We start from the raw sequence: 54,473 nt of genomic DNA, 5'->3' as shown, positions 1-54,473 counted from the left end.
AGCGCCAGCAACGTATCGTAGGTATAAGGCGTGCCGAGCTCGCGCTCGATCGCGGTGGTGCGGATCGGCAGCCCACGCGAGGCGCGAAGCGCCGATGCGTAGCGCACCGGCAGCGGTGCCATGCCGCTGCGGTCCTTTAGTGGATTGCCGGGCGAGACCAACCACCAGACTTCGTCGAGCCCGAGCGCCTTGACCGCGTTCATGCTGATCCGCCGATGGCCGCGGTGCGCAGGATTGAAGGAGCCGCCGAGCAGGCCTGTCTTGATCACCTGCGAGCCGATAGCATGCCGATGCGGGCGAGGTGAACCACCGTCGCAAGATCCTGGGTTCCGCTGCCGGCGTTGCCCGGCTGCAACGCAGCAATGTCGTCCGCAGACAAGGGCACGCAAAGCCTCTCGACGAAGCATGTACCTGCCGCCATCATCGTCCGCACAGGGGGAAAGACATGGACAGCGCGGTAGAGGGCGTAGGCGAGATGGTGACCGGGCTGGCGGCCGCGCGAACGGTCGAGCCCTGCGCCGGCGAGCCGCACGGACATGGCGAATTCTGTCTGAATTGCAGGACGCCGCTGGTCGGCAACTTCTGCTACGAATGCGGGCAGAGCGGACATGTCCACCGATCGATGGCGGCTTTCGGCCACGATCTGCTGCACGGCGTCTTTCACTTCGAAGGCAAGATCTTCCGGACGTTGCCGATGCTCGCCTGGCGGCCCGGCGAACTCACCCGCCGCTATATCGACGGAGAGCGGGCAAAGTTCGTCTCGCCGATTGCGCTCTTCCTGTTCTCGGTCTTCCTGATGTTCGCCGCCATAAGCTGGCTCGGCGGACCATTCTCGACCGGCGGCGTCGCGGAAACCTCCGCAGAGGCGCGTGCCGAAGCTGCGGCCGATCAGCGTCGGGACAGGGCACAGGCTCTGGCCAAGCTCAAGGATCTCGAGCGGGAACTGAACGCCGCCCGCAAAGCCGGTACCCCGACCGCCGAGATCGAGGAGCAGATATCCGGTCAGCGAATGGCAATGAAGCTAAAGCAGGACGCGTTCGAGCTTCAGACCCGTCTCGCCAATCAGGAGGAGAAGAGAGACGCTGCTGCAGCGGCGCCGGAGGAGAGTGCCCGCAGGGAGGCAGAACCGGTTGCCTCTGTGAACGATGCCCTGGATGAGGATCCCACCGGCATTCCGTGGCTCAACCATGCGATCGAAAAGTGGCAGAAGAATCCGTCGCTCCTGCTCTACAAGCTTCAGTCCAACGCGTACAAATTCTCCTGGGCGCTGATCCCGATCTCGGTGCCGTTCGTCTGGCTGCTCTTTCTGCACAAGCGGCGCTACCGACGGGCCTTCCATGCCTATGACCACGTCGTGTTCGTGACATATTCCATTGCGTTCATGAGCCTGGGCTTCATCCTGCTCACGCTGATCCGCCCTCTTGCTGTCGGGCAGTCGATCGCCGGCATCGCAATGGTGTTCGTGCCGCCGCTCCACATGTATCGGCAATTGCGGGGCGCCTATTCACTCAGCGGGTTCAGCGCGCTGTGGCGCACCATCATGCTGCTCATCTTCTCGTTCGTCGCCGGAACGATCTTCTTCTCGCTGCTGCTGGTGCTCGGCGTGCTCGGCTGAAGGCGCGCCCTCCCGCCGCGCACGATCCCATCAGCTGCAGGGATATTTGCGGGCGAACACGGTCCTGAGGCCGTCCTTCAGCTCCGTCCGGGGGCGTTGCGCCGGCGGAATTGTGCGCAGCAGAGCAACCAGTTCCTGAGGAGACATTCCCCCTTTGGCCGGGGGGCAGTAAGCGGGTTTGCGGCCGGCCTTCTGCGCGGCGAGACGCTCCGACCGCAGCTGCTTGCCGGCGACTTCGACCTCGCCCTTGAGCAGCTTCAGGTCGCTCGAGAACAGGGCCATCATTCCCTTCTTCTCGAGCGCATCCGCCTTGAGCAGGAAATCGGCGACATTCATCGCACTGGCCGCGCTAACCGGCAGTGCAGCGAGCAGGCCCGCCGCGATCAACTTGGTCTTCATGTCCCCTCCACCGACGGCGTTCGTGAACCGAACGCAAGAACGGCCGGAGAGGTCTGCTCTCCGGCCGTTCTCAATCATGCAGTGAAAAGTGTTGAAAGCGAGGCGCTTTCGGTGGCTCAGGCGCCTTGCGGTGCAGGATCCCCGAACGGTCCCCGCGGCTTGCGCGTGCTCGGGATCGACGAGCCGGCGGTCGGGAGGCTCGGCCGGCGCGAAGACGAATCCTCGCGGCCGATATCCTCACCGCGGATCGCCCGCTTCGATTCCTCGCCCGACAGGGTCTCGAACTCGAGCAGGGCGCCGGCCAGACGGTGAAGCTCGTCGATATTGTCGGTGAGAACCGTCCGCGCGGTCGCTTCCGCTTCCTCGATCAGCCGGCGAACCTCGCTGTCGATCAGGCGGGCCGTTTCTTCCGACACGCTCTGACTGCGCGCGACGCTATGCCCCAGAAACACCTCTTCCTGGTTGTCACGGTAGCGCAGCCAGCCGAGCTTTTCCGACATGCCATATTCCATCACCATCGATCGGGCCATGTCGGTGGCCTGCTGGATGTCGTTGGAGGCACCGGTGTTGAGCTCGTCGGCGCCGTAGATGAGCTGCTCGGCGATGCGGCCGCCGAAGCAGAGCGCGAGGCGTGCCTTCATCTGCTTCATCGACATCGAGTAGCGGTCGCGCTCCGGCAGGTTCCAGGTGACGCCCAGCGCGCGGCCGCGCGGGATGATGGTGACCTTGTGGAGCGGGTCGCAGCCGGGGACATGGAGCGAGACCAGGGCGTGACCGGCCTCATGATAGGCGGTCGCCTTCTTCTCGTCCTCGGTCATGACCATGGACTTCCGCTCGGCGCCCATCATCACCTTGTCCTTGGCTTCCTCGAACTCCTTCATCGCGACCAGGCGCTTGCCCTTGCGCGCCGCGGTCAGCGCCGCCTCGTTGACGAGGTTGGCGAGATCGGCGCCCGAGAAACCGGGTGTGCCGCGGGCGATCGTGCGCGGATCGACATCGGGTGCCAGCGGCACCTTCTTCATGTGAACCGCGAGGATCTTCTCGCGGCCCTCGATGTCCGGCCGCGGCACGACGACCTGGCGGTCGAAACGGCCCGGGCGGAGCAAAGCGGGATCGAGCACGTCCGGACGGTTGGTCGCGGCGATGATGATGATGCCTTCATTCGCCTCGAAGCCGTCCATCTCGACGAGCAGCTGGTTCAACGTCTGCTCGCGCTCGTCATTGCCGTTGCCGAGGCCGGCGCCGCGATGGCGGCCGACCGCGTCGATCTCGTCGATGAAGACGATGCAGGGCGCGTTCTTCTTCGCCTGCTCGAACATGTCGCGTACGCGGCTGGCGCCGACGCCGACGAACATCTCGACGAAGTCGGACCCGGAGATAGTGAAGAAAGGCACGTTGGCTTCGCCGGCGATGGCACGGGCGAGGAGGGTCTTGCCGGTGCCCGGAGGGCCGACGAGAAGGGCGCCCTTCGGGATCTTGCCGCCGAGACGGGCGAACTTGGTCGGATCCTTGAGGAAATCGACGATCTCCTGAAGCTCCTCGCGCGCTTCGTCGATGCCCGCGACGTCGTCGAAGGTCACACGTCCGTGCTTCTCGGTCAGCAATTTCGCCTTCGAGCGGCCGAAGCCCATCGCGCCGGATCCGGCATTCTTCTGCATCTGCCGCATGATGAAGAAGGCGACGCCGAGGATCAGCAGGAACGGCATCGCCTGATAGAGCAGGATCAGCCAGATGCTGGTCTGCGGCTCAGGCTCGCCCTGGAAGGCGACGCCCTTTTCGCGCAGACGGGCCGTCAGCTGGGGATCGGGCACCGCGTTGGCGCGGAAGGTCTCGCCATTGGTCAGCTTGCCCGAGATCACGTCCTTGCTGATCGCGACCTCCTTGACGGAGCCCTCGTCGACCCGGTTCAGGAATTCGGAATAGGCCATGCCGTTCGGGCCGGCGCCGCGGCTGCCGCCGTCGACGATCTGCACGAACAGGATCAGGGCGAGGAGAATACCGGCCCAGATGAAGAGGCTCTTCATCCAGGGATTGCCGCCGCCATTTTGCGGGTCCTTGTCCGGGCTGCGGTTGTCACGATTGTCGGGCATGAATACTCCCATCGAAGCGATGTCGCCGGTGTCCCTCCAACAGGTCCGCCGCCGGCCACCGCACTCGGCATTAAGCACGTTGTTCCCTAAATAGGAATTCGGCGCCCATACGCAATGTAGACGCGGCCGGTGAACGGAGGATTACGCCGAGCGGCTTTCGCCTCCTCCTCCGACGCGCGGAACCTCAGAAGCTGTAGACCAAGGTGGCCCGGCTCAACGTATCGATATTGCTCCCGCCGGTGCCGACCCGATCCTCGTAGCGGACGTCGTAGGAGAAGCGGGCCTTCAGCGGCCCGAGCAGTTTCGCGTCGAGCGAGGTCAGCGCATTGGCGCTGCTCTGACCCTGCTCCAGATAGAAGGCGCTGGTCTGCTTGAGTTCCAGGGTCGGCGCGATCGCCCAGCGAAAGTTGACCGAGGCGCGGGCGGCGAGACTGGTCTCTGAGGGCAGGTCGACGGGCGCAACATGACGCAGCGCCGGGCCGCCTTCGAATTCAAGCTTGGCTCTGGGGCCGGTCAGGATCGTGTAGCCGAGCCCTCCGCCGAGCGTGTAGCGGCTGTCATAACCCTGATTTTCATCGGATTCGAACTGCGCGAGCCCATAGGAATACAGGCGCGGCCCGAATTTGTAATTGGGCTGCCACGAAGCGATGAAGCGCTCGGTGTTGACGACGTTGCGCCCGTCCTGGACCTCGGCGCGGGCGTCGATCTTGTGGCGCCAGCGCAGGCCTTCCTTGTTGAAGCCGAGCGAGCCGTAGAAGCCGACATAGCTGGTCTGGCCGGTCGATCGGGACGCGCCGATCTCGACCTGGCCTTTCCAATTGTCGAAGAAGCCGGCTTCGGCGAGTTCCTCCTCGCGCTCCTTCTTGCGTGCCGCTTCGGCCGCGGCCACCTGCACGCGCCAGACCTTGAGCATGTCGTCGATCTGCGCGCCGGCCAAAGGGTGGGTTTCGCGGGCGAGGCGGATCACGGTCTCGATCGTCTTCGCGTCGCCGCTTGCAATCGCCGCCTCGATGATCGCGCGGACGCCGTCCGGGAGCGGCGGAGGAAGATCGGCCGGCGCCTGGGCGAGAACCAGCAGCGGAGCAAACACGGGGACGGGCATTTGGAAGCGCTAATGCGAATCAGTGGCCCGATGCAACCACCCCGTTGCCGGGATTTCGGATCCGCGTAGAAAAGCCGTCAATCCCCGTATTGTCCGTAGCCGCGCGGTTCCGCGGCCGCTAACCGCCGCTCCGGGGGCAAAGGGGGCGTTGCTGCGCATCTTTCCTCCGCATGGACAAAGAAAAGGGCGTATCCACCTCATGCATTTGCGTAAGTCGTTCCGCGCGGCCGCTGCCGCGCTCTTTCTCGTGACCGCATTGACCCCGGCCGCCGCACCCGCCCAATTCGGCGCGCTTCGCGATGTCGCCGGCCGCCTCGGCGGCGAGCTTGGCGTTGGCAAGGTGCTGAAGGGCAAGGGCCCGATCACCACCGCTCTGCCCGATGCGAAATGGGGCGATCCTTCCAGGGACGGCTTCGTTCCCCGCGAGCCGAAGCGCGGCCTGGCGGAGCTTCAGCGTACGCCCAATGGCGGCTTCGTTCTTCAGCCGGGATATTGGGCGATGGCGGCGCAGAGCTATTGCCTGCACGCAGGCACCCACGGCCCGGGGGGCGGCGAGGGCTATCTTTATGCGCCGCCCGAGGGCAGCGCCAAGGACGCGGTGATGACCATTGCCCGCAATTCGGTGAACCACCCGGAGATCGACCAGCACGATATTCAGGCCTTGCTGTGGGCGATTCTCGCCCGCGCCAAGTTCGAAGATCTCGGCAACAACCTGAAGACCGTGGCCGCGCGGCTGCTGACGCCCCGCCAGCTTGCCTCGCTTAATCGCTCCGCGCTCGACATCCTGAGCGGCCCGGCGCTCCAGAACGCGATCGGCGGCGTGCCCGAGCCTTTGCGTACGATCATGGAGGCCGAGGCCGATCTGCGGCGGATGCTGACCACGCCGGGCACCACCTTCGCCCAATTGGAGCGTGCCGCGGTGCTTGCCGGCATGGCGCCGATCGGACCGGGCAGCCTTGATATTCCCGAGGGACGCTGGAGCCAGCACCCCGACGGCTATTGGATCCGTTATCTGCCGCGCGGCTATAGCGAGACGATGATCGAAATCTGGGTGCCGCAGGGTAGCCCGGGCGTCGGGAAGGAATTCGATCCGGCGACGCATATCGCCGTGCCCGGCAACACTTCGCGCCAGCGCCTTCTTCAATCCGGCCGCCCCCGCCGCGAAAGCTGAAGCCAAACCAAAACGCCCCCGGGACACGGGTCCCGGGGGCGCTTCGGCAACCGCTCGCAGGCGGTCAGGGGTTAACGATTACGGATTGTAGGCGCGTTCGCCATGCTCGTTGATGTCAAGGCCTTCGCGCTCGAAATCGGCGGGCGGGCGAAGCCCGATCGTCTTGTCGAGAGCGTAGAACAGGATCAGCGACACGCCGCCCGAGAACACCAGGGTCAGGGCTACCGCCTTGATCTGCGTAATCAGCTGCGCGCCCATGTCGTAGGTTCCGGCAACGGCAGGCATCACCGTGTAATCGAAGAAGCCTTGGCCGCCGAGCGCCGGATCGGCGACGATGGCGGTACCGATCGCACCGACGATGCCGCCGACGCAGTGCACGCCGAATACGTCGAGCGAATCGTCATATTTGAGCTTGTTCTTCACCGTCGTGACGAAGAAGAAGCAGATGATCGAGGCGACCGCGCCGAGGACGATCGAGGTTCCCGGTGCGCCGAAGCCCGAGGCCGGGGTGATCGCGACCAGGCCCGCGACCGCGCCGGTTGCGGCGCCGAGCAGGGACGGCTTCTTGTGGACGATCTGCTCGATCAGCGCCCAGGCGAGTGCCGCGGCCGCAGTGGCGACGAAAGTGTTGATGAAGGCAACCGCAGTGACCCCGTTGGCCTCCAGGTTGGAGCCGGCGTTGAAGCCGAACCAGCCCACCCACAGCAGCGAAGCGCCAATCATCGTCATCACCAATGAGTGGGGCGGCATCGCCTCGGTCTTGTAGCCGAGCCGCTTGCCGATCACGACGCAGCCGGCAAGGCCCGCAATGCCGGCGTTGATGTGGACGACGGTGCCACCGGCGAAATCGAGCGCACCCATGCCCCAAAGATAACCCGCATCCTGAGAGACGATGGCGCCGGAAGCGTCCTTGACCACGGTCGCGGCGAGGAAGTCCGGGCCGGCCCAGTACCAGACCATGTGGGCCATCGGGAAATAGACGACGGTCAGCCAGATCACCACGAACAGCATCAGGGGCCAGAACTTCACGCGTTCCGCAAAGGCGCCGACGATGAGGGCCGGCGTGATGCAGGCGAAGGTCATCTGGAAGACGACGAAGGCGAACTCCGGGATGTAGACGCCATTGGAGAAGGTGGCGGCGAGGGTGGTGCCGTCGACCCCTGCCAGGAAGGCCTTGGAGAGGCCGCCGACGAATTGGTTGCCGCTGGTGAAGGCGAGGCTGTAGCCCCAGCCGACCCAGACCAGGGACGCAATGGCGACGATCGTCAGCACCTGCATCAGCACCGAAAGCATGTTCTTGGCGCGTACCAGGCCGCCGTAGAACAAGGCGAGCGCCGGCACCGACATCAGCAGCACCAGTGCCGACGAAACCAGCATCCAGGCAGTGTCGCCCTTGTTGACCATGTCGGCCGTCGGCGTGAACGCCGCTGCGGGTTCGGCTGGTGCCGCAGGTGCGGCGGCGTCCTGCGCCCAGGCCGGCATCGTCAGGAAGGCATTCAGCGCCAGCGCGCCTAGGCCTCCTGAAATCCGTGTTGCGAGCTTCATGATTGTCCCTCTGCTTTCGGACGAGAGGTCGGCTTGCGCCCCTCCCGCTCCGTTCCCCTTGTTCCCCGGCACCGCGACGCAAGCGCCGCTTCGTGCCTCACAGCGCATCATGGTCGGTCTCGCCGGTCCGGATGCGCAGCGCCTGCTGCACGTCGAGCACGAACAGCTTGCCGTCGCCGATCGAGCCGGTGCGTGCGGTCTGCTCGATCGTCTCGACGACGCGACCGGCAAGATCGGCGGCAACGACGATCTCGATCCGCACCTTGGGCACCATGTTGGTGACGTATTCGGCGCCCCGGTAGATTTCGGTCTGCCCCTTCTGGCGGCCGAACCCGCGCACTTCGGAGACCGTCATGCCCTGGACCCCGATGCCCGAGAGTGCCTCGCGAACCTCGTCCAGCTTGAACGGCTTGATGATCGCAATGATGAGTTTCATGCCCGCCCCCTTCAGAATGCGACGCCGACCGACGCAACGACGCCGGCCTTGCTGGCATTGCGGCCGCTCGGCGTGATGAAATCGCCGTCAGTGTCGACGTAGGAGACGCCGAAGGTAAGGTTCTTGAGCGTGTAGGACGCGCCCAGGCTCCAATCGGTATATTCGTCGCCGATGGTGAGGTAGCTCGGCCCGAAGCTGTGGCCGAGATGGGCCGAGAGGCTGATCGGCGTTCCGGGCAGCGCGCCCGAGAGATCGCCGGCAAGGTAGAAATTGTCCTCGTCGCCGGCGCCGATGGTCAGCGCCGACTGGCTCGGCGCATAGGCGGCGGTCGCCTTCGCGGTCACCGCGCCGAACGTGTGCGAGACCGCGAGATAGGGCTCGACGAAATCGGTGTTGGCACTGCCGCCGCCCGGATAATAATAATAGAGGACGCCGCCGTCGATCGTCGTGCCGCCGAAGGTCTGCTTGTAGCCCACGACGAAGTCGATCTCCTGGTCCGAGCCGGAGGCGACATAATCGTCGATCGAGGAGCCCCAGACGCTGCCGTAGAGGCCCGACGCGTGCGAGACGGTGAGGCCGCCCTGGACGGCGAACCTTTTGTCGGTCTGCGAGATGCCGCGGAACCGGTAGTCCGAAACCAGAGTGGCGCTGCCGTTGACGGTGAAGCCGCCGCCGAGATCCTCGGCAGCGGCAGGCGCCGCAGCGAGTAATGTCGCGGCAGCGAGCAGAGCCCTGTGTGTTCGTGTCACGTGCATCGGAAGTCCCCCTGCTGTGGCCATTCACGACCTGTTCTGTTCGGGATCCCGTCTCTGCAGCGGAGGGATTTACCCGAACCCGCAGCTTGCGTGCGGGTGCTGCAGCGCACAACGTGAAATGTTCACCGGTCGAATGAGGGGTTTAGGGGGAGTGAATGCGCTTTTCGGCGCCGATCTCCGACATCTTCGCCGATCCGTTCAGCATCGGTACGAGGATCAAACGGGATCCTATTTGTCGGATATGAGCCGCGGGCTCAGAAGTTGCGGCGTTGCGCCGCGAGCATCATTCGGATCAGCATCGCCACCGGGCGCGGCACGCCGACCTTGCCCTGCACCCACAGGCTCACCGAGGAGCGAGAGACCCCGATCGACTCGGCAAGATCGCCGTGCGTCTTGTAGCCAAGCTTCGCCATGGCGCGGCGAAGTTCCTCGGGCGGCATCGAAGCGGCGAGCGGATCCATCAGCGGCTAGGCATTTCGAACGGCATGGATGCGGGATAGCCTTCGCAGGTGCACAAGAGCAAGCGCGTCGCTCGCCTGCGGTGGGACGATGCGCCATTCTACGCCGCTCACCGCCTGCACTGGATATTCGAAAGCGTCGGGCTTATCTTGCGCCACCTGAGCGGTGCGAAGGACATTTGATGCTGGCGGGTCTCGTTTCCTATCTCGATTCGATCAAGGCCCGCGATCCGGCGCCGCGTACCCGCTGGGAGATCCTGCTTTACCCCGGCGTATGGGCGCTCGGTCTGCACCGCCTCGCGCATTGGCTGTTCCGCGGCGAGCTTTATTTCCTGGCGCGGCTGATCAACCATGTCGCGCGCTTCTTCACCGCGATCGACATCCATCCCGGCGCCGTTATCGGCCGCAACTTTTTCATCGACCACGGCTTCGTCGTCATCGGTGAGACGGCCGTGATCGGCGACGACGTCACCATCTACCAGCAGGTCACGCTCGGCGGGACCAATCCGACCAATGGCGAGCCCGGCAAGCGACACCCGACCATTTCAGACGGTGCCATCATCGGCTCCGGCGCCCAGGTGCTCGGACCGATCGTGGTCGGACCTCGCGCCCGGATCGGCGCCAATGCCGTTGTCACGCGGGACGTGCCGGAGGGGGCGACGATGGTCGGCATCCCGGCACGTTCGACCCTGGTTGCGGTCGAGCGGACGTCGGGCAATTTCCTGCCCTATGGCACGCCATGCTCAGAAACGCTCGATCCCGCCACGCAGAAGCTGGAGATTCTCCAGTGCGAGGTGGAGCAATTGCGCAAGCGCCTCGCCGAGCTGCTCGAGGAGCGAGCGGCGGGCGAGGTCAGCGAGAGGGAGCGTGATCGCGCCTGATGGGTGACGTCTACCCTTTTCCGGGCGGCTCATCGCCTCAGATCGGCTTCACCCGAGCCGAGCTGAGCCGGATCATCGATCTCTACGGCCGCATGGTCGCCGCCGGCTTCTGGAAGGATTATGCGCTGGAATTCGGCAAGGACCATGCCGCATTCTGGGCCTTCCGCCGCACCGCCGAGCGGCCCGAGTTCAAGATCGAGAAACGCCCCTCGCTGCGCAACAAGCAGGGCATGTGGGCGCTCATCAACGAGGGCGGCATGGTCATGCGACGCGGCCATGAACTCGGCCCCGTGCTGGCGCCGGTCGAGCGCCGGCTGATGAAGGTTGTCGGCTAGTTCGGGTGCGCGGTGGCGTGGTTGGCCTGCCAACAGGGTCGAGCGAACCCCAGGTCGGCCGCGCCTTCTGAGCGTGGTTCGGCAGAACGCCGAGCGCGGCGCGAAGATCGCTTGCTGCGCCGCGGCTTTGGTCGTCGACGAGGGAAGCGGCGGCGCGGGCGTATTCAGCGACGGGGTACGACGACTGGGCTGCGAACGCTGACGATCGACCCTGGTCGCCGCATCTAGAGCCCGAGTTCCTTCAAGATGTCCTCGCGGAGCCTTTGCGCTCTCGGATCCGAGAGCTTGCGGGGGTGCGGCATGTCGACGTGGAAGGTGGTCTGGATGGTGGTGGGGCGAGGCGACAGCACCAGGATGCGATCGGCCAGATAGATCGCTTCCTCGACATCGTGGGTGATCAGAAGCACCGTATGCCGCTCCTCGTCGAGGATGCGCCGCAGCTCGGTCTGCATTCTGAGGCTCATCAGGGCATCGAGCGCCGAGAAGGGCTCGTCCATGTACAGGATTTCGGGTTTGACGACGAGCGCCCGCGCGATCTCGACGCGCTTCAACATGCCGCCGGACAGCTCGTGCGGGTAGGCGGCTTCGAACCCGGCGAGGCCGACCATGTCGAGATAGCGCCTGGTGCGTCCTTCCTGGTCGCCATGGCTGGTGCCCGACAGACCGAACATCAGATTCTGCTGCACGGTCAGCCAAGGGAAGACGGAGCCGTGCTGGGAGATCATGATCCCGTTCTTGTTCGGACCGGTGCGGACGACTCCGTCGATCCGGACCGATCCCCGATCCGCACGTTCGAAGCCTGCGATGATGTTCAGCAAGGTCGATTTGCCGCAGCCCGACGGGCCGACGATCGCGACGAATTCGCCGTCGGCGACGTCGAAGCTGACACCGTCGACTACCGCCAGCGCGCCGAACCCCTTGGTGATGCTGTCGACGACGATCTTGTTACCGGACATAGCGCCACTTCACGATGTTGAGCTGTTCGAGGAGACGAGTGATGCCGTCGAGCAGCAGCCCGATCACGCCGATGATGACCATGCTGGCAATCACGAGATCGTAGCGGTTGCCGGCGTTGCGCGAGTCCATGATCAAATAACCGAGGCCGGTGTTGAGGGCGATCATCTCGGCGGCGACGACGACCAGCCATGCGACGCCGAGGCCGATGCGCATGCCGATGATGATCTCCGGCAGCACCGCCGGGATCACCACCCGGAGGAAGAGCGTCCGGCGCGAGACGCCGAAATTTGCGGCGGCCCGCAAATAGCGCCGGTCGATCGTGCGCACCCCCATCGTCGTCTGCACCATCATCGGAAACACCGAGGAGATGAAGATCAGGAAGATCGGCGACAGGTCGCCGACCCCGAACCAGAGGATGGCGACCGGGATCCAGGCGATCGGCGAGATCGGCCGGAGCATCTGGAACAGCGGGTTGAGCGTGTAGAAGGCACTCGACACCCAGCCCATCCAGAGGCCGAGCGGCACCGCAACCAGGAAAGCGAGGCCGAAGCCGAGCTCGACCCGCACCAGGGACGCCTCGATATGCTGCCACAGCGTGCCGTCCTGGACGAGCGCCCAGGCCCCGGTCGCCACCTGCACCGGTGTCGGGAAGATGGCATTGTCGCTGCGCAGCACGACGATCCACCAGATCGCGATCAGCAGCGCGATCAGCAGCATCGGCGGCACGATCCTCGCCAGCTTGCTTTCGACCTTCCGCATTGCTCCCCCTCTTGCTCGCCTCGCCCCTGTTACATCCGGTCCAGCAGCCGATGCCAGCGCCAGCGGATCCGCGGCCATCCCGGCGTCGGAGCCGGGTCGACGATCACGTTCAGCTGACCGTCCGCATGGGCCGTGCACAGGAAGCTGTAGGTCGACGCGGTCGTGAACGGCAGACGGAATGTCTGGCCGGGCATGATCAGGGTGGGGCCGAAGATGTGCGGCGCCTTGTCCCTGTTCCTCAGCGCCAGCACGTCGTTGACGCCAAGCGTCAATCGGATGGTCTGGGGCAGGATTGCGAGATCTTCGCCGGCGATGCGGCGCTCGGAGGTGCCGGGCGGGATCTCGAACAACTGCTCGTGCGAAACGGCGCCCACCGGCATCAGAGCGGCCCATGCGAGCCCGGCCAGCAGGAGCAATGCCGCCGCCAACGCGACGGAGCGGAGGTGTGTTCGGGCTTGGCGGGTGCGCAATCCCATGGCTAGCGGCCCGCCAGGAAGGGGATGTCGTGGACGAAGTCGGCGGCATCGTGCCCGAACGGCATCAGCGCCCGCAGCTTGCCGGCGCCGTCGATCATGAAGATCGACGAGGTGTGGCGCATCGCGTAATCGGCGCCGGCGCCTTCGCGCGTTGCCGTTACGCCGTAGGCGCGGCGTACGTTCGCCAGAGCCTCCGGAGATCCCGTCGCACCGATGAAGCTCGGGTCGAACGCGCCGAGATATTCGCGCATCCGCGCCGTATCGTCCCGCTCCGGATCGACGGTCACGAAGATCACCTGCACCGACTTCGCGTCGACGCCGAGCGCGGCACGGGCTTGCGCCAGCGTCGCCAGCGTGGTCGGGCAGACGGCGGCGCAATTGGTGAAGCCGAAGGTCAGCAACACGACCTTCCCCCGGTAGCGTGTCAGCGTCACCTTCGATCCGTCCGATCCGCGCAGATCGAGTTCGGGTGCGGCACGCGGAGGATCGAATGCGCCGGCGCGCATGCCGTAGGGACGGACCGGTGCGCGCGCGAACAGGGCGATGGCTGTGCCGGCGATGACCAGCACCAGCAACAGGGTTGCTGCCAGGCCCGCGCGCCCAGATCGCGGCCGGACGGTCAAAGCGCGATCGATGCCGGCCGGGCCGCGCGCGCGAAGCTTTCGTCGACATATTTCGAATAGGCAACGGGCCGCGACAATGCTCCGGCGGCAACCGCCAATTCCATCAACTCGTCGAACTCGCGCGGGATCATCCGCAGATCGCCATAGGTGACGCGATCGGTGGGATTGTTCATCACGAAGCGAAGGATGTTCGGATCCTGGTTGAAATATTCGCGCCGGGCGGCGATCCGCACCGCCTTCTCGCGATTCTGCCGTTGCCCGTCGAGCCAGGCGCCGGCGGCGAGGACATAATTGACGAGGTTCTGGACCAGCGGGCGGTTCGCCTTGATCAGCTCGTCCCGGACGGTCAGCACGCAGCACATGTAGCGCGGCCACTCGTCGCGCGTCATCCGCAGCACCCGCGCATAGCCGGCGCTCTGGGCCGCTGCCCCGAACGGCTCGCCGGTGCAATAAGCGTCGACGCCCTTGACGTAGAGCGCCGCGGGCATGTCCGCCGGCGCCATCTCGACGATCTCGACATCCTTGGGGCTCATGCCCTCGTTGCTCAGCATCTTGCGCAGGAACAGGAAGTCGACCGCGAAGCGGCTCGGGATCGCGATGCGCTTGCCGGCGAGATCGCGAAACCGCTGATAGGGTGAGTCCTTGTGGACCATGATCACCGCGCCCGAGCGATGGCCGATCGAGACGATCTTCACCGGAACCTGCTTGTCGGCGAGATCCATGACCAAAGGCGCCAGCATATAGGCGGCCTGAAGGTCGCCGGACATCAGCGACTCCTTGAGCTCGGGCCAGCCGGTATAGCGGCTGTAACCGAAGGCGAGCTGCGCTGCGTCCCGCATACCGAATGGGTTGGCGGCGTCGTTGGCGGCGCAGGCGATCGGCAAGGTCAGATTGCAGGTGACCGCAAGGCCGCCGACGGTGAGCGGCTGCGCAGCTTCGGCGGGCGAGAGGAAGCGGCGCGCGGGAAGCGCCACCGCAGCGGCCGCGCCGGCGCCGAGCGCCCCGCGCAGCAGCCAGCGTCGCTCGATCTTGCGGCCCTCGACCGGGGATTGTGATGGCGGCTCCGGCTCCATATCGTTGATGGCTAGCGAGGGAATCCTTGCCGCACAAGCTGAGCTGACGGGCCGCGGCGCGCCCCCGCATACCCAGCCTTGAAGGAGAGAATGACGTGAGACGACCGGCTGCAATCCTGTCTCTGCTGCTCGCGCTCGCCTCGTGCACCCGGCCGGCCGCTCTCGAGATCGAGGATGCCTGGGTCCGCGACAGCGTCGGCCGCACCGCCAATGCCGCGGTGTTCATGACGATCCGGTCGCAGGAGAGGGACCGGTTGCTGAGCGCGTCGACGCCGGTGGCGAAGAAGACCGCCCTGATGACGATGACGAGCAAGAACGGCGCGATGGCGATGGACTATGTCAAGGCGATCGACGTTCCGGCAGGGCAGCCCGTCGAACTGAACGCGACCGGATTGCATGTCTGGCTGGCCGACCTGCACCAGCCGCTTCGGGCCGGTCAGACCTTCCCGCTGTCGCTCCGCTTCGAACATGCAGGGGAGCGGCTGGTGACGGTCTCGATCATCGCACCGACGGCCGCGGCGCCCGCATCCTGAAGCTCGCCTCGGCGCACGTCGTGCCTACCCCTGACGCCAGCGCAGCGCCTCGATCAGCGCCCGAAGCGCGGGGGGTACCTGCCGGCTGGGGTAATAAAGGTGGCAGCCCGGATAGAAGGGACACCATTCCGCCAGAACCTGCACGAGGCGGCCGTCGGCAATCTCCTCCGCAACGTCATGTTCCATCATGTAGCCGAGTCCGGCCCCGGCGCGGACGGCGGCGCCGGCGAGCACTTCGTCGTTGACGATGAGCGGACCGCCGAGCCGCATCTTGAGCTCGCTGCCATCGCGCTCGAACTCCCAGGGCAGCAGCCCGCCGCCGCCGATCAGGCGGTAATTGATACACGGATGATCGGCGAGGTCGGCGGGGTGTTCGGGCTGGGGATGGCGCCGGAAGTAATCGGGCGTGCCGACGACCACCGTCTTGAGCTTCGGCCCCACCGGTACCGCCACCATGTCCTGGTCGATGCTTTCTCCCAAACGTATCCCGGCGTCGAAGCCGCCGGCGACCAGATCGACGAGACGATCGTCGACGATCACCTCCACCGAGACATCGGGATGATCGATCAAAAAGGCGGGCAGCCGCGGCGCGAGGATGGTTCGCGCGGCATAGCCGAAGGTGGTCAGCCGCACGGCCCCGGCGGGCGCGCCCCGCCAGTCGTCCAGCGCCGCCATGCCCCGCGCGACCTCCGCCAACGCCGGTCCAAGCGAGCGGAGCAGGCGCTCGCCCGCTGCGGTCGGCCGCACCGAGCGGGTCGTCCGGGCGAGCAGGCGCAATCCGAGCCGCGCCTCCAGCCCGCGCATAGCGTGGCTGAGCGCCGATGGGGAGAGGCCGAGCGTCGCCGCGGCGCGGGTGAAGCTGCGGGCATCCGCCACGGCGGCGAAGGCCGCGAGATCGTCCAGGTCACCGCGCTTCATTGTTGCAGTCTCCTCACAAGCCCTTGCCGCAAATCACGCCTAATCGGGGATTGTGACCGCGTCTAAACTCCACAGCATTGTCACGGGAGATGCAAGAATGACGATGGCCAATTACCGCATGCTCGGCCGCTCCGGTCTGGCCGTCAGTCCCCTGGCGCTGGGGACGATGACGTTCGGCGCAGGACGCTGGGGCAGCGACGCCGAGGCCTCGCGCGCGATCTTCGATGCCTATGTCGAGGCGGGCGGCAATTTCGTCGACACCGCCGATGTCTATTCGGGGGGCGAAAGCGAGGCCATGCTGGGCCAATTCATGGCCGAGCGCGGCAATCGAGATCGGCTGGTCGTCGCGACCAAGGCGGGCTTTCCGCGCCGCCAGGGAACCCCGCTCGCCGGCGGCAATTCCGCGCGCAACATCCGCGACGGGATCGAGGGCTCGCTGAAGCGGCTGCGCACCGACCACGTCGATCTGTTCTGGACCCACGTCTGGGATCGGACCACGCCGGCGGAAGAGGTGTTGCGGGCGCTGACCGATGCAGTCGCGCGCGGCGACATCCTCTATTACGGCTTCTCCAATGCGCCGGCCTGGTATGCGGCCCAGATCGCGACATTGGCCCGCGCTCACGGCCTGCCGCAGCCGATCGGCCTGCAATATTCCTATTCGCTGCTCGATCGCGGCGTCGAACTCGATCTGCTTCCGGCCGGACGCGCGCTGGGCATGGGCCTGGTCGCCTGGAGCCCGCTTGCGGCGGGCCTGCTGACCGGAAAATATGGCCGCGACAAGATTGCCGAGGCCGGACCGGCCGGCAGTCTGCCGGACCGTGCCGGCGCTGCGCGCAAAGGCGGCAGCGACGGCCGCCTCAACGGGGACAATCCGTTCGGTGGCATGCTGTTCACCGAGAAGAATTTCGACGTCGTCGACGTGCTGCGATCGGTGGCAGAGGAGCTCGACCGGCCGCTCGCGCAGGTCGCGCTCGCCTGGGTCGCCGGGCGCCCCGGCGTTTCCTCGGTTCTGATCGGCGCCAGCCGCGTCGAGCAACTTCACGACAATCTGGCGTCGCTCGACATCGTCTTCACAGAGCCGCAGCAGGCACGGCTCGACGCGGCCGGCGCGCTGCCGATGCTGAGCCCCTATTTCATCTTCGATCTGCCCCGCGAGCAGATATTCGGCGGTCAGTCGGTCGAACCCTGGTCCTGGCCGGGCAGGTGATGCCGAAGGCCTCTCGGCGATGGCTGGTGGTCGCGATTGCCTCAGCCAGCACCGGAGCCCTGCATCGCAAAAAAAAGAACCGGCCGAACCTCGGGAGTTCGGCCGGCAGTCGTTGGGACCGAGAAAGCGCGCGGTTCAGGCGGCGAGGGCGACCCGATCGAGGACTGGCAGCCGCGCTTGGAGGCCCGGCGGCAGCGGCCGCACGATGGCGGCGCGGGCGCTGTGCCAGAAGGCCGAGAGCAGGAGCAGGGCCGAGCCGATCACGAAGGCGGCGAGGGCGAAGTTGAGTTCGACGACGTCGAACCGGTCGAACAGGTCGATCAGCGCCCACAGGACATAGGCCAGCGCCGAGACGAGCAGGGCGCGGCGGTCGATCGCGAGCGCGACGACGCCCAGCACCGCATAGACGATCAGCACCAGCACGCCCTCGCCGACGCTGGCATTGCCGTCGTTGAGGCCGAGCAGGCTGAAGATCGGGTGGACGAGCAACGGCGCGGCGAGCAGGTGGAGCCAGAAGGCGACGTCGGCGCGCTTGGTCTCGCGGCGCGGATCGGAGCCGTCCCACCACATGGCGAACAGGAACACGCCGATCCCGAGCAGCAGGGCGGCCGAGAGGATGATGTTCTCGAGCGTGTTCTGGTTGCCGACCGCCGAAGCGACCAGGGCAAGGAGCAGGCCGACCAGGGTGGCCGCACCGACCGCGACGGTGATCGGCACGCGGAAGCGGCGCCAGTGGAACCAGGTCGCGCCGGCGGCGACCGCGGCCGAGGCCGCGGCGGCGAGCATGATCGCGGACTGGTTGTTCTCGAACCGGGGTTCACCAACCGCGAGCACGATCGTGCTGAGCGCGGTCACCAGCACGCCGCCGGTGTAAGCGAGCAGCAGCAGGATGCTCGGCAGCGCCATGCGGCGCTTGCGGGTGAAGAATTCGGCGAGCCCCCATGCGGTCGCGGCGGCGAACAGGCCGGCGAAGGGCGAGGGGCCGTCGCCGTCGATCCTGGGGCCGAAGGACTGGCCGATCCAGGCGACCGCGATCAGCAGGATGGCGGCGGCGATGCCGACGAAGATGTCGTTGAAGCCGGTGATCAGCCGGAAATGTTCCTCGTCGACGGCGGGTGCTGCGCGCTGGCCGGCGACATAATGTCGGAGCGAGCGCGCCGCGTCGGCGCTGATCACGCCGGCGGCGACGGCCGCTTCGATGTCGGTATCACTGTACATGGTCCGATCCTCCCTGAAGACCGGATCCTATCATCATGTGTGTTGGTGATGCAATACACTATGTCGCACCGCCGTGGCGGCGGCGCCTGCGTCAGTCCGGACGGCCCTGCAGCGCACGGAGGATCGCCATCGCCTGCTCGGCACCCGATTGCGGAACGATCTCGCCGTTGCGGTCGACGATCCTGTCCCAATTGGCGGCGACTTCCTCCACCGTCCGGCGTCCTTCCGGCAGCGCATAGCCCTCGGTCAGGGTGATGTAGCTGGCCTGGATGACCCCGGCGCCCGCGCCGACGACCATGTTGGAGGGCGCATCCTCGGAGACGAGGTAGAGCGCGGCGGGCACGACCGTGTCCGGATTGAACAGGGCCAGCATCTCGGGCGGAAAGATGTCTTCCGTCATCCGGGTGGCAGCGGTCGGCGCCAGCGTGTTGACCCGGATGCCGTATTTCGCGCCCTCCAGGTGGAGCGTGCGGGCGAGGCCGAGCAGGCCGAGCTTGGCGGCGCCGTAATTGGCCTGGCCGAAATTGCCGAACAGCCCGCTCGAGCTGCTCGTCATCAGGATACGGCCATAAGCCTGCTGCCGCATGATCTCCCAGACGGCGCGCGTGCAGTTTGCCGAGCCGAGCAGGTGGACGTCGATCACCGCCGCGAAATCCTCAGCGCTCATCTTGGCGAAGCTGCGGTCGCGCAGGATGCCGGCATTGTTGATCAGGATGTGGACTCCGCCGAAACGCTCCTGGGCCGTCCGGACCATCGCCTCGACCTGCTCGGCGTCGGTGACGCTGGCGCCGTCTGCGATCGCGGTGCCGCCCGCGGCCGCAATCTCCTCGACCACCTGTGCGGCGGTATCCGACGCCCCCGAGCCGTCGCGGGCGCCGCCGAGATCGTTGACCACCACATTGGCGCCGCGCCGGGCGAGCTCGAGCGCATAGGCCCGGCCGAGCCCGCCGCCGGCGCCGGTGACGATCGCGACTCGTCCGTCGAAACTGATGCTCATCTGCGCACTGCCTCCCCGATCTGGCGACGGGTCATGGCAGATATGAGGGGAGGCGGCCAGATGTGGAAAGGGCGCGCCGGGAGGCACGCCCTTTCGCGATCCGGCGCGTGTCCGCCTTATTTGCGGCGGCCGCGCTCGTAGCTCTGCACGCAATTGTCGGTGACGGTGCGGCTGCAGGTCGGGTAATTTTCGGTGCTCGGCTGGGTCGCGAAGGCGGAGGCGCCCGCCGCGGTGCCGGCACCCGGGGCCGCGTTGACGCCGGCGGGAACGGTCGCCGGATCAGAGACCACGGGAATGCCGCGGGCGTCGCGCTCGGGCGCGGTGTTGCCTGGCGCAACCGTGCTGCCGCCGGCCGCGGCGCTGCCGGTGGTGACGCTGCTCGCGGCAGCAGTATCGGTTGTCGCCGACGTCGTCGTGTCGGTCATCGCGCCGCTGGTCGCCGGCTGGGTGTCGGCGGCGCTCGTCGCCGGTGCGGTGTCGGTCGCCGTCTGGGCGTCCGTTGCGCTCTGGGCGTCCGTCGCGCTCTGAGTGTCAGCAGTGCCGGTGCCCGGCTCGGCGCCGGTGGTGCTGGTGGTCTGGGCGATGGCGGTGCCGCCGAAGGCAATGGCGGCCGCGAAGAAAATGGCTCTCATCTCTTCCTCCTGTTCAGCAGGCCGCCGATCCGCGGCCCCAAGAAATACAAACGCCACCGCAACGATTTCTTTCCCTGTCGTGCCCTGTCTCTCGGTGGGACGCCCCGAATCTGCGGGAGGGTGCTTCTTTTGGCAATTTACGGTTATGAAAGAGGCTTGGCATAGAATGGGGTTCGATGAGCGAGCGGGAGAGCGAGATCGGCGAGGAAGACGGCCAGCGGCCGAGCCGCCGGGTCGTGCTCGCCCTCGGTGCCGCCGCCGCGTCGACGGTGGTCACGATCCGCCCGGCGCTCGCCCAGACCGCCGGATCGGTGCTCAACTGCGAGATACCGGTGCCCGGGCCGCAGGCCGGCGGCAGCTATATCGCGGCCGACGGCTCGCTCGTCCCCGCGGGCACCGCCGGCGCCTTTGCCCCGGCGCCGCGCCCGATCACCGGCGAGGAGGCGAAGGTGCTGCTCGCCGGCGGCCCGACTCCGCCCGGCCTCAACGCCGAAGCGTCGCAAGCCTATGCCAATTACATTCGCCGTCTGCAGGCGGGGATGAGCGGATTTACCTGCTACGCCTCGCTGCAGATGCCGCGCTGATCGCGCCAAGGGCCGGCATGGCCGGTCCCCGCTTCATCGCCGACCCCGACGACGCCGTGCGCGCGGTCGTCCTTGAAGGGCTGACCATCCTCTACCATCGCCCGTCCGGAATGACCCACTTGCTGGCGCCGCCGGGGCCGCAGATCCTCGCCGCGCTGTCGGGACGCGAAGGCGATGCCGACGCGGTGCTGGCCCGCATTGCCGAGAGCTTCGACCTCGAGGCCGAGGATCCCGCTGCGGCGATCGCGGCGCGGCTCGCCGAGCTGGAGGCGGCCGGGCTGGTGCGGCGGGCGTGAGGCACCGGCTGGCGCTCCGCATCGGCCCGGTGGCGTTCCGGATCGGCTCCGCCTGGGCGGCGCCGCTGGCGGAGCTCGCCCGGCTCTACGCGCCGTACCCGGCGGCGGACGGAGCGGCCGACTTCACCGTCCGGCTCGAACCGGCGGCACCCTGGCGGCGGATCATCCGGCCTTCGGTCGCGATCGCCGGCGACTACACCCTGCCGGACGCGGCGCCACTGCCGCTCGCGCAGGGGCTGCTCGCCGCCGAGATGGGGATGAACCTGCAGATGGCGCTGGGCCAGAAACGCTTCCTGCTGCTCCATGCCGGCGTGGTCGAGCGGGACGGCAAGGCGCTGATCCTGACCGGCCCGTCGGGCGCGGGCAAGTCGACCTTGGCGGCCTTGCTCGGGACGCGGGGCTGGCGGTTCATGGGCGACGAGTTCGGGCTGCTCGATCCCGAAAGCGGCCTGCTCCATCCGTTCCCGCGCGCGATCAGCCTCAAAAATGCGTCGCTGGCGCTGTTCGACGACGTCGACCCGGAGCGGCTCGGCCCGGTGCTGCGCGGCACGCCCAAGGGGACCATCCGCCACCTGCGCCCGCCTGCCGACGCGATCGCGCGGATGGCCCATTCGGCCCGCCCGGCGCTGATCCTGTTCCCGCGCTTCGGCCGCGACCTTCCCGCCACGCAGCGCCCGGTCGGCGCCGCCGAAGTGTTCGTTCGCCTGACCCAGGCGTCGACCAATTATGTGAGCCTCGGCGAGCGCGGCTTCGGCGCGCTGACGGCACTGGTCGGCGGCACCCCAGCCCGAGCGATCGATTATTCCTCGACCGAGGAGGCGATCGGGCTGGTCGAGCAAACATGGGCGGCGCAGGGATGAGGGACGCCCGGCTGCTCACCCGCATCCTCGCCGATCCGTCCCAAGCCAGCACGGTCCGCGACTGGACCGCCTTGCTCTGCGTGGCGCGGGCGGAGGCGGTCGCCGGCACGCTCGCTTTCCGGCTCGACGGGGTGCCGGTGCCGGCGAACGTCGGCGCGATGCTCGCCGACATCCGGCGCGACGCCGCGCAGGCGCGGACCCAGGCCGTGTGGGAAGCGGAGATGGCCAGACGGGCGCTTGCCGCGACCGGCGTACCGATCGTCCTGCTCAAGGGCACCGCTTATGCCACCGCCGATCTTACCCCCGCGCCCGGCCGATCGATCGGCGATCTCGACATCCTCGTCCCCCGTGCGGCGCTTGCCGACGTCGAGGAGGCCCTGCTCGCCGCCGGCTGGGAATGGGTCAAGGAGAACGCCTATGACGATCTCTATTACCGGCGGTGGATGCACGAGCTGCCGCCGCTGATCCATCGCGAACGCGACCGGATGATCGACGTCCACCACACCATCCTGCCGCTGACCGCGCGGCGGACGCCCGATGCGCAGGCGATGATCGACGACAGCGTCGCGCTGCCGAATGGCCTGCGCGTGCTGGCGCCGGAAGACATGGTCCTGCACGCCGTCGCCCATCTGTTCGCCGATGGCGACCTCGCCGGGGGGCTGCGCAATCTGTGGGACATCGACCGGCTGCTGCGGGCCTTCGCCGTGGCGCCGGATTGGTGGTGCCGGCTGGAGGCGCGGGCGCGGCGCCACGATCTGCTCGCGCCGACCCGGCGAGCGCTGCGGCTTTCGGCGCGCTTCTATGAAACCCCCTTGGACGCCGGACTGGCAGGGCGGTCGGCGACCGACCGCCTCTACGCACGCCGCCTGCTCGCCCGCGACGGCTGGGGCCGGCCGCGCCGGCGCGGCACCCGGTTCGGCTTCTATGTCCGCTCGCACTGGCTGCGAATGCCGCCGATGATGCTTGCCCGCCATCTGCTGGAGAAAGCACGGCGCTGATTGACGCGCGGCGCGCGGCATGTAAAGATCTCCTTACATTATGTACGGAGCTCCTTACATGGACGATGGCTGGCCGCGCTCCCGCTTCTATCTGCTGGGTGCGCTTCTCAATTGGGCGATGTTCCTTGCCGGGATCCTTTTGCTGTCGTGGGGGCGGGGCACCAGCGCGTTGCCGGCCGGGTGGCGGTGGGCGCTCGCCATCCTCCTCGCCGCGTCGGTCGCCGGGCAGTTCGTCGCCGCCTACCGGCTGATCGCCGTTCAGGACGAATATATGCGGGCGCTCACCGCCAAGAGAGTGCTGATCGCCGCCGGCGTCACCCTCACCCTCGCGGTGTTCGCCGGAATCGCGATGCAGTTCCTCGGCGTCCCCGCTTTGCCGATGTGGCTGCTCTACCCGCTCTTCTGGGGCGTGTTCGGCATGGTCAGCCCGCTCGTCCGCAGCAGCCTGCCATGAAGAGCCGGCTGCGGGTTCTTCGCGCCGAACGCGGCTGGACGCAGGAGCAATTGGCCGGCGAGATCGGAGTGTCGCGCCAGGCGATCAACGCGATCGAAGCGGAGCGGCACGATCCCTCGCTCGATCTCGCCTACCGGATCGCCGTCGCCTTCGACCAGCCTGTCGAGCAGATTTTCCCCAATCCACACCAGAGAAGGATATCCGAATGAAGAGATTGTTCGCCTTGCTGTTGCTGCCGTTCGCGGCGGTCGCCGCAGCCCCCGCCCTCGCCAAGGCCGCCGAGCCCGCCTTCACCAGCGACCGGATCAGCGTCGAGGTACGCGGAAAGGGGCCGGATGTGGTGCTGATCCCGGGCCTCAGCTCGTCGCCGGAAGTCTGGGATAGCACAGTCAAGGCATTGCCCGGCTATCGTTACCACCTCGTCCATGTCGCCGGTTTTGCCGGCAAGCCCGCGGGCGCCAATGCCAGCGGCCCGGTGATGGCGCCGGTGGCGGCCGAGATCGGTCGCTACATGTCAGCGGCGAAGTTCGCCAGGCCGGCGCTGGTCGGCCATTCGCTCGGCGGCGCCTGGGCGATGATGGTGGCGAGCCAGCATCCCGACCAGGTCTCGAAAGTGATGGTCGTCGACATGCTGCCCTACATGGGCGCGATGTTCGCCCAGAATCCGACGCCGGAGAATGTCCGTCCCGTCGCCGAGCAGATCCGCCAGGGCATCGCCGGCGCGACCGGCGAGGCACGCAAGACGCAGCTCGAGCAGACCATGGCCAACATGATCCGGACCGAGAGCTTCCGCCCGATCGCGCTCAAGCACTCGCTCGACAGCGATCCGGCGGCGTCGGCGCAGGCGATGTACGACCTCATCACCACCGACCTTCGCCCGGAGCTCGCCAAGATCAAGGTGCCGATGACGGTGCTGTGGGCGCGCGCGCCCAATGCCCCGGTCAGCGACGCGCAGATGGCGCAATTCTACAAGCTCTCCTTCGCCAATGCGCCGCAGGCGATGCTGGAGCAGGTGCCCAACAGCTACCACTTCATCATGTGGGACGAGCCGGCGGCGTTCCAGGCGGCGCTGAAGACCTTCCTCGCCCAGTAAGCGTCAGACCCGGAGCAGGGCGTTCGGCAGATCGTCGAACGAGTCGATCACGGCGGCGGCGCCGAGCGCCGTCGCCGGGCGATCGCGATAGCCGAAGCCGACCGCGACCAGCGGCAGGCCGGCGGCCGCGGCGGTCTCGGCATCGGTGATCGAATCGCCGACCAGCACGGCCCGGCCGCCGCCCGCCCGGTGCACCGCTTCCAGCAAGGGCGCGCGATCGGGCTTGCGCACCGGCAATGTGTCGCCGCCGACGATCGCCCGGAAACGGCCAGACCAGCCGAGCGCGTCGACCAGCGCACGGGTGAGCGCCTCTGGCTTGTTGGTGCAGATGGCGAGCGCCGCGCCGCCCGCGGCGACCGCGTCGAGCATCGCGTCGACGCCGGGATAGGCTCGCGTCCGATCGCAGATATGGGCCGCATAATAGTCCATGAACAGCGGAGTGGCGCGGTCGACCTCCTCTTCCGACGCGCTGCCAGTGGCGGCGAGGCCGCGGCGGAGCAGCATCCGCACGCCGTTGCCGATCATCGCCCGCACCTGTTCGTCCGACTGCTCGGTCCGGCCGAGGCTGCGCAAGACGTGGTTGAGCGCGGCGCGGAGGTCCGGCGCGCTGTCGGCGAGGGTGCCGTCGAGATCGAAGACGACGACGTCGAAGGGAAAGCTGGGCATCGCCGCCCCATCCGCTGCCGCTCTGGAAATGGCAAGATTTCCGTGCGATGGCCGCGCAGGGTCGTAGCGCGTCCTGCGGGAGGCGTCATGATCTGCGGAAAACCACCTTTCCGCCGACGCTTTGACGGGTGCGAGGGAGCTTCATGAATTCGGAACGGCCTTTTGCCGCGATCATCCTTGCCGCGGGCAAGGGGACGCGGATGAAATCCGATCTCCACAAGGTGCTGCACCCGGTCGCGGGACGGCCGATGCTGGAACACCTCCTCGCCAGCGTCGAAAGCCTCGGCGCGGCACGGACGGTGGTGGTGGTCGGCAGCGGCCGCGATCAGGTCGAGCCGCTGGTCGCGCGCCGCGGCGGCGACGTGGTGGTCCAGGATCCCCAGCTCGGCACCGCCCATGCGGTGCTCCAGGCGCAGGCCGCGTTGGCCGGGTTCGGGGGCGACGTCCTGATCCTCTACGGCGACGCGCCGCTGGTGCGGGCCTCGACGATGGCGCGGATGCTCGAGCGGCTGCGCACCGAGTCGCCGCCGGCGGTGGTCGTCGTCGCCTTCCGCCCCACCGATCCGCTCTTCTACGGCCGCATCGTCGCCGAGGAGGACGGCACGATCCGCAAGATGGTCGAGTATAAGGATGCGAGCGACGAGGAGCGCGCGCTCAACCTCTGCAATTCGGGGCTGATGGCGGCGCGGGCGGAGGATCTCTGGCCGCTCCTCTCCGGGGTCGAGAACGACAATGCCGCCGGCGAATATTATCTGCCCGACATCGTCATGCTCGCGGCGGCGGTCGGCCGCACCTCGGCGGCGATCGAGACCGACGCCGACGAGGTTGCGGGGGTCAACAGCCGCGCCGAGCTCGCCGAGCTGGAAGCGATCTGGCAGCGCCGCCGCCGCGCCGAGCTGATGGCGGAAGGCGTGACCCTGGTCGCGCCCGAGACCGCGTTCCTGGCCTACGATACGCAGATCGGCCGCGACACGATCGTCGAGCCCAACGTGGTGTTCGGGCCCGGCGTGCGGATTGCCGAGCGCGCCAGGATCCGCGCGTTCAGCCACCTCGAAGGCGCTTCGGTCGGCACCGGCGCCGAGATCGGCCCTTATGCCCGGCTGCGGCCCGGAGCCGAGATCGGCGACAAGGCCAAGGTCGGCAATTTCGTCGAGGTAAAGAAGGCGCGGCTCGGCGCCGGCGCCAAGGCCAACCATCTGAGCTATATCGGCGATGCCGAGGTCGGGGCTGATGCCAATATCGGCGCCGGCACGATCACCTGCAATTATGACGGCTTCTTCAAATATCGCACGACGATCGGCGAGGGCGCGTTCGTCGGGTCGAACAGCGCGCTGGTCGCGCCGGTGGCGATCGGCGCCGGAGCAATCGTCGGCGCGGGATCGGTGATCACCGGCGACGTCGCCGAAGGCGCGCTTGCGCTCGCCCGCGGCAGCCAGCAGGTCAAGGCCGGCTGGGCCGCCCGGTTCCGCGCGGCGATGGCCGCCAAGAAGAAAGCGAGCTGAAGACATGTGCGGAATTATCGGGATCGTCGGCAGGAGCGCGGTGACGCCGCGGCTGATGGACGGACTGAGGCGGCTCGAATATCGCGGCTATGACAGCGCCGGCCTCTGCACCCTGGTCGACGGCCGGCTCGAACGCCGCCGCGCCGAGGGCAAGCTCGACAATCTCGCCGCGGTGCTTGCCGACGAGCCGCTGCCGGGCGAGGTCGGCATCGCCCATACGCGCTGGGCGACCCACGGCGCGCCGACCGTCGGCAACGCCCATCCGCACATCGTCGACGGCGTCGCCCTCGTCCACAACGGCATCATCGAGAATTTCCGCCCGTTGCGCGAGGAGATGCAGGCGGAAGGCCGCGTCTTCCAGTCGGAGACCGACAGCGAGGTCGTCGCCCATCTCGTCGACCGCGAATTGAAGCGGGGCAAGGAACCCCGCGACGCCGTCGCGGCGGTGCTGCCGCAGCTGCACGGCGCGTTCGCGATCACCATCCTGTTCCGCGACTTTCCCGGCATTTTGATCGGCGCCCGCATGGGCGCGCCGCTGACGCTCGGCTATGGCGAAGGCGAGACCTATCTGGGCTCCGACGCGCTCGCGCTCGCCGCGCTCACCCAGCGTATCGCCTATCTGGACGAGGGCGACTGGACGGTGATCGGCCGCGATGGCGCCGATATCTACGACCGCGACAACAATCGGGTGGAGCGCCCCATCGTCCACTCCGGCGCCTCGTCGGCGCGGATCGAGAAGGGCAATCACCGCCACTACATGCAGAAGGAGATTTTCGAGCAGCCGCTCGTCGTCGCGCAGACGCTGCAATCCTATCTGCGCTCCTACGAGCAGCAGGTCGCCCTGCCCGACATGGACTTCAGCTTCGCCGACGTGCCGCGGATCACCATCGTTGCCTGCGGCACCTCCTTCTACGCCGGCATGGTCGCCAAATATTGGCTCGAGCAATTCGCCCGGGTGCCGGTCGAGCTCGATATCGCGTCCGAATTCCGCTACCGGCAGCCGGTGCTCGAGGCGGGCGGGCTCGCCTTGTTCATCTCGCAGTCGGGCGAGACCGCCGACACCCTGGCGGCGCTGCGCCACGCCCGTTCGGAGGGGCAAAGGATCGCGGTGGTGGTCAACGTGCCGACCAGCTCGATGGCGCGCGAGGCAGACCTCCTCCTCCCCACCCGTGCCGGCCCGGAGATCGGTGTCGCGTCCACGAAAGCGTTCACCTGCCAGCTGGCGGTGCTCGCCGCGCTCGCCGCCAAGGTCGCCCGCGACAAGGGCCGGCTGACCGAGGCGGAGGAGCGCGAGATCGTCGCCCATCTGTCCGAAGCGCCGGCGGCGATGAATGCCGCGCTCGCCCATGACGGCGACATCGAGAAGATGGCACCCTTGATCGCCCGCGCCCGCGATGTCCTGTATCTCGGCCGCGGCCCGGATTACCCGATGGCGATGGAAGGAGCGTTGAAGCTGAAGGAGATCAGCTACATCCACGCCGAAGGCTATGCCGCGGGCGAGATGAAGCACGGCCCGATCGCCCTCATCGACGAGCATGTCCCGGTGATCGTGATAGCGCCGTCGGGGCCCCTGTTCGAGAAGACGGTCTCGAACATGCAGGAGGTCCAGGCCCGCGGCGGCAAGGTTGTCCTGATCTCCGACGCCGAAGGCCTGGCCGCCGCGGCCGACGACCGCCTGCTGGCGACGATCGAGATGCCCAGGGTGCATCCGCTGATCGTGCCGCTGACCTATGCGATCCCGGTGCAGCTGCTCGCCTACCATGTCGCCGTCGCCAAGGGCACCGACGTCGACCAGCCGCGCAATCTGGCGAAGAGCGTCACGGTGGAGTGAAATCCGGAGCGGCTTGCGCCGCTCCCCGGCTTGGTTGCGGCGCAGCAGCGTTCGGGCGGTGGGCGCCACCGTATTGACCGTAAATTCGGTCGATTTTCACGGTCGAATTCGGCCGGAACGCGTGTTTGGCCGTGCTGCGGTGCGCAAAGCGAAGGGCTTTCGCGGCGGCCGCCCTGGATCCGGGAACGCCGCGCCTCGCGTGCGCACCGGATCGCAGGGCGGCCGCGCGGGCCGTTCCTGTTCGTTGCTGGACCTCTGCCTTCAAGGAAGGGCAATGCCCCGTGGCAGAGGAGGGGAAGTGGCGCGCCTTCAGGTCCGGATGGTGGACCTGGACCGCGTCACGAAAAGGAAGGAGCCGTAGCGCGATGGTGGCTCCAGCAATGCGCGCGATCCGCAGGCGGCGGCGGGACGGAAAGACGGCCATCCGCCAGCCGGGCGGCATGTCTGATGGTACACGCCTGGTCGAATGCGGCGCTCGCCAGCAGCGTGGCGCGCGGGTGGGCGGCCGCTTTGCCGAGCAGGCTTCGACGCTGCGCCGGGGCGGCCGGAGGTGGGAAGCCCTTGCCCGGATGGCAGATCGATCGCGACTTGGCCGAAGGCGGGTTGGCCGCCGTAATAACAGGTGAAATACAGGCGGGCGCTGGATCCGGCGCGGGCGATGGCGCGGGCGCAGGCACTCCCGGCACCGGCCGCGCCGGGATCGCGTCGCCGTAGAATCCTTGTTCGGAAATCGGCGCGTTCGTGGCCGTAAGAACAGGCGGAATACAGGCAGGCGCGGGACCTGGCTCCGGCGCCGGAGCAGGCGCGGGCGATTGCGGCACCGGGCGCGCCGGGCACGTGTCGATCAGGCATTCTTGCTCGGACATCGTCACGACCGGAGCCATCGGCGCGGTTGGCGCGGCAGACGAGGCTCGCGCGACGGCCGTCGCGGCGCTCCCGCAACCGCCGTCCTCAACGGCTCCACGAGCGGCGGGCGCGGCATGGTCGCAGGCATCGATCAGCCTGGAGTGGGCGACGAGCACCTTCATCGCCTGCTCCGCCTCCCGCAAGGTGATCTCGCCGGCGGCCATCGCCGCGATCACCGCGGAGCCCGCCTCCGCCACATCCGCCGGCGTTGCGGTGGCGGGGAGGTCGATCTCGATCGGCGCCGATCTGGCCGGCGGCATCAGGCGGGTGAAGCAGGCGCGCAGCGCGGGCCATTCTCCCGCGAGCGCACGATCGATCACCGCCCGCGCGATCGCCGCTTCCTCGCCGTCGTCCAGCAGCTCGATCAGACGCGACGCCTTGTTGCGGGCGCCGCGCGGCCGCCCGGCCGGATTGCCGCTGCGGCCGGGGAGGAACCGGCCGGTGGCGGCGCGGGCAGAAGCGGCGGCGGGATCCGGCATGGCGATCTCCTTGGGCAGAAGAGCGCGGGGCAGCGTCGCCCCTGGAGTGCTCCCGTTCCCTGTATGTTCCTACCACGAAGGCGCATCAGCATCAACTTGTTTCTTGCGTTAAGCGCAACATTCGACTGAAGAGATCCGCGCATTTCGATGGGGTGGGGCGGGTCGCCTCTCCTCTCCTCTCCTCTGCAGGGGGGGACGGTCAGGCAGGATTGGCACGCAAAGCCGCGAAGCCGCGAAGGGCGCCCCCTTCGGCGAAGCTCGCGAACGAGCTCAGGAGAGCCTCAAGGCGGGATCGGCAGGCTCGGGGCGGGAAGGCGAGAGGTGGAATGGCCGGCTACTTTGCAGACGCTCGTGACGGCTTCGCGCTCTTCGCGGCTTCGCCTGAAGACGGAGCTTCGGCTGAAAGCACGGCGCCCTGGGGTGAAGCGCCGCCGGCGATCTGCCGTTCCGCGAGTAAGGGGTTGCCGTTGGGGATATTCCGCTGACCGCCGCGCGTGCTGCTTTGGCAGCCTTTGGACGCGAAGCCGCGAAGAACGCGATGCTCGCCAAGGATGCCCGGCTTAGCTGTCGCGGGCGGCGGTGTGCAGCGGCGCTTGGTCGTTCATGCTGCAGGATGTGCGGCGCGTGCCTTGTTGCGCTTGTCGGCAATAAAGAGATGGCCAGTCTCGGCTTTGACGATGTCGAATAGGCCGGTCGTCTCGAACAAGGCTCGAAAGCCTTTCACGCCGTAGTTGCGCGGGTCGATCGAGGCCTGCCGCTGGACCGCGCTGCCGGTGGAGGACAAAGGCGCCCATCCGTCTTCGCGCGAATTCGCCTCCACGCCGCCGCGCAGGGCGGTCACCAGCCTGGTGTCGCAGGCGAGCTTCCATTGGTTCTCTGCCGCCGTCTTCGGTTCGATCTTTCGTTCGGCGCCGTTCGCCCGCTTCGCGGCGGTCGTCTTGGTTTCGGCCGACGAAGGGGCCTCCGGCTCCGTGAGGCTGTCGAGATAGAGGAAGCTGGTGCAGGCGTTGACGAACGGCTCGGGCGTCTTGCGCTCGCCGAAGCCGTAAACGGCGCGGCCGTTGGCCCGGAGCTGCATCACCAAGGGGGTGAAGTCCGCATCGCTCGACGCGATGCAGAAGGCGTCGAGATTCTGGGTGTAGAGCAATTCCATCGCATCAATGACGAGCGCCATGTCGGTCGCGTTCTTGCCGGCCGAATAGCTGAATTGCTGCATCGGCCTGATCGCGAACAGATGGAGCTTGTCCTTCCAGCCCTTCAAGGTCGCATGCGTCCAGTCGCCATAGGCCCGCCGCACGTTGGCGACGCCATAGCGCGACAATTCGCCGACGATCGCGCCGAGCTTCGCATGGGAGATGTTGTCGGCATGGACCAGCAAAGCGATGCGGGCGGCGGCTTCGCCCGGCGCGGGAAGTGAGTCCTTGCTCATCGGCGCAAGGTGACATGGTGTCGGTTACCAAAGCGCGAACGAGCTTGGAGGGGCAGGGGGCCGGTGCCGCGCGGACGCTGCCCAGCAAATCCGCGGCGGACGCGCTTCAACCCTTCGAAGATTCGTGACTTCCGGCAGATGGCAGGGGCGCGAGCCATGGCGGACAGTCTGCGGCCAACCTCGTGTTCAAGCTCGACGCATGGGACAGAACACGCGCGGCGCTCAAGGCCCTGCAACAGGTGCATCCGGGCTGATGTGTCCAGGTGCACCTGGCCAATGATCCCGTAACCGGATCCCCCTTTGATCACATCAGGCGCATCAGCATCTCCGCATGATGGGCCGATGTCCGACGAAGCAGCTCACCGTGATAATCGGCCGATTGGTTCTTCGAGCTCGGACGCGAGAGCCGGCGGCGGAGGCTCGAAAGGGCCGTACCTGATCCGAACCATGATGCTCGAGCGGGCGGGTGTTCGACCCGCTGCCTGGCCGGGGCGAAACGACCCGCCTTGTGCGGCGTCCATCTCGGCAGCGGAGCCGCAGGGTCCGACACGGATCACGGCTTCGCGGGCCTAGAAGCCGAAGGCGCTGAGGCCCGGATGATCGTCCGGACGTCGGCCGAGGGGCCATCGGAATTGGCGATCCTCCTTGCGGATCGGATGCTCGTTGATGCTCGCGTGGCGGTGGGACATCAGCCCGTCATCGGCGAATTCCCAATTCTCATTGCCGTAGGCGCGGAACCAGTGGCCGCTGTCGTCGCGATATTCATAGGCGTAGCGAACGGCGATGCGGGCGCCGGTGAAGGCCCAGAGCTCCTTGATCAGGCGGTAGTCCAGCTCTTTGTTCCACTTGCGGGTCAGGAAGGCTTGCGCTTCGTCGCGGCTGGTGACGAACTCGACGCGATTGCGCCAGCGCGTATCCACCGTGTAGGCGAGCGCGACTTTGGCCGGATCGCGGCCGTTCCATCCGTCCTCGGCGAGGCGGACCTTCTCGATCGCGCTTCCGCGGGTGAAGGGCGGCAGGGGAGGGCGGACCATGATGTTTCTCCTGGGGTCATCGGCAAGGGGTGAGGCAGCCGTCTTCCTCGCGGATCGATCGGCAGGGTGGCGGGCCGCAGGCGCTGTTCCCGGTGTGCAGCGTTACTGTGCGGCGATGCGCCGCAATGGAGAATGGGGCCTGAAGGCATTTCACCATTTCACTTTGCGTAACGATGGGTGAGAGAGAATGACCTGCCGTACGAGCGAACGTCCGCTCGGCCCTTCGGGATCTCGAACTCGAATTCCGGTCTGGGATCGGCGGCAGCCGACGTTATGAGTGCGTCGCGCCGCACCCTTCCCACGCGGGCATCGCGAGGCGGATTTGTTCGGCATGATCGAGAAGCACCCGCCTTCGTGGCGCATCACCGGCTTCGCATTTTCCGCGGCCGGCGCGATGCTGTTCGCGATCAAGGGCGTCCTGATCAAGCTCATCTACCGGTTCGGCATCGACACGACCAGCCTGCTGGCGATGCGCATGCTCTTGGCCGTGCCGGTATTCGCAGCGGTCGGCGCCTACACCTGGCGGCGACTGGACCGGGAGAAGCGCCCGGACGCCCGCACGATCTGCCACGCCATGCTCGTCGGCATCCTCGGCTACTACATCTCGTCGTGGCTCGACTTTCAGGGCCTGCAAACGCTCGAGGCGCAGACCGAGCGTTTGATCCTGTTCACTTACCCGTTCCTGGTGATCCTGTTCGGGCGATTGCTCTTCGGCCATCCGCTTCGCGCGCATGCCCTGGTCGGGGCCGGCCTGAGCTATGCCGGCCTGTTCGTCATGTTCGCGGGCGCGCCGGCACGACTGGACGCGGCCATGCTGGTGGGCGGCGGCTACGTGGCCGCCGCAGCCGCCTCCTTCGCCCTATACCAGCTATTCGCACGTGAAGTGATCATGCGGTGCGGCGCATCCTTGTTCACCGCAATCGCGATGAGCGCGGCCGGGATGACGGCGTTGCTCGGCTTCCTGCTGACGCACCCGGCGGCGGCGCTCAGTCCGCCGCGCCCGGCCTGGGCCCTGATCCTCGCTTTGGCGGTGTTCGCGACGATCGTTCCGGCCTTCCTGATGTCGGCGGGAACGGCCAGGATCGGCGCCCAGGGCACCGCGATCGTCTCGACGATCAGTCCGATCGTGACCATCGGCGTGGCGATCCTGGTGCTTGGCGAGCCGTTCGGCTGGCCCGAGGCGGTCGGCACCCTGTGCGTGCTGGGCGGCGTCGGCCTGTTCAGCCTCTTCGAGACCCGCCCGCGCGCCGATCGAGCGGGCGAGGAAGGCCCAGCCTGATCAGCCCAGCCCGATCAGCCCAGCCCGGTCAGCGCCGCCTGATCAGCGCTGCTTCTTCGCAATCGTCGCGGTGAAATCCGGATCCTTGTTGGCGACCCAGGCGACGAATTTGCGCACATTGGGGTTGGCCAGCAGCGCGTCCACGTCCAGGCCATACCGCTGCAGCTCGGAATTGGTGAAATTCGTAATCAGCGTCTGCTGACAGATTGCGTGCATCGGGACGACATCCGTTCCGCCCCGGCTCTTCGGGACCGGATGGTGCCAGATGATGGTCTTGCCGGTGGGCCGGCCGCACAGCCAGCAGAGCACCGCCTTCGCCGGAGCGTCCGCCTTGGGGTGCAGATCCTCGTAGGGACCATGTTTCGAATGCTTGCGGGCCATGCGTCTGCCTGAATGCGTGAAATCGTGGGGCGCACCTATAGCGGTGCGAACGACATTGCCACGCCCGGATTGGGGGGCGGCTGTCGGCGCAGGCCGGGGTGGGCCCCCGACGCAGCCCACGGGGCAGTGCGCGTTATTGTTACGAGTCCGGCTTGGTTAGGGCATTGACGAACGGCCCGGGCGTCTTGCGCTCGCCGAAGCCGTAAACCGCGCGTCCATTGGCCCGCAGCTGCATCACCAGGAGGGTGAAGTCCGCATCGCTCGACGCGATGCAAAAAGCGTCGAACTCCTGCGTGTAGAGCAATTTCATCGCATCGATGACTAGAGCGTCAAGCGCGATCCAGGAACTGCACTCGACGCTCTAGGCTTTTGTTGTACCGCGATTTTCGAGTCGCCAGATGGTTCCGTCTGACTGCAAATCGCTCTAGCGCCATGTCGGTCGCGTTCTTGCCTGCGGAATAGCTGAATTGCTGCATCGGCCGGATCGCGTACAAGTGGAGCTTGTCCTTCCAGCCCTTCAGGCGCGCGTTGGTCCAGTCGCCATAGGCGCGCCGCACGTTGGCGACGGCCTAGCGCGACAATTCGCCGACGATTGCGCCGAGCTTCGCATGGGCAATGCTATCGGCATCAACCAGCCAAGCGATGCGGCTAGCGGCATTGCTCGACGCGAGAAGCGACTCGTTGCTCATCGGCGCAAGGTGACACGGCGACGATTACCAAGCGTGGAAGAGCGTGGAGGCCTCGGCGCGCGGGAGTGGGAACGGCTAGTGTTGGGACAAAGCCGCCGTTCCCGACCGTGGCGGCGAATGACCGCTTTGATACCCCGAAGCCGTCATTCCCGGTGCGCCCTGCGAATGACTGCTTTGGGGGATCTTAGCAGACCTTGCTCCCCGTCCTGGCGAATGTCGGCTATGGAGCAGGTGGTGGATGCACTCGCGCGAGCCGCTTGCCCGATCCGCGCTGTAGCGCGTTGGTCCTGGTGGTGGCGGCGCCATCGTCAGCCTGCCTGGCGAGAGCGGACGTAGCGCGCGCTGACGCGGGCTCCCGACCGCGACAGCCGAAACGGGTGGTTCCCGGACCCTCAGGTTGCCATGTTGGTCTCGAAGGAGCCCTGCATGAACCCCGAGTTTTTTCGCGTCCGAATGGATCAAAGGCGGCTTATCGTGGTGATAGCCGACCAGCAGAGGGCGGGAAGGATCGGCGACAGTCTTCGCGATGTAGGCTGCTCTGAGGCCGGGCCATGTGCCTGGGTGTGCGGAATCGATGTCTCGATGGAGAGCCTATCCGGTGCCGTTGGCGAACTCCTGTCCGGTGAGGTCGTCTACCTAGCGGCTCAGGGAGCCGAGCGCCTTGATCTGGGGCTATTCGTCGCCCCCAACACTGAAGGCGGGATCATCGTTCAGTAGCTGGCGGGTAAGTCGACCAAGGGCCGGAGCACGTCGTAGCTCCCGATCTGGAGCATGCCCACTGCCAACGTCAGATTGCCGCGCGATAGCTTACGTTCGCCGCTGCCGTGGAGGATCGCGCCGACAACAGCCGATCAGGGTGGAAGTCAGACATGGTCTGCATTGGACCTGCATATCGGGGCGCTAGAGCAGGTTCGAAAAGCGGTGATAGGCGGAGGCGCGGGTGACGATTGATCTGCTGAGGTTTCGACGAAGGCGCGCCGGCAGGCCCGTAGTGTTCAAATCCTTGATTGTAATAACGTCGATGCTTCTGGCCGCATGCGGCACAGCTCGCCATCCAGGTGACGATGAGCTCATCAGCAGGTTCCGTGACCATCGAGCAGCATTCGAGCAGGCCAGGGACTTTGCTCTACAAGACGCGGAGCAGCGGGAGCGGATTGAGCCTGACACTCTCGACGGTTACCCTTCACTGCCCGAATCCCATCGTGCAGCGTACCGTATCCTCTTCGAGCAGCTCGGGATCGAGACGATTATCCCGTACCGTTCCAAGTCTGCCAAGCGATGGGTATCGGTGTCGTTCGTTGTAAGCACGGCGGGCATCGGGATTAGCGGTTCATTGAAAGAAATTAAATGGCTCGGCCAAGCACCTCCGAACCCTCCCATTCGCAGCCTCGATACCCCTTATGACAAGGCTGGGTACGTCACCGATACGTGGTTCGACGCCTACCGAGCCATTGACGAAGGCTGGTATCTGCACGTCAGTGCTGATTGATTTCAGCGTGCCGAGAGTCCGGAATGGGTCGATCCGCGCCGTAGCGTGGTGATCGCACCCGCGGCGGCGCGAACGTCGGTCTGGCGCGCGTAACCGGACCTTCGTCGCGGCGCCGCTCGATCGCGCAGGGAACGGCCGGCGAGGTGGATTCCGGACTTAGCTCGCGACCTCGATGGCCGCGAGGCCTGCGCCGCCGCTGCTGAACGTCTTCCGTTCGCATCGGACAAGGGTTCCCGGTGCAAACGTCCATTCCTCACCTTCTGGAACCTTTCCACCCACTTGGTAGGCGTCACCTGATAGGTGCGTCGCCTCGACTGAACGCCACACGTCTACGCCTTCGTTCAGCAGGGGCATGTAGATGGTCGGCACGCTTCAACATGGCTTGAAGATCGCGTTGCCGCGATGGGAGGATGCGCGCTGTAGCCGGCGTGGGGGCGCCCGTCATCACAGCGTCAGGCGCCGGCGCGGGAACTGCCATTCGTTGAGGCGCGAGAACTGGTCACCCAGGCTGCGAAACCAGCAACGGCACCACAGAGGGCGTAGGGAAGCCCGGTGTACGCGACGGCCCAGACGCTGAAGTCGTAAGACCCAGTGAATAGCCAAACGGCCACGGGCCCAAGGAAACCAACGGCGACTGCGCTCTGCCAATTTCCCAAACCAAGTCTTTGAAGCAGTAGCCATCCCGGGAGCGCAAATGCCGCGATAAGCAGAGAGTAAAAAAGCGAAATCAGTGCGGCTATCTGAATGCCCACGCTTAATGGCAACAGGCACTTTCCAGACCCACAACCTGCAAGCAGCCCCTCGCACAAGGTGTAGGTCGAAACCAGAAAAACTGCTGTCGCGATAGCAACGGTGATTGCCCGAGCGGCATTCTTTGCGAGTTGAAGGCGGCTCGGCATCACCAACGCTTACCATTCCGCGACAGCGTTCGGAAGGTCAGTGTTTCCGAGGGGCGCTTGCCGCCTGTCCTCGCTCGCAAGGTCCGCTTAGGGTCGGACGCGGTTCAACGTCCCGATCACGCGGAATGATGGCGCCGATGGCAGGCTACCACGCGAGACCGGACGTTCGCCGCCGCGGCCCGTGATCGCCCGGGGACAGCCGCATCGGGTGGAAATCGGACCTTAGAAGAGCTGGTCGACGACTGCTTTCACTGCATCACTCAGCCGACCAGGTACTCGTGAGGCCGCGTACGATCGCGCGACACATTCGAAGGTCGTATCATGGAACGGGAAGATGAAGTGGTTGAGCTCGGCAAACGAAGCTTCGTTGTGCCTTGGATGAACCGAGTCGATCCGCCGCAGCTGATCGATCCATGGCGAGTTTATCACGCGCATCGCTCTGTATGGCTCAAAGCCGCTTCCATGTAGCGGATGCCCAGGGAATGTCTCGTCGCCGGGGTTTCCAAACAGGGTGGCGGAGCAACCATCAAAGCGGACTAACCCAACGGCGCTTTCGTCATCGGAGAGAAGGAAGAGTAAATGCGCGTCATTGTCCGATTGAATGAGCGTTGGAAGGGGTGCGCCAACATCCCAAAGGAGAGACATCGTCTCCGCGACTGCGTGCGGGCGAGCTTCGGCCGTTGCCAACTTGCGTTCGGCGTTCAGCAGTTGTTGAAAGGCGGCCTCATACGCCTCCATCTCCCCGCCGGTGCGCTTTCCCGCTAGCCGGCGTACGGATGCATCGAGCTCGGCTTCCGCTCTGGCGATATCCTCTCGGAGCGTCTCGATCTCTCTGGCTGTCATGCCCGTCTGGATAGCCAACAGGACGCGGAACGCCAATGTTGGCTACGGGGCCGAGCCGGCCTACCGTCCCGATCTGGCCCGCGTCCCGGCGCGAACGTCAGGCTGCCGCGCGGGAGCGGACATTGGCCGCCGCCGCGTTCATCGCCAATGGGCACAGCTCATTCGGGTGGATTCGAGACATTCCTGTAGCCGCAAGATGCCTTCGGCCGAAGCTTGGATGAGCCAGCGGGCCGAGCTTAACACCACTTCTCATGTTCGGCGGTACTGACATGAATGTGAGGTTCCAACAAAGAACAATCGGTCGGCTGCGGGCAAGCCGACGTTCGACGGGGCGCCGCATACTGCGGCACGGCTTGAGCAGCGTATGTGCCGAAAACCGGCCTGAGGCTGCGTCGCGATGGCGCGAAGCATTGGACGATACCTCGATGCCCGCTTGGGGTCGCGGACTTGTTGAGGAATGCAGATCCGTGCGGTAGCCACTGGATATGAGCGAAGACGAGTTCGAATGCATCTTTCGTCGCTACCGCTGCGACGCCATTCTTCTCCATCGGCCTTATCCGCCACACCGCGCCCGCCGCACCAATTCGAAGTTCGGGGGACTTCCACGACTTCCGACGGAGATCGAGTGGCCTCGCACGCCGGGGGGGATCCCGCTCCACTTTCTGGCGCAAATCGACTGCGCCGATCTTCCTAACCCAAGCGCTCTGCCGAACCGCGGGGTGCTGTTCTTCTTTGGCCGGGAGAATGATCATCATCTCTGGGATCATGAGAGCTCGCCCGCGGACGTTTGCCGGGTCTTACATGTACCAGAGGTCTCTGCCTCCACACCCCTGCGGCAAGCTCCTTCGGATCTCCCGCCGATTGGTGGGAGAAACAGTCCGCATGGGGCATGGGGCAACATCATGCGGGTTGGGGAAAATGCTCCGTCCTTGCACGTCGAATGGCCGATCGAGCCGCTGGCATCAGACGATTGGCCCGACGCGCTTCCACAGGCAGTCGAGGAGTCGGATGCCTCCGGCCCGCGCGCGCCGATGAGTTCCCAATTGGAAAAACCCTGCTTGTCGGCGTGGCCGTGCGACCAGGCGCGCCAGCGCCGCTATTCCGAGGCCCTTGTGCAGCGCCGCGAAAGGGCCATCGCGCGTGCAATCGGTATCGCTATTCCGGATCTCGCCGGCACAAGGGGCCAAGACAAGAGTGCGGGCCGGGAGATCTTCTTTCATGCCGAGAACGGCGCGGCGACTTATCCGCAGCACTGGCTCACGATCCGATACGCCGCGCGCTTTCTCCTGCGCCAGCTGGACATCTGTCCCTACCCAGAAGCGCAATTTGTCGCGCGCCTTTGGGGCGAGGCCAATGCGTGGCTGAACCGCGACGCCGCCGTTCACGGTAACGCGCCCGTCGAGGAACAGGATCGCGGTACTTTCCGCGCCTGGCTTCGCTCCGTGCGGCTTTCAGGAGACGATAGGCCGCTCAGCGATGATGCGAGCAGGCTGGTCTTTCTTTCAATGCTGGCGACGATACGATGCTGGGCCGGGGAAACCGAGAACGCGGCGCGCATCACGCCGCAATTCTACGATTCCATGGCGTTCGCATTCAGACCATTCAGCCTCGACAGGCTGCGGGCATCTCGGATGCTCGGCTATGCGCGCACCTGGCAGCCACCAGCGCATCGCGACGATCCGATCGTAGGCCTGCTCCAGCTTGCGAGCGACAGCGCGCTGGGATGGCAGTGGGGCGACATCGACCATTGCGGCTTTTGGATCGCAACAAGCGACCTCGCAAGGCGCGATTTCTCCCGCGCGTGGCTGACCATAGAAGGCGGCTGAGCTTTCGAGCTGCTCCCGAGCCATAGATCTTCCGTGAGCGGCCAGGTCCAGCCCAAAAGTAGGACCCGAGGGATGTCCGATATCAGGCCTCAACCTTTCGCCGAGCTACGACCGCTTTGGGTCGATCCGCGCTGTGGCGCGGTGATCGCGCCCGCGGCGGCGCGAACGTCGGCCTGGCGCGCGTAACCGGACCTTCGTCGCGGCGCCGCTCGATCGCGCCGGGAACAGCCGGGGAGGGTGGAAACGCGACATTCGGATGGTAAGCTGCCGACATGAAGCTGAGCGTATTTCTGGGGATCCTCTCCGCTATGACGGCGGCTTCCGCCTGGGCTCTCGATCGCGAGCCTGCCTCGGCGGTAGGGCGGTGCGGCATGTTTCCCGCAGAGGTTCAAGATCTTCCCTATGCGGGCTGGTCTGACTGCTTCCTTCGTGGCGCGGGTGAGAAGCCGCTCTGGAAAGGCATGATCGGTAATCGCGCTCGCCAGCAGGTGCGCTTCACTTTCACTGACGGCCATCTCCGCTATGTGCGCGTGATCGATTTCATCGAGCTCGCAGACGGCACGGGAAGGATCGAGCGCAAGACGATCCTTCCTGCTGGCGATCGAACCTACAAGGTCGAGAAAAAACGTGCACGAACGGTTTCGCTTGCTGACGTGCGGCGCCTCAATGATCTCGCCGCCACGTCCGACGTTTGGAAGTTTGAGACCGGAACCTGGGACGGTGAGGAGATATTCCTCCACTGCCAGACGCTCGATATGGAGCGGACTGAACCCGCCGGCTACCGGTTCTCGTCTGTGAGCATCAGCTGCAATCGGCCGCGCAAGTTGGAACCGCTGATCGAATTCGTGACGTCTCTCGCAGGCTTGAAACCTGATAGAGCAGGCTACTAGTCGGAGTGTCCAAATTGGGTCGGAGCACGTCCTAGGTCCCCGCATGGCGCACGCCGGCGGCGAACGTCAGGGTGCCGCGCGGAAGCGGACCTTCGCAGAGTCGCCTGGTGATCGCGCCGGGAACAGCCGGGGAGGGTGGAAGTGAGACATCCCACTCCGTCGTTAGGGATAGGACCTGCACTAGCGGGGCTGCGCTGATGAGGTTGGGACGCGTGCTTAACTCCCCTGTCCTGGCCTCAAGTAAAACTTGTCGAACCCCGCTTCGTCGATGAGCTTGCTTAGACCAAATTCCCAGGCGCTATCGTCTTCGTACGTCCAGCCCTCTAAGTGGCAGTTGCACAGCCGCGCAAGCAAATACATCTGCGGAATGCGCTCGTTGACCCACCGGACGTTTGGGCGGACGTTTTCCCATACCCAGAAGGTCAATTCGGAATCCTCGCCCATCAGCGAGGCGGAAAAGCCCGGAAATATCTCCTTCAGGTAATTCCGCATCTGCTCAAAGCAGGCAACAGTATACTCCTCGTCTTCAGGATCACGGCGAGCGTAGGGGAGGAAGGCCCATTTTACCTCGAATGGACACCACTCCCCCGGAGGAGGAAGCTTCGGCGTGAGCGCCTCTATTCCAGCCGCAAGGACGACGCTCCTGGCTTTCAAGTCCTGATACGATCTGGGCGTATATGTATCCATTACCTTCCCCTGCAGCGAGGAATAGCATGACCTGAATCGCCCACGGACCCATGCCCCTCACGCGCGTTTGCCCCGTCGCCCGCTTGCCCTTCTAGCAAGCGTCTTCATCGGGTCGGATGCGCGCCGTGACGGATAGTCGCAGCGCGAATGTCGTGGAAGGGTCAATTCGCTCTGTAGCACAGCGGTCCAGACGGTGGCGGCGCGGTCATCCGCCCGCTTGGCAAAAGAGGACGTCGCCCGTGCCGGCGCCGGCTCTCGACCGCAACAGCTGAATCAGGTGGGTTGCAGACGTAAACGACGCTCGATCGGCACCACCTTCGCCGCTCGAATGCGGACGCCCGCTATCTGCCACAAGCGAATGATGGCCGAGCCGCTCCGGCGCACGATCGTTGGTCGGCAATCCTTTACCAGTTCTGAGTTAGCCAGCGCGATCAATGAACGGAGGATCACAGATGAGGGGTTTGCTGCTGTTTGCTGGAGCCCTCGTGGTCGGAGCAGGGTATCTGGGATCGACATTACATCCCGGTTCACCGGGGAACGGTCCGAGCGGCAGCGCGGCGGCCCCGCCTGCGGCGTCGGGTGGAAACAGCGCCAACGGGTTTCCCAAGGCTGGCCAGTACGACATCGTGCGGGAGGGCTCACAAAGGAGCGACAAGATCGACATGTGGGTCGATGCGTCCAATCGGCAGGCTTTTGAGGAGCTTGTCGCCCGCGACGATGGCGATTGTCGCGACAAGAGCGTGTCGATCGGAGGCGGGTCTTTCAGTGTGCGGATGACGTGCGATACCCCCGATGGTGATATCCGCAACATCCCAATCGAACGACACGGCAGTTACTCGGAAAATTTTATAGAGATCGAAGCCATAACACGATTGTGGAGAACTCCGATACGCGAGACGGCACGATACCGGCTGCGAAAAAGCTGAGAGGACTTGATGCCGTCGTGCGCTTGGCTCCTCTGGGAGAGGGTCAGAGAACATGAGATGACGCGGCCCGATGCTGTTCCCGCGGTCGGCGCCCCTATGACGCTCGAGTTGCAATCCGGTCATTCAAGTTGGCTACGCGTCCATTCTTATGTCCGGAATGGGTCGCAGGCGGCTGTAGGAGCCCGGGCGGTCTCGGCCAGGCCCGAACGTCCGCCTGTCGCGCGCAACCGGACGTTCGCCGCCGAGGCTCTCGATCGAGACGGCAACAGCAGACTCGGGTGGAATGGAGACGGTCAGCCCGTCAGTTGCCCCGCGGCCAGTCGGGTGATCTCGTGCATTTGGTCGTCACCGATGTAGGCGGGGTACTCCGTGCGATCTCGGGGAAAAGGAGAGTACATCACGGCCGCCTTGTAGACGCTTCTGAGCGGCAGCTCGACAGCCTCCGGAATGCCTTCGGCAGAGGGCTGATCAGCGTAAGCGTGCTCGAACCGGTCGCTGAACTCCTCCGCCGTTATGGCGGCGTCGAGGTAGGCGCGCATGAGGAGGCGCAAGAACGTCAATGCAATTTGCCAGCGCGGTTCTTTGAGTATGCCTCCATCCTCCAAAGCTTGGTGGACCAACTCTCCTGCGCGCTGCCACTCATCATCTCGGAGCAGAGCTGTTTCGATCAACGCGTCTGACGAGATCCCCGTCGCCAATATGTCACCTGCCCAGCGCCGGGCATTCGACGGGTCTGGCTTTCCGATGCAGAGATCATTCAGCAACTCCAATGTCGAAAGGGGCAGCGCTTCGATCATGGAGGGCATGGACGTACAAGATACGCGCGCGGGTCGACCGTCAATGTCCGATATGGGTCGCAGGCGGCTGTAGAGGCCCGATCCGTCGCGACCAAGCGGGAACGTCGACTTATCGCGCGGAACCGGACATTCGCGCCGCGGCCCTCCCGCGTCGGAGCGAACAGCCGGGTGGGGTGGAAAGCCGACCTGCTCAACGACTCCGACGCTATCGTCCCGGCACCGGAGTCGCGAGCGAGTGAGACTTTCGAGCAGCCACACCATCGAGGTAGGTGCAGATTGTTTTTGACCGTCGCCGTTGATCCGGCCGCGGTCCGGATGACGGCAGCGAGGATTGGCTCCGGAGGTCACCTGTTTTCAAAACGCGACGGACTCTGTCCCCGCAGAAAGACGAAAAGGCGGTGCGCCTGATGCAGCGGTCGAGGAAGGCAATTTCGAACCCGCCGAGATGCTGGCTCAGATGCTCCGTTCGACGACGTTCTACCTCCTTCCGGAATTCATCGCGGTGCCACATGATTAGGTCAAAATAGCCGGTGTAGGGTGTCCAATCTTGGCTCTCTGGCTCCAGACGAGGAAAGGATGGCATCTGCCCGAACAACTGCTCCTCAACATACCCGCAGTCACCGGCGAACCCGCTCGTGGTAAAGGTTGCCATCCTAATTCTCTCTGGATAGCGGTCGTCGAAGGCGTCGAGTAGGCGATGCGCGGCTGTCAGCCGCTCGGTCCCATGCCGTGGGGCGTTCAGCGCGGCCAAAGCAGCCAAAGCGAGCGGCCCTACGACAACGCCGAGAAGTAAGGCTGCGCCGAAGAGCGCAATCTTTCGAAGGACCACCGCCACAATACCTCCAAAGCAATTGAACCATTATGCCTCCTGAGATGCCCGATTGAAATGTCCGCTAAGGGTCGGACCCGGTAGCCCTTCCCGGGCCGGCGCGCGCCGACGGCCAACGTCAGGCTGCCACGCGAGAGCGGACGTTCACGGACGCGGCATCGGTCGGCGGGAACAGCGGGTGGGGGGGACACGCGACATCATGCTTGGACAGATTGGCTAGAGGCGCACTTTCCAAGTGTTCTCGGGATATTTGATGATCCGTCGCCGCCATGTCCAAACCGTGAAAGCAAACATGGCCGCTCCGGTTGCTGCACCAGCGGCCCGCCCCTTCTGATGACCATGGAAATAGGCCACCAGAATGCTCATGACGGCCGGAGCAGATAACGCGAGCCAATCCCGTCGGGTCAGTTTCCTCATGCGGCACAGCCTATCGCGACGTGCCCGGAAAAACATCGCTTTCTGCGTGGCGCATAGGGTGGGAGTGTCGAACCGGGCTTCCTCGTTGCCCGACACTTGGAGGTAAAAAACGTCGTTCGTTGCAGCTCTTGGAAGGTCAGCTATGGGTCGGACCCGGGCGTCCGTCTCGATCTGGCGCACGCCAGCGGCGAACATCAGGCTGCGGCGCGAGATCGGACATTGGCCGCCACGGCGGGCGTTCGCGACGGTAACAGCCGGATGGGGTGGATTCCGGGCCTAGAATGTCGAAGATCATCTTGGCCGGGACTGCCTTAGTCACCGATGCTCACTGCCCTACAGCTCTGAGTCCAGGGTCGCGCCTCTTCGTGCTGGCCTTCAAGCAGCTGGATTCTCGCTGCTGTCTACCATCCTCTGCAGGGCGGCCAGAACGGCATCCACGGCGATCGCCTCGAGCACGCCCATTCCCGGCGGCGGTAGGACGTGCCGATAATCCTCAAGAACCTCATCAGGGATGTGTATCGTAAGATCCATCGGCGGCCTCCTTGGCGCCACCACTACGGACGCGGCGGCAGGAGAGCAAATCGGGCGTTGGGTCTGGATCGAACTCCGTCGTGAAGCCGCTACGTCAGCTTAGGGTCGGAGCACGTCGTAGGTCCCTACATGGAGCAGGCCGGTGACGAACGTCGGGGTGCCGTGCGAAGGCGGACCTTCGCCGTATCGCTTGGCGATCGCCGTGCGAATGACAGGGCATGGTGGTTAGCTGCCCTTCAGCTTAGATCGGGCATGCTCAGAAAGGGACGTTATCGGTGAACATTCCGATCACGCCCGCCAAGAAGGAAACACCGATCACGAAAGCGACGGCACCAGTCACTGATACAGGCGCACCGCTCAGCATCCTCCCCCCGACCACTATCGAAAATACGACAAGTGAGATAAGGAAGTACTCCTTACCACGCTTTGGGCTGAAGCCAGTCGTCGGGGTCTCAGCATTGCGCCTTGATTCCCTTCGCCGCCGCCGCCCCATATCACCTCTCGTTCGCCGCTGCCCCCACGGGTAACAGAACCATGGGAACGGCAGCAATGGGTCGATTCACGCTGTAGCTGGCGTGAACGGTGCTTGCCTGCATGAACGTCAGGTTCTCGAGCGGAAGCTGACATTCGGCGACGAATGACCGGTTTCGCCAAGAGCGGCCGTTCGGCGGGTTGTCGGGAACGACCGGCTCTGGTCGCGATCTGCCGATCTCTGCGAACAGCTCGAAAAGGCGGTTGGCAGGCGAAGCGTCCGCAGACGGCAAACGGATGTCGGCCTTTCCATTCCTCGCTTCGAAGCAGCCGATGAGGTTCGGTGCAAACGAGCGGTCACCCTCAGCCCCGTCACCGTGACTTACGGCGCAGCGGCGGCTTCTCCCGCACGCACCAGCCTCAGCGGCGGCCCGCCCTCAACGATGTCTAGGCTGCTTCGATCGTCCGCGAACTGGATGATCAAGCCCCTCTCGTCCGAGCGGAACCGGGTCGGCGAGATTGCCCGCAGCCGTTCGGCCCGTGGTCCGCCGGTGTCGGCGTAGAGGCCGTCTGGACGGGCCAGGAAGACGACTGCCAAGCCGGGGCCCTCGAAGCGGCCGGCGGCGCGGGTAATCTCGTCCGGCGTCAGCTGCCTTTCCTCGGCAGGCGGGGCGGCGAGGTCAGTCCAGCCATACTCGCTGGCAATCGCCCGGACGACTTCGTCCATCAGCCGCCGGCCGTCGCCGCCGTTGGTGAGAAGAACGACACCGTCACCGCGCGCGACGAAAGAGACCATCATCGACTGGAAGCCCTCGTTGAGGCCGTCATGGCCGAAGCGCCGGGCGGCACCCTCGCCCTGGACCATCGGTCCGAGGCCCCAGTTGTTGCGAACTTCGGCGAGCATCTCCCGCGCCATCGGCGGCGAAAGGCGGCGGCCGTCGGCGCCGGCGGCGGCCGCCTGGATGTCGATCAGCAAGCGGGCGAGATCGGAAGCGCTGGCCCACAAGCCGGCCGGGCCAAGCTCCGGATAGACATGGTAGCCGCCTTCGATCGGTGCGCCGTTCACATGGGCGAGAGCGATGTTGGCGCGGAGCGCGCGCGAGGGCGGCTGGGCGAAGCCGCTGCGCGTCATTCCGAGCGGCCGCAACAACTCGCGCTCGGCGAGCGTGGGGAACGGCATGCCGGAGACATCGGCTAAAGCAAGCTGCGTAACCACGTAGCCGCCGCCTGAATAGGTCCATTGGCTACCCGCGGGCAGGACGGATCGAACCTTGTCGGTGTTGGCCGGTGGGGCGCCGTCGAGTATCTGCACCACGGACGGCAACGCCGTGCCAGACGGGTAGCCCGGAAAGCCATGGACACCGAGCCCGGCGGTGTGGCTGAGCAACTGGCGAAGGGTCACGCCTCTCGGCGCCAGCGCAGGATCCTGCGGCAGCTTCCAAGAGCGCAAGGAGAGGTTGATGTCGCGATCGAGTGCGAGCTTGCCATGCTCGGCAAGTCGGAGGGCGAGCAGGGCAGTCGCGACCTTGCTGATCGAGGCAGCCTGGAAGGCGGTTTCGGGGGTGACCGGCGCGCAGCTGGACGCGTCGCGAACGCCCCAGCCCCGCGCCCAGGCCAGCCTGCCGCCCTGGATCACAGCGACGCTCAGCCCCGGCACCCCGTAGGCGCGCATCCGCTCGGCGAGGGTGAAAGGCCGTTCGCCGGGCGCAATCACCGGCGGGCGCAGGTTGGCCTCGACATGCAGGCTGTGGGCATCGGTCGGCCCGCCCGCCTGAACCGCCACCGCGCAAGTGGGCGTGGCGCCACCGGGTGGCTGCGCTGACGACGGCACCGCTGTGGCGAGGGCGATAGCGGCGCCGATGGTGAGCGGGGGCAGGTGCGGCATTCCGACGTTTTCCTTCTGCGGCGGACCCACGATGGGCCGTAATTGGCAGTACGCTGAGAGGGCGCGCAGGGGTGGGCACCCGCTCGCAAGTCGTTTGAAGCGAAAGGGAGCCCTAATAGGACGCGTCGGGCGAGGCGCGGGCGATGATCCCCGTGTGCCAATTGGCGATGGCGGCGACGGTCGCCAGTTCGAGAGCAAGTAGAGCGAGCTGGAGAACGGCGTGAACGCTTTCGAGGAAGAGGATGCTCATAAACAGGACCAGGGTGCTCGCGGACGCGACGATTGCCATCGCCGTCGGCAGGAGGCGCGACCAGTCGCGCTCGAGGAGCAGCCAGGCGATACGCATTTGTCCCGCAGCGAGCAGGAGGAGGAGCATGGTCGGCGGCAGCGCCGCGGCGGGCAAGGCACCGGCCATCAGCAGCGCTTCCGGACTGCCCGGCACAAGGGAGGCACGGGCGCCGTTCTCGCCGGGAAGGAGAAAGGGAAGACCGAGCACGGCGTCGCCGAGCTGCAAGGCGGCAACCGGGATAAGCAGGCCGAGCGCCAGGACGTGACTGGCGAGTGCCAGGCGGCCTTCCTCATGGCTCGGCAGCGCGCGCAGCGCGGCCAGCAGGCAGCCGGCGGCGAAAGGCAGCGCGTCACCTTCTTCGGCCGCCGTCTCGAACTCGGTCGCCATCGCCTCCGCCCAGTCACGATGACGCGCTCCGAGGCAGCAGGCGGCCAGCGCCATCACGATCGACGCCAGCCTCATGCCGCCGACAATCTGCCGTAGGCCGCCGTGCTGCCGTCGCGGATCTCGCACGCGAGAGCAAATCCGGCAGCGGTCAACCGATAGGCGTGGCGGGGTGGGCGGCCGCGATGCGTCGGCTCGCGCCACTCCGCCTCGACCACGCCCAGGTCAGTCATTCGCATCAGCAGGGGGTAGAGCGTTCCCGACAACAGCCCGGTCTCCTTCATCAGCTCGTAGCCGTGCCGCCACTCCAGCCGCCGTTCCGACAGTGCCTGCAGGAGCAGGATCATGTGCTTCGAGGGGCGCCGGTTCCGATCCATGTTCGATACTCTACATATGTAGACTTGAGAGTCAACTGGATGCGAAGGAGCTCTGCCATCTGCGCTGGAAGATGTGGAGAGATGCCGCGGAGCAGGTTTTTCGCTCGGGACCCATCGGCGCGATTGCGCATCCTCGTGCACGCCTTCGGACGCTTCCGGCAGGCTCGGATCCCGCTGCGCAGCCCATGGCGCGGTGAACACGCATTCCTTTCATGCCCACTTTGGGTTGATCCGCGCTGTAGCCGGTTTGGGAGGCGCCCGTCAGCCCCCCACGCCAGGCTCTTGCGCGTAAGCGACGAACGATCAGTCTTGGCGCCTCCGGACGGTTGCATTCTTGTCGGCGAACGGCTTGGAGTGCTCGCGAGCTGACCGCGTTTCCAGACCGTTGCCGCGGATATGCAGATACCCCAAGCTTCCAGCTGGAAATGAGGGCTACCCGCTGGTCGCGCGTCCTCCCGATCCGACTAACGGCGAGCAGCTCTACGAACGCTCCCGCAACGACCATGAGAGCCTCGGACCTTCGCCACCAAAGAGGGAGTTCCGGATTGATCCACGACGAGCAACATGGCGGTTCCGATCAGCATCAACAGGCCCGAGAAGACGAGGCTCCGGCTGAATGCCTGGCCGGCCCGCATCACATGAACCAGTTCACGGCGTGCGCGGCGGTGCACAGAAAGGTGATCAGCGTCGTCGCCCATCCCAAGATGTTGGTGATGCGCCCATTGCTGCGGCGCCGACCACCTTGCGGCTGTTGGTCAGCAGCATCATCAACAAAAGCGGCGGCGGGACCGAGAAGCCTTGCACGATCCCCGACCAGACGAGGGCCTTCATCGGATTGAAGCCGAGTCAGTTCATGCCCACCGCCGCGCGGTGACCAGGGCGATGATGGCGTGGAAGAGCTTGTTCTGGTCAGGTTGATCGTGAAGGCTCCCCTCGCGGCCAAGCCCTTGCGCGAACGCGAGCCGCTAAAGTCCGCTTTCGGCGGGAGCGGTCGTTCACGCCTTAGGTCTCGAACGGCCGGGACTGGTCGCGGGCGGCGGAAGTCGTTTTCTGTTCAGGCGATGGTTGCCGCGCAGGTGGCCTGTACCGGGCGGTTCGACCGGATCACCGTCTGCGGCGTGACTGCGAATGAAGCTCGAGCACTTTCTCCAGCGGCAGAGCCTCGATGCGCGCGCCGTTGCCTTCGGCCGAAACCGCACGGAACATGGAATTCAGCACGGCTTCCTCCGTTGCCTCCACCGTCGCCTGGAAGAGCGGCGAGATGCGGTCGTTGGGAAGTTCGGCGATCTCGGCGACATTGCTCCGCCGATCGGGCGTGCGCCGGACGCTCCCGGCGGTGGAGAAGGCGACGGCATAGTCACCGGAGCCATTGGTGATCGGTGACCCCGTGCGGGCGATGCCGAGGAAGGCGCGGCGCGCGAGCCGCTCGAGGTTGCGATCGGACAAGGGCGCATCGGTGGCGATCACGATCACCACCGAGCCGTCGCCCGCTGCCGATTGGAGTTCGTCCTTGAGATAATATTTGTCGAGCAGCGTGCCGATCGGTACGCCGTCGACGCTGAGCACGCCGCCGTAATTGCTCTGGACGAGAACGCCGACCGTGTAGCCGCCGAGTTTCGGCGGAAGGCGACGCGAACTCGTTCCGATCCCGCCCTTCCAGCCGAACGCGACGGTGCCGGTTCCCGCGCCGACCGCACCTTCCGGAACGAGCCCGCTTTGGGCTGCGTCGATCGCGGCGCGCGCATCGGCCTTGGTCACCCTGCGGCGGCGGATGTCGTTCAAGGCACTGTCATTGGTCTCGCCGACGATCGCGTTGACCGAGCGGACCTGCTCGTTTCCGGTCTGCTCCAACGTCCACTCGATGGCCGCCGCGGCCGCCTCGGGCACCGACAGGGTGTTGGTGAGCAGGATCGGAGTCTCGATCTCGCCGAGCTCTGCGATCTGGGTCGAGCCCATGAACTTGCCGAAACCGTTCGCCACCGCGAAACCCGCCGGCACCTTGTCCTGGAAGAGGTTGCCCGCGTGCGGCAGTATTGCGGTGACGCCGGTCCTCACGGCCGTGCCTTCGACCAGGGTTCTGTGACCGACCTGCACCCCCGCCACGTCGGTGATTGCATTGAGCGGCCCCGGCTCCAGGATGCCGATGCGGATGCCCGCCTCCCGCACTCGGGGACGCTCGGCCGCTGGGGCGGATGCCGCGGCAACGAGCGCGGAGGCGGCAACGGCGGTACGGACGAACGGCTTCAGGACCATGATGTCTCCTCGCGGCAAAGCATGTCCGAGCCTACAGGCTTTCGCCGCCGCGTCGAGCAGTCCGGCGCTCTCGCCGGTCAGGCGCCGTGTAGCTCGGAGTTTCCGGGGCACCTTACTTACCTCAGACCATTGGCCGTCTCCCCCAGATGCTTTCCGAGCGCGACAGAGGCGACTTGTTTGTCCTTAGCAACGCGCCGAAAGGTGCCGCCCGGTTTCCGGCCTCAGCGATGCGACAACAAGAGCTTCTTAGCATCGCGCCGAACGGTGGCGCCCGCTCCCCGGCGCCCGCGCCCTCGCAGAGGCGAGCGCCGGGCGCGAATTCAGACGGTGCGGATGGTGCCGCCGTCGATGACGAACTCGGCGCCGTGGATCGCGGCGGCACGGTCGGACGCTAGGTAGGCGATGAGATCGGCCACCTCTTCGGGCTCGGCGCCACGCCCGATCGGGATCCCGCCCAGAGCCTCGAGCACGGCCTGACGTGCGTCCTCGATCGTGCCGCCATTGGCGGCCTGAAGCCGCTCCAGAAAGTCTCCGGTGGCATCCGTCATGATCCAGCCCGGCGAGACGGAGTTGACCCGCACGCCCTTGGGTCCGAGCTCCTTGGAGATCGACTTGCTGTAGGTCCTGAGCGCGGCCTTGGCGGCGGCATAGCCGGTGGTCGAGTCGGGCAGCGGCAGGACGGACTGGATCGAGGTGACGTGCACCACCGTTCCCTTGCCCCGTTCGAGCATCTGCGGGATCAGCAGACGATCGAGCCGGACCGTGGCCAGCAGGTTGAGGTTCAGCTCGGCGAGCCAGTGCTCGTCGGTCAGTGCGGCGAAGCCGCCGGCCGGCGCAGCGGAGCCGCCGACGACATGCGCGAGGATGTCGATGCCGCCCAGCCGCGCGAGCGCCTCCCGAGCCAGCGTCTCGCCCCCTTCCGCCGTGGTCAGGTCCGCCTGAACATATTCGACCCCGAGGATGGGATCCTTGATCGCACGGGCCGCGGTGACGACGTGCGCGCCGCCGGCCAGGAAGCGTTCCACCGTGGCGCGGCCCAGACCCTTCGTGCCACCGCTGACGAGCACGCGCTTGCCGGCGAACTCGGCGGGATCGGCCTTGATGCTCATATCGTGGCCTCCAGCGTCTCGATCGCGCCGTCCACCAGGGTGAAGCGATAGGTGAAGCGGAGCGGGCTGCCGGGGAAATCGCCATGCGCGGGGCCTTCGACCACCACCTGGCCATTGTCTTCCCGGAGCGTGTCGGGAGTGAAGATCGCCTTCACGGGGACGACTTCTTCTTCGAACAACTTGCGGATTGCGGCGTGGCCCTCAAAGCGCTTGCCGTTGTCGATGAAGAGGGCATCCGTCAGGAACGGCTTAACCATGCCGTCCACGTCGAGACGGGCGTTGGCCTTGACATAATCGGCTATCGGGCCGGGTAGATCGATCGACATTGCTGAGCTCCGTTTCGGTTGTGGAGCGGATTTACGACGAGAAGAGTCTTGCGATAATCTGCTTTATCCTGGATGAGGTGTCCCGGAAAACGGGACGATCCGCGCGTTCGGCGGCATGGTTGGCAGCGTTCCTTTGGGGCGATCGGACGCCGATGCGGCATGAGGGCTGCTTGCGGTAGGCGTTGGCCGTTCGAAGGAGCACAGGTTGCGCGGGACCAGACTGGGTGATCTCGAAGCCGTGGCAGCAATTGCACAGCGGGGCAGCTTCAGGGCCGCGGCCGACGAATTGCGGGTCTCGACCACCGCGCTCAGCAATGCGATCGCCAAGCTGGAAGCCGATCTCGGCGTTCGCCTGTTCAACCGTACCACGCGAAGCGTTTCGCTGACCGAAGCGGGGCGAAATCTGCTGAACGCGACGGCGCCGGCGCTCCAGGATATCCAGGCCGCGCTCGACGTTGCCCGTGGTCAGCAGTCCACGCCGTCCGGCACGCTCCGCATCAACGCGTTCGCCACGGCTGCGCGGTTCATCCTGCCGACGCTGATCCTGCCCTTTCTCGAGCGCTACCCACAGATCCACATCGACCTGATAACGGAAGGCACCATGGTCGATATCGTGAAGGACGGTTTCGATCTCGGGGTGCGTGTCGAGGGACTGGTGCCGACCGACATGATCGCGGTGCCCGTCGGAGCGCCGATGCCCTTCGCGGTGGTGGCCTCGCCCGGCTATTTCGAAACGCATCCGAAGCCTCGCTCTCCCGCCGATCTCATGGCGCATCGCTGCATCCGCGCGCGGCTTCCCAGGGGAACGATCTACAAGTGGCGGTTCGAAAAGGACGGTGACCATATCGAAATCGATGTCGATGGTCCGCTGACGCTCGATGAGCCCGGCCTGGTCCGCACCGCCGTGCTTGAAGGCACCGGCCTCGGTTTCCTGATCGAGCCGGACGTCACCGCCGACATCGCCGCCGGAAGGATGGTGCGAGTCCTGGAGGACTGGACACCCCCGGGGCTGAGCATCGCGATCTATTATCCGAGCCGTCGCAACCCGACGGCCGCGCTGCGCGCGTTCGTGACAGCCGCACGGCAGCTCGGCGCCCGCTGATCGCACGATGACGCGAGCTGGTGCGCATCGCTCCCACGAGTAGACGGTAAGTCCCTTCCCGTCAGAGACCTTTCCGCGCCCGAAACACCCGTGTCCCTCCTAGCGCCCGTGGCAGCGGAGCCGATCGTCGGAGCGGCCGCGCGTGTGCCCTGCCTGTGTCGCGTCGCAGTGTCGATCCGGGCTGCTGGACGCTGTTTGTCCGGCTGCTGCTTTGGGCGTCGCGGAACGCGAGGGACGAGGGGCCACGGCCGAACAGAGGCGGCATCTCTGCCCGGAGCTTCGCGCCGAAAAGTGGCGCCCGGTTTTCGGCTGCAGCGGCGCGGCAACGAAGGCCTTGAGCATCGCGCCGAAACGCGGAGCCCGGCTTGCGGCTTGAGCGATACGGCAAGAAAGGCTGAGAGCAGTGGACGCGAGTCCCGAATTGCGCCCACTGCCTCGAATCGTGCTCATCGATGCCATGTCCGTGCGGCCACGCGCAGCCGCTGGCCCGCGCAACGCAGGAACGAGATCTCCATTGCCGCGGCGATCTTCCCCCGGAAGCTGGCTGTCCCTGTGGTGCTGCAATTGACGCGCTGTCACGGCAATTCGTCACCGCAATGCCACTTTGAAAGTGCATTCGCCGTGGCGCCGAGCACGGTCAGGTGCGAGGCTCGCGAGCGAAGCTCCCTGGCGAGCAGCCGAAGCGTTTGCGGAAGGCGGTGCTGAACGCGCTCGCCGACTCGAATCCCACCTCGTAGGCGATGCGCTCGAGCGTTTTCGTCCCCTTGGCGAGCGCATCCTTTGCGAGCGCCATTCGCCAAGCGGCCAGATAGGCGTAAGGCCCGCATCCCACTTTCTCGGTGAAGCGCGCGGAGAAGGCCGATCGCGACATGCCGGCGATCGCGGCAAGTCCGGCGATCGTCCACTTGGCGCCCACGTCCGAATGCATCGCGCTCAGCACGCGAGCAAGGGCAGGGTCGTGCATTCCGCCGAGCAGCCCGGGCGGCGCATGGTCGTGGAAGCCGCTCCAGCGCAACGCTTCGACGAGCAGCACCTCGAGCAGCCGCTGCATGATTAACTGCTTGCCGGGATAGTCGGAGGCGCACTCCTCCGACAGAGACGCAATCAGGCGGCCGAGCCGCGTTCCGCGGCCTTCCGACGAAGGAATATGGATCAACTCCGGCAACAGCCCGAGCAGGAGTGCCGAGTTGGCGCGCTCGTAGGAGAAGCTGCCGCCGAGGGCGACGAAATCGGGTTCGCCGCCTTGATCGCCGTGGCGTACCGCCTCGCCTCCGGGCTCTACACGCCTGCAGGCGTTGCCGGGTGCGCTGGAGAGCGAGAAGGCGGGCGTCGTCGGCAGGAGCAGGAAGTCGCCCTCTGCAATCCGCAGCGGCGCTTTTCCCTCGAACGAAACCCATGCGACGCCGCCAAGGACGATCGTGTATCCCGGCGCGTCGTAAGCCTCGTAGCGAACGCCCCATTGCCCCCGCCCTTCGATCGGCT

At 66.0% G+C, this 54,473-nt stretch carries 60 protein-coding genes (2 of these 60 cut by a window edge); 23 read left to right on the top strand and 37 right to left on the bottom strand.

The window, feature by feature from the left end; genetic code table 11:
- On the bottom strand, nt 1–269 hold the 5' end (the start) of the coding sequence (locus ETR14_RS03240; protein WP_129383340.1) for a nicotinate-nucleotide adenylyltransferase. Its footprint begins 373 nt before the window's first position; the window shows 269 of its 642 coding nt (coding positions 1–269); the start codon lies at nt 267–269; its stop codon lies beyond the left edge, outside the window.
- A gap of 176 nt (nt 270–445) precedes the next feature.
- Between ETR14_RS03240 and ETR14_RS03235 the strand changes: the two genes are divergently transcribed.
- A complete protein-coding gene (locus ETR14_RS03235; protein WP_129383339.1) occupies nt 446–1,615 on the top strand; it encodes a DUF3667 domain-containing protein in 1,170 nt (389 codons plus the stop codon).
- Between the two features lie 30 nt (nt 1,616–1,645).
- Here the strand turns inward: ETR14_RS03235 and ETR14_RS03230 are convergent, their stop codons facing one another.
- The 3 genes from ETR14_RS03230 to ETR14_RS03220 form a co-directional block, all read right to left on the bottom strand.
- Entirely contained in the window at nt 1,646–2,014 is a 369-nt protein-coding gene (locus ETR14_RS03230) for a hypothetical protein (protein WP_206185954.1), read from the bottom strand.
- 116 nt (nt 2,015–2,130) lie between these two features.
- On the bottom strand, nt 2,131–4,104 hold the full coding sequence (gene ftsH, locus ETR14_RS03225) for an ATP-dependent zinc metalloprotease FtsH (protein ID WP_129383338.1): 1,974 nt from the start codon (nt 4,102–4,104) through the stop codon (nt 2,131–2,133).
- Between the two features lie 184 nt (nt 4,105–4,288).
- Nucleotides 4,289–5,206, bottom strand: coding sequence for a YdiY family protein (locus ETR14_RS03220; protein ID WP_129383337.1), 918 nt, complete (start codon nt 5,204–5,206; stop codon nt 4,289–4,291).
- A gap of 205 nt (nt 5,207–5,411) precedes the next feature.
- On the opposite strand from ETR14_RS03220, the gene ETR14_RS03215 reads away from it, so the two are divergent.
- A complete protein-coding gene (locus ETR14_RS03215; RefSeq protein ID WP_129383336.1) occupies nt 5,412–6,377 on the top strand; it encodes a hypothetical protein in 966 nt (321 codons plus the stop codon).
- Nucleotides 6,378–6,455: 78 nt separating this feature from the next.
- Here ETR14_RS03215 and ETR14_RS03210 read toward each other — a convergent pair whose 3' ends face one another.
- From ETR14_RS03210 to ETR14_RS03195, 4 genes are all read right to left on the bottom strand, one after another.
- Nucleotides 6,456–7,922, bottom strand: a complete 1,467-nt coding sequence (locus tag ETR14_RS03210) for an ammonium transporter (RefSeq protein ID WP_129383335.1) — start codon at nt 7,920–7,922, stop codon at nt 6,456–6,458.
- Between the two features lie 97 nt (nt 7,923–8,019).
- Complete coding sequence (locus ETR14_RS03205; RefSeq protein WP_129383334.1) at nt 8,020–8,358, bottom strand: P-II family nitrogen regulator; 339 nt, start codon at nt 8,356–8,358, stop codon at nt 8,020–8,022.
- A gap of 11 nt (nt 8,359–8,369) precedes the next feature.
- A complete protein-coding gene (locus tag ETR14_RS03200; RefSeq protein WP_243455737.1) occupies nt 8,370–9,107 on the bottom strand; it encodes a TorF family putative porin in 738 nt (245 codons plus the stop codon).
- A 260-nt stretch (nt 9,108–9,367) separates the two neighbouring features.
- Nucleotides 9,368–9,574 carry a helix-turn-helix domain-containing protein gene (locus ETR14_RS03195; protein ID WP_129383332.1) on the bottom strand — a complete coding sequence of 69 codons (207 nt, stop codon included), beginning with the start codon at nt 9,572–9,574 and terminating at the stop codon, nt 9,368–9,370.
- Between the two features lie 179 nt (nt 9,575–9,753).
- Between ETR14_RS03195 and epsC the strand changes: the two genes are divergently transcribed.
- From epsC to ETR14_RS29495, 3 genes are all read left to right on the top strand, one after another.
- The gene (gene epsC / locus ETR14_RS03190; RefSeq protein WP_129383331.1) at nt 9,754–10,452 is read left to right on the top strand and encodes a serine O-acetyltransferase EpsC; all 699 of its coding nucleotides are present in this window, start codon (nt 9,754–9,756) and stop codon (nt 10,450–10,452) included.
- Nucleotides 10,452–10,787: a DUF2794 domain-containing protein gene (locus tag ETR14_RS03185; RefSeq protein WP_129383330.1), complete on the top strand. Its 336-nt coding sequence runs from the start codon at nt 10,452–10,454 to the stop codon at nt 10,785–10,787. The genes epsC and ETR14_RS03185 overlap by 1 nt, the downstream gene beginning before the upstream one ends.
- Before the next feature lie 73 nt (nt 10,788–10,860).
- Complete coding sequence (locus ETR14_RS29495) at nt 10,861–10,989, top strand: hypothetical protein (RefSeq protein ID WP_256370194.1); 129 nt, start codon at nt 10,861–10,863, stop codon at nt 10,987–10,989.
- A 22-nt stretch (nt 10,990–11,011) separates the two neighbouring features.
- On the opposite strand, the gene ETR14_RS03180 is transcribed toward ETR14_RS29495, so the two are convergent.
- The 5 genes from ETR14_RS03180 to ETR14_RS03160 all read right to left on the bottom strand — a co-directional run bounded on the left by ETR14_RS03180 (nt 11,012) and on the right by ETR14_RS03160 (nt 14,675).
- Nucleotides 11,012–11,743: an ABC transporter ATP-binding protein gene (locus tag ETR14_RS03180; RefSeq protein ID WP_129383329.1), complete on the bottom strand. Its 732-nt coding sequence runs from the start codon at nt 11,741–11,743 to the stop codon at nt 11,012–11,014.
- Nucleotides 11,733–12,503, bottom strand: coding sequence for an ABC transporter permease (locus ETR14_RS03175; protein WP_129383328.1), 771 nt, complete (start codon nt 12,501–12,503; stop codon nt 11,733–11,735). Before ETR14_RS03175 ends, ETR14_RS03180 begins: the two co-directional genes overlap by 11 nt.
- A 29-nt stretch (nt 12,504–12,532) precedes the next feature.
- Entirely contained in the window at nt 12,533–12,883 is a 351-nt protein-coding gene (locus ETR14_RS03170; RefSeq protein ID WP_129383327.1) for a hypothetical protein, read from the bottom strand.
- 98 nt (nt 12,884–12,981) lie between these two features.
- A complete protein-coding gene (locus ETR14_RS03165) occupies nt 12,982–13,602 on the bottom strand; it encodes an SCO family protein (RefSeq protein WP_206185952.1) in 621 nt (206 codons plus the stop codon).
- Nucleotides 13,599–14,675, bottom strand: coding sequence for an ABC transporter substrate-binding protein (locus ETR14_RS03160; protein WP_129383326.1), 1,077 nt, complete (start codon nt 14,673–14,675; stop codon nt 13,599–13,601). The genes ETR14_RS03165 and ETR14_RS03160 overlap by 4 nt, the downstream gene beginning before the upstream one ends.
- A gap of 95 nt (nt 14,676–14,770) precedes the next feature.
- Here ETR14_RS03160 and ETR14_RS03155 point away from each other — a divergent pair, with 95 nt between their 5' ends.
- Entirely contained in the window at nt 14,771–15,208 is a 438-nt protein-coding gene (locus tag ETR14_RS03155; RefSeq protein WP_165356290.1) for a copper chaperone PCu(A)C, read from the top strand.
- 24 nt (nt 15,209–15,232) lie between these two features.
- On the opposite strand, the gene ETR14_RS03150 is transcribed toward ETR14_RS03155, so the two are convergent.
- A complete protein-coding gene (locus ETR14_RS03150) occupies nt 15,233–16,126 on the bottom strand; it encodes a LysR family transcriptional regulator (protein WP_129383324.1) in 894 nt (297 codons plus the stop codon).
- Between the two features lie 97 nt (nt 16,127–16,223).
- On the opposite strand from ETR14_RS03150, the gene ETR14_RS03145 reads away from it, so the two are divergent.
- Nucleotides 16,224–17,333: an aldo/keto reductase gene (locus ETR14_RS03145; protein ID WP_129383323.1), complete on the top strand. Its 1,110-nt coding sequence runs from the start codon at nt 16,224–16,226 to the stop codon at nt 17,331–17,333.
- 135 nt (nt 17,334–17,468) lie between these two features.
- On the opposite strand, the gene ETR14_RS03140 is transcribed toward ETR14_RS03145, so the two are convergent.
- From ETR14_RS03140 to ETR14_RS03130, 3 genes are all read right to left on the bottom strand, one after another.
- On the bottom strand, nt 17,469–18,551 hold the full coding sequence (locus ETR14_RS03140) for a hypothetical protein (RefSeq protein ID WP_129383322.1): 1,083 nt from the start codon (nt 18,549–18,551) through the stop codon (nt 17,469–17,471).
- 91 nt (nt 18,552–18,642) lie between these two features.
- On the bottom strand, nt 18,643–19,548 hold the full coding sequence (locus tag ETR14_RS03135; protein WP_129383321.1) for an SDR family NAD(P)-dependent oxidoreductase: 906 nt from the start codon (nt 19,546–19,548) through the stop codon (nt 18,643–18,645).
- Between the two features lie 116 nt (nt 19,549–19,664).
- Nucleotides 19,665–20,180: a hypothetical protein gene (locus ETR14_RS03130; protein WP_129383320.1), complete on the bottom strand. Its 516-nt coding sequence runs from the start codon at nt 20,178–20,180 to the stop codon at nt 19,665–19,667.
- 176 nt (nt 20,181–20,356) lie between these two features.
- Between ETR14_RS03130 and ETR14_RS03125 the strand changes: the two genes are divergently transcribed.
- Genes ETR14_RS03125 through ETR14_RS03095 form a run of 7 tightly spaced genes read left to right on the top strand, consistent with a single transcriptional unit; the run spans nt 20,357 to nt 24,465 of the window.
- Nucleotides 20,357–20,764: a hypothetical protein gene (locus ETR14_RS03125; RefSeq protein WP_129383319.1), complete on the top strand. Its 408-nt coding sequence runs from the start codon at nt 20,357–20,359 to the stop codon at nt 20,762–20,764.
- A gap of 17 nt (nt 20,765–20,781) precedes the next feature.
- Nucleotides 20,782–21,060: an HPr-rel-A system PqqD family peptide chaperone gene (locus ETR14_RS03120; RefSeq protein ID WP_129383318.1), complete on the top strand. Its 279-nt coding sequence runs from the start codon at nt 20,782–20,784 to the stop codon at nt 21,058–21,060.
- Nucleotides 21,057–21,920 carry an HprK-related kinase A gene (locus ETR14_RS03115; protein WP_129383317.1) on the top strand — a complete coding sequence of 288 codons (864 nt, stop codon included), beginning with the start codon at nt 21,057–21,059 and terminating at the stop codon, nt 21,918–21,920. Before ETR14_RS03120 ends, ETR14_RS03115 begins: the two co-directional genes overlap by 4 nt.
- Complete coding sequence (locus ETR14_RS03110) at nt 21,917–22,918, top strand: nucleotidyltransferase family protein (RefSeq protein WP_129383316.1); 1,002 nt, start codon at nt 21,917–21,919, stop codon at nt 22,916–22,918. The genes ETR14_RS03115 and ETR14_RS03110 overlap by 4 nt, the downstream gene beginning before the upstream one ends.
- A 58-nt stretch (nt 22,919–22,976) precedes the next feature.
- Complete coding sequence (locus ETR14_RS03105) at nt 22,977–23,372, top strand: hypothetical protein (protein ID WP_129383315.1); 396 nt, start codon at nt 22,977–22,979, stop codon at nt 23,370–23,372.
- On the top strand, nt 23,369–23,581 hold the full coding sequence (locus tag ETR14_RS03100; protein ID WP_129383314.1) for a helix-turn-helix transcriptional regulator: 213 nt from the start codon (nt 23,369–23,371) through the stop codon (nt 23,579–23,581). The genes ETR14_RS03105 and ETR14_RS03100 overlap by 4 nt, the downstream gene beginning before the upstream one ends.
- Entirely contained in the window at nt 23,578–24,465 is an 888-nt protein-coding gene (locus ETR14_RS03095) for an alpha/beta fold hydrolase (RefSeq protein WP_129383313.1), read from the top strand. Before ETR14_RS03100 ends, ETR14_RS03095 begins: the two co-directional genes overlap by 4 nt.
- Before the next feature lie 3 nt (nt 24,466–24,468).
- On the opposite strand, the gene gph is transcribed toward ETR14_RS03095, so the two are convergent.
- Nucleotides 24,469–25,131 (bottom strand): phosphoglycolate phosphatase, encoded by a 663-nt coding sequence (gene gph / locus ETR14_RS03090; RefSeq protein WP_129383312.1) that lies wholly within the window; start codon nt 25,129–25,131, stop codon nt 24,469–24,471.
- A gap of 143 nt (nt 25,132–25,274) precedes the next feature.
- Between gph and glmU the strand changes: the two genes are divergently transcribed.
- Both glmU and glmS read left to right on the top strand, forming a co-directional pair.
- Complete coding sequence (gene glmU, locus ETR14_RS03085) at nt 25,275–26,633, top strand: bifunctional UDP-N-acetylglucosamine diphosphorylase/glucosamine-1-phosphate N-acetyltransferase GlmU (protein WP_129383311.1); 1,359 nt, start codon at nt 25,275–25,277, stop codon at nt 26,631–26,633.
- A 4-nt stretch (nt 26,634–26,637) separates the two neighbouring features.
- Nucleotides 26,638–28,464 carry a glutamine--fructose-6-phosphate transaminase (isomerizing) gene (gene glmS, locus ETR14_RS03080; RefSeq protein WP_129383310.1) on the top strand — a complete coding sequence of 609 codons (1,827 nt, stop codon included), beginning with the start codon at nt 26,638–26,640 and terminating at the stop codon, nt 28,462–28,464.
- Between the two features lie 338 nt (nt 28,465–28,802).
- Here the strand turns inward: glmS and ETR14_RS29620 are convergent, their stop codons facing one another.
- The 3 genes from ETR14_RS29620 to ETR14_RS03065 form a co-directional block, all read right to left on the bottom strand.
- Nucleotides 28,803–29,849: a DUF5681 domain-containing protein gene (locus ETR14_RS29620; protein WP_129383309.1), complete on the bottom strand. Its 1,047-nt coding sequence runs from the start codon at nt 29,847–29,849 to the stop codon at nt 28,803–28,805.
- Nucleotides 29,850–30,450: 601 nt separating this feature from the next.
- Complete coding sequence (locus ETR14_RS03070; protein WP_129383308.1) at nt 30,451–31,278, bottom strand: NYN domain-containing protein; 828 nt, start codon at nt 31,276–31,278, stop codon at nt 30,451–30,453.
- A gap of 569 nt (nt 31,279–31,847) precedes the next feature.
- Nucleotides 31,848–32,312, bottom strand: coding sequence for a DUF1348 family protein (locus ETR14_RS03065; RefSeq protein WP_129383307.1), 465 nt, complete (start codon nt 32,310–32,312; stop codon nt 31,848–31,850).
- Nucleotides 32,313–32,643: 331 nt separating this feature from the next.
- Here ETR14_RS03065 and ETR14_RS03060 point away from each other — a divergent pair, with 331 nt between their 5' ends.
- A complete protein-coding gene (locus tag ETR14_RS03060; protein ID WP_129383306.1) occupies nt 32,644–33,591 on the top strand; it encodes a DMT family transporter in 948 nt (315 codons plus the stop codon).
- Nucleotides 33,592–33,633: 42 nt separating this feature from the next.
- Here ETR14_RS03060 and ETR14_RS03055 read toward each other — a convergent pair whose 3' ends face one another.
- The 3 genes from ETR14_RS03055 to ETR14_RS29485 all read right to left on the bottom strand — a co-directional run bounded on the left by ETR14_RS03055 (nt 33,634) and on the right by ETR14_RS29485 (nt 34,529).
- Nucleotides 33,634–33,972, bottom strand: a complete 339-nt coding sequence (locus tag ETR14_RS03055) for a hypothetical protein (protein ID WP_129383305.1) — start codon at nt 33,970–33,972, stop codon at nt 33,634–33,636.
- 139 nt (nt 33,973–34,111) lie between these two features.
- The gene (locus tag ETR14_RS29490) at nt 34,112–34,282 is read right to left on the bottom strand and encodes an NYN domain-containing protein (protein WP_371416738.1); all 171 of its coding nucleotides are present in this window, start codon (nt 34,280–34,282) and stop codon (nt 34,112–34,114) included.
- Between the two features lie 19 nt (nt 34,283–34,301).
- Entirely contained in the window at nt 34,302–34,529 is a 228-nt protein-coding gene (locus ETR14_RS29485; protein ID WP_256370193.1) for an NYN domain-containing protein, read from the bottom strand.
- Nucleotides 34,530–35,087: 558 nt separating this feature from the next.
- Here ETR14_RS29485 and ETR14_RS03040 point away from each other — a divergent pair.
- Complete coding sequence (locus tag ETR14_RS03040; protein ID WP_129383304.1) at nt 35,088–35,378, top strand: hypothetical protein; 291 nt, start codon at nt 35,088–35,090, stop codon at nt 35,376–35,378.
- 223 nt (nt 35,379–35,601) lie between these two features.
- Entirely contained in the window at nt 35,602–36,150 is a 549-nt protein-coding gene (locus ETR14_RS03035) for a hypothetical protein (protein WP_129383303.1), read from the top strand.
- A 1,121-nt stretch (nt 36,151–37,271) separates the two neighbouring features.
- Here ETR14_RS03035 and ETR14_RS03030 read toward each other — a convergent pair.
- Nucleotides 37,272–37,892, bottom strand: coding sequence for a hypothetical protein (locus ETR14_RS03030; protein ID WP_129383302.1), 621 nt, complete (start codon nt 37,890–37,892; stop codon nt 37,272–37,274).
- 485 nt (nt 37,893–38,377) lie between these two features.
- Between ETR14_RS03030 and ETR14_RS03025 the strand changes: the two genes are divergently transcribed.
- Together ETR14_RS03025 and ETR14_RS03020 are read left to right on the top strand one after the other, a co-directional pair.
- Nucleotides 38,378–39,718 carry a DUF1963 domain-containing protein gene (locus tag ETR14_RS03025; protein ID WP_129383301.1) on the top strand — a complete coding sequence of 447 codons (1,341 nt, stop codon included), beginning with the start codon at nt 38,378–38,380 and terminating at the stop codon, nt 39,716–39,718.
- Nucleotides 39,719–39,990: 272 nt separating this feature from the next.
- The gene (locus tag ETR14_RS03020) at nt 39,991–40,608 is read left to right on the top strand and encodes a hypothetical protein (RefSeq protein ID WP_129383300.1); all 618 of its coding nucleotides are present in this window, start codon (nt 39,991–39,993) and stop codon (nt 40,606–40,608) included.
- 216 nt (nt 40,609–40,824) lie between these two features.
- On the opposite strand, the gene ETR14_RS03015 is transcribed toward ETR14_RS03020, so the two are convergent.
- The gene (locus ETR14_RS03015) at nt 40,825–41,295 is read right to left on the bottom strand and encodes a hypothetical protein (protein WP_129383299.1); all 471 of its coding nucleotides are present in this window, start codon (nt 41,293–41,295) and stop codon (nt 40,825–40,827) included.
- Between the two features lie 452 nt (nt 41,296–41,747).
- On the opposite strand from ETR14_RS03015, the gene ETR14_RS03010 reads away from it, so the two are divergent.
- Nucleotides 41,748–42,221, top strand: a complete 474-nt coding sequence (locus ETR14_RS03010; RefSeq protein WP_129383298.1) for a hypothetical protein — start codon at nt 41,748–41,750, stop codon at nt 42,219–42,221.
- Between the two features lie 293 nt (nt 42,222–42,514).
- Here ETR14_RS03010 and ETR14_RS03005 read toward each other — a convergent pair whose 3' ends face one another.
- The 10 genes from ETR14_RS03005 to ETR14_RS02965 all read right to left on the bottom strand — a co-directional run bounded on the left by ETR14_RS03005 (nt 42,515) and on the right by ETR14_RS02965 (nt 51,889).
- Nucleotides 42,515–43,027, bottom strand: coding sequence for a hypothetical protein (locus ETR14_RS03005; protein WP_129383297.1), 513 nt, complete (start codon nt 43,025–43,027; stop codon nt 42,515–42,517).
- 1,036 nt (nt 43,028–44,063) lie between these two features.
- Nucleotides 44,064–44,459, bottom strand: a complete 396-nt coding sequence (locus ETR14_RS03000) for a hypothetical protein (RefSeq protein ID WP_129383296.1) — start codon at nt 44,457–44,459, stop codon at nt 44,064–44,066.
- A gap of 180 nt (nt 44,460–44,639) precedes the next feature.
- Complete coding sequence (locus tag ETR14_RS28105) at nt 44,640–44,795, bottom strand: hypothetical protein (protein ID WP_165356247.1); 156 nt, start codon at nt 44,793–44,795, stop codon at nt 44,640–44,642.
- Nucleotides 44,796–45,648: 853 nt separating this feature from the next.
- Nucleotides 45,649–47,151, bottom strand: coding sequence for a serine hydrolase (locus ETR14_RS02995; RefSeq protein WP_129383295.1), 1,503 nt, complete (start codon nt 47,149–47,151; stop codon nt 45,649–45,651).
- A gap of 112 nt (nt 47,152–47,263) precedes the next feature.
- On the bottom strand, nt 47,264–47,902 hold the full coding sequence (locus ETR14_RS02990; protein WP_129383294.1) for a hypothetical protein: 639 nt from the start codon (nt 47,900–47,902) through the stop codon (nt 47,264–47,266).
- On the bottom strand, nt 47,899–48,171 hold the full coding sequence (locus ETR14_RS02985; protein ID WP_129383293.1) for a PadR family transcriptional regulator: 273 nt from the start codon (nt 48,169–48,171) through the stop codon (nt 47,899–47,901). Before ETR14_RS02985 ends, ETR14_RS02990 begins: the two co-directional genes overlap by 4 nt.
- Nucleotides 48,172–48,882: 711 nt before the next feature.
- The gene (locus ETR14_RS29035) at nt 48,883–49,032 is read right to left on the bottom strand and encodes a hypothetical protein (RefSeq protein WP_243455736.1); all 150 of its coding nucleotides are present in this window, start codon (nt 49,030–49,032) and stop codon (nt 48,883–48,885) included.
- Between the two features lie 273 nt (nt 49,033–49,305).
- Complete coding sequence (locus ETR14_RS02975; protein ID WP_129383292.1) at nt 49,306–50,454, bottom strand: P1 family peptidase; 1,149 nt, start codon at nt 50,452–50,454, stop codon at nt 49,306–49,308.
- Between the two features lie 320 nt (nt 50,455–50,774).
- The gene (locus ETR14_RS02970) at nt 50,775–51,563 is read right to left on the bottom strand and encodes an SDR family oxidoreductase (protein ID WP_129383291.1); all 789 of its coding nucleotides are present in this window, start codon (nt 51,561–51,563) and stop codon (nt 50,775–50,777) included.
- On the bottom strand, nt 51,560–51,889 hold the full coding sequence (locus ETR14_RS02965; protein WP_129383290.1) for a nuclear transport factor 2 family protein: 330 nt from the start codon (nt 51,887–51,889) through the stop codon (nt 51,560–51,562). The genes ETR14_RS02970 and ETR14_RS02965 overlap by 4 nt, the downstream gene beginning before the upstream one ends.
- 205 nt (nt 51,890–52,094) lie before the next feature.
- Between ETR14_RS02965 and ETR14_RS02960 the strand changes: the two genes are divergently transcribed.
- A complete protein-coding gene (locus ETR14_RS02960; protein ID WP_206185951.1) occupies nt 52,095–52,991 on the top strand; it encodes a LysR family transcriptional regulator in 897 nt (298 codons plus the stop codon).
- 637 nt (nt 52,992–53,628) lie between these two features.
- On the opposite strand, the gene ETR14_RS02955 is transcribed toward ETR14_RS02960, so the two are convergent.
- A protein-coding gene (locus tag ETR14_RS02955) for an AraC family transcriptional regulator (protein WP_129383289.1) crosses the window boundary here: on the bottom strand, nt 53,629–54,473 show its 3' portion. Its footprint extends 55 nt past the window's final position; only the last 845 of its 900 coding nucleotides appear in the window; the start codon falls outside the window, past its right edge; the stop codon is at nt 53,629–53,631.

Origin of the sequence: Sphingosinicella sp. BN140058 (assembly GCF_004135585.1) — a bacterium.
Taxonomy (GTDB): domain Bacteria; phylum Pseudomonadota; class Alphaproteobacteria; order Sphingomonadales; family Sphingomonadaceae; genus Allosphingosinicella.
Note: the sequence above shows the minus strand (reverse complement) of the source record. Positions and strands in the feature narration are given on the sequence as shown.

Excerpts from the sequence above, each read along its gene's own strand:
- glmU (WP_129383311.1), top strand. The coding sequence starts at position 25,275 with ATGAATTCGGAACGGCCTTTTGCCGCGATCATCCTTGCCGCGGGCAAG.
- ETR14_RS02975 (WP_129383292.1), bottom strand. The coding sequence starts at position 50,454 with ATGGTCCTGAAGCCGTTCGTCCGTACCGCCGTTGCCGCCTCCGCGCTC.
- ETR14_RS29035 (WP_243455736.1), bottom strand. The coding sequence starts at position 49,032 with ATGAAGGCCCTCGTCTGGTCGGGGATCGTGCAAGGCTTCTCGGTCCCG.
- ftsH (WP_129383338.1), bottom strand. The coding sequence starts at position 4,104 with ATGCCCGACAATCGTGACAACCGCAGCCCGGACAAGGACCCGCAAAAT.
- ETR14_RS03055 (WP_129383305.1), bottom strand. The coding sequence starts at position 33,972 with ATGGCCCGCAAGCATTCGAAACATGGTCCCTACGAGGATCTGCACCCC.
- ETR14_RS03030 (WP_129383302.1), bottom strand. The coding sequence starts at position 37,892 with ATGACAGCCAGAGAGATCGAGACGCTCCGAGAGGATATCGCCAGAGCG.
- ETR14_RS03060 (WP_129383306.1), top strand. The coding sequence starts at position 32,644 with ATGATCGAGAAGCACCCGCCTTCGTGGCGCATCACCGGCTTCGCATTT.
- ETR14_RS03120 (WP_129383318.1), top strand. The coding sequence starts at position 20,782 with ATGGCCGGTCCCCGCTTCATCGCCGACCCCGACGACGCCGTGCGCGCG.
- ETR14_RS03210 (WP_129383335.1), bottom strand. The coding sequence starts at position 7,922 with ATGAAGCTCGCAACACGGATTTCAGGAGGCCTAGGCGCGCTGGCGCTG.
- ETR14_RS29620 (WP_129383309.1), bottom strand. The coding sequence starts at position 29,849 with ATGCCGGATCCCGCCGCCGCTTCTGCCCGCGCCGCCACCGGCCGGTTC.
- ETR14_RS03040 (WP_129383304.1), top strand. The coding sequence starts at position 35,088 with ATGAACCCCGAGTTTTTTCGCGTCCGAATGGATCAAAGGCGGCTTATC.
- ETR14_RS02965 (WP_129383290.1), bottom strand. The coding sequence starts at position 51,889 with ATGTCGATCGATCTACCCGGCCCGATAGCCGATTATGTCAAGGCCAAC.
- ETR14_RS03175 (WP_129383328.1), bottom strand. The coding sequence starts at position 12,503 with ATGCGGAAGGTCGAAAGCAAGCTGGCGAGGATCGTGCCGCCGATGCTG.
- ETR14_RS03025 (WP_129383301.1), top strand. The coding sequence starts at position 38,378 with ATGAGCGAAGACGAGTTCGAATGCATCTTTCGTCGCTACCGCTGCGAC.
- ETR14_RS03160 (WP_129383326.1), bottom strand. The coding sequence starts at position 14,675 with ATGGAGCCGGAGCCGCCATCACAATCCCCGGTCGAGGGCCGCAAGATC.
- ETR14_RS03220 (WP_129383337.1), bottom strand. The coding sequence starts at position 5,206 with ATGCCCGTCCCCGTGTTTGCTCCGCTGCTGGTTCTCGCCCAGGCGCCG.
- ETR14_RS03105 (WP_129383315.1), top strand. The coding sequence starts at position 22,977 with ATGGACGATGGCTGGCCGCGCTCCCGCTTCTATCTGCTGGGTGCGCTT.
- ETR14_RS03170 (WP_129383327.1), bottom strand. The coding sequence starts at position 12,883 with ATGCCGGTGGGCGCCGTTTCGCACGAGCAGTTGTTCGAGATCCCGCCC.
- ETR14_RS03235 (WP_129383339.1), top strand. The coding sequence starts at position 446 with ATGGACAGCGCGGTAGAGGGCGTAGGCGAGATGGTGACCGGGCTGGCG.
- ETR14_RS03070 (WP_129383308.1), bottom strand. The coding sequence starts at position 31,278 with ATGAGCAAGGACTCACTTCCCGCGCCGGGCGAAGCCGCCGCCCGCATC.
- ETR14_RS03000 (WP_129383296.1), bottom strand. The coding sequence starts at position 44,459 with ATGTTCGCCGCTGGCGTGCGCCAGATCGAGACGGACGCCCGGGTCCGA.
- ETR14_RS03095 (WP_129383313.1), top strand. The coding sequence starts at position 23,578 with ATGAAGAGATTGTTCGCCTTGCTGTTGCTGCCGTTCGCGGCGGTCGCC.
- ETR14_RS03180 (WP_129383329.1), bottom strand. The coding sequence starts at position 11,743 with ATGTCCGGTAACAAGATCGTCGTCGACAGCATCACCAAGGGGTTCGGC.
- ETR14_RS29490 (WP_371416738.1), bottom strand. The coding sequence starts at position 34,282 with ATGAAATTGCTCTACACGCAGGAGTTCGACGCTTTTTGCATCGCGTCG.
- ETR14_RS03145 (WP_129383323.1), top strand. The coding sequence starts at position 16,224 with ATGACGATGGCCAATTACCGCATGCTCGGCCGCTCCGGTCTGGCCGTC.
- ETR14_RS03195 (WP_129383332.1), bottom strand. The coding sequence starts at position 9,574 with ATGGATCCGCTCGCCGCTTCGATGCCGCCCGAGGAACTTCGCCGCGCC.
- ETR14_RS02970 (WP_129383291.1), bottom strand. The coding sequence starts at position 51,563 with ATGAGCATCAAGGCCGATCCCGCCGAGTTCGCCGGCAAGCGCGTGCTC.
- ETR14_RS03020 (WP_129383300.1), top strand. The coding sequence starts at position 39,991 with ATGAAGCTGAGCGTATTTCTGGGGATCCTCTCCGCTATGACGGCGGCT.
- glmS (WP_129383310.1), top strand. The coding sequence starts at position 26,638 with ATGTGCGGAATTATCGGGATCGTCGGCAGGAGCGCGGTGACGCCGCGG.
- ETR14_RS03125 (WP_129383319.1), top strand. The coding sequence starts at position 20,357 with ATGAGCGAGCGGGAGAGCGAGATCGGCGAGGAAGACGGCCAGCGGCCG.
- ETR14_RS02995 (WP_129383295.1), bottom strand. The coding sequence starts at position 47,151 with ATGCCGCACCTGCCCCCGCTCACCATCGGCGCCGCTATCGCCCTCGCC.
- ETR14_RS28105 (WP_165356247.1), bottom strand. The coding sequence starts at position 44,795 with ATGGATCTTACGATACACATCCCTGATGAGGTTCTTGAGGATTATCGG.
- ETR14_RS02985 (WP_129383293.1), bottom strand. The coding sequence starts at position 48,171 with ATGATCCTGCTCCTGCAGGCACTGTCGGAACGGCGGCTGGAGTGGCGG.
- epsC (WP_129383331.1), top strand. The coding sequence starts at position 9,754 with ATGCTGGCGGGTCTCGTTTCCTATCTCGATTCGATCAAGGCCCGCGAT.
- ETR14_RS03150 (WP_129383324.1), bottom strand. The coding sequence starts at position 16,126 with ATGAAGCGCGGTGACCTGGACGATCTCGCGGCCTTCGCCGCCGTGGCG.
- ETR14_RS03015 (WP_129383299.1), bottom strand. The coding sequence starts at position 41,295 with ATGGATACATATACGCCCAGATCGTATCAGGACTTGAAAGCCAGGAGC.
- ETR14_RS03130 (WP_129383320.1), bottom strand. The coding sequence starts at position 20,180 with ATGAGAGCCATTTTCTTCGCGGCCGCCATTGCCTTCGGCGGCACCGCC.
- ETR14_RS03205 (WP_129383334.1), bottom strand. The coding sequence starts at position 8,358 with ATGAAACTCATCATTGCGATCATCAAGCCGTTCAAGCTGGACGAGGTT.
- ETR14_RS03065 (WP_129383307.1), bottom strand. The coding sequence starts at position 32,312 with ATGGTCCGCCCTCCCCTGCCGCCCTTCACCCGCGGAAGCGCGATCGAG.
- ETR14_RS03010 (WP_129383298.1), top strand. The coding sequence starts at position 41,748 with ATGAGGGGTTTGCTGCTGTTTGCTGGAGCCCTCGTGGTCGGAGCAGGG.
- ETR14_RS03230 (WP_206185954.1), bottom strand. The coding sequence starts at position 2,014 with ATGAAGACCAAGTTGATCGCGGCGGGCCTGCTCGCTGCACTGCCGGTT.
- ETR14_RS03135 (WP_129383321.1), bottom strand. The coding sequence starts at position 19,548 with ATGAGCATCAGTTTCGACGGACGAGTCGCGATCGTCACCGGCGCCGGC.
- ETR14_RS03185 (WP_129383330.1), top strand. The coding sequence starts at position 10,452 with ATGGGTGACGTCTACCCTTTTCCGGGCGGCTCATCGCCTCAGATCGGC.
- ETR14_RS02990 (WP_129383294.1), bottom strand. The coding sequence starts at position 47,902 with ATGAGGCTGGCGTCGATCGTGATGGCGCTGGCCGCCTGCTGCCTCGGA.
- ETR14_RS03005 (WP_129383297.1), bottom strand. The coding sequence starts at position 43,027 with ATGCCCTCCATGATCGAAGCGCTGCCCCTTTCGACATTGGAGTTGCTG.
- gph (WP_129383312.1), bottom strand. The coding sequence starts at position 25,131 with ATGCCCAGCTTTCCCTTCGACGTCGTCGTCTTCGATCTCGACGGCACC.
- ETR14_RS03140 (WP_129383322.1), bottom strand. The coding sequence starts at position 18,551 with ATGTACAGTGATACCGACATCGAAGCGGCCGTCGCCGCCGGCGTGATC.
- ETR14_RS03100 (WP_129383314.1), top strand. The coding sequence starts at position 23,369 with ATGAAGAGCCGGCTGCGGGTTCTTCGCGCCGAACGCGGCTGGACGCAG.
- ETR14_RS03110 (WP_129383316.1), top strand. The coding sequence starts at position 21,917 with ATGAGGGACGCCCGGCTGCTCACCCGCATCCTCGCCGATCCGTCCCAA.